The sequence below is a fragment of the Frankia sp. RB5 genome (assembly GCF_059816245.1).
The window spans coordinates 1-57,671 of sequence record NZ_JCBATA010000041.1; the positions used below are offsets into that span (position 1 = coordinate 1).

Here is a 57,671-nt window from a genome sequence, read left to right on the forward strand (position 1 = left end):
ACACCGGGATGGATCTGGAGGCGGATCTCGGGGTTGACTCGATCAAGCGGGTGCAGGTGCTCGGGGCTTTGCGGGAGCGGTTCCCGCAGGCGCCGACGGTCGGCCCGGAGCAGCTCGCCGAGCTGCGCACGCTGGACCAGATCACCGAGTTCGTCACCGCCGCCCTCCCGGCGGCGCCCGCCGGATCCGGCGTCGGCACCGCCGGTCCCGCGAGCGGCGGCGTGGCGCTCGACCGGGACGCGGTGCGGTCCGCGCTGGTGGACGTGGTGGCGGAGAAGACGGGCTATGCCCCGGACATGATCGACACCGGGATGGATCTGGAGGCGGATCTCGGGGTTGACTCGATCAAGCGGGTGCAGGTGCTCGGGGCTTTGCGGGAGCGGTTCCCGCAGGCGCCGACGGTCGGCCCGGAGCAGCTCGCCGAGCTGCGGACCCTCGACCAGATCACCGAGTTCGTCACCGCCGCCGCACCACCCGGACCGGCCGGCCCGGCCGACGCCGTGACCGGCGCGGAGGCAGGTGGTGTCGACCCAAAAGCCGGTGAGCCGGCGTCGGCGCCGGCCCCCCGCCGCGTCGTCCGGCTGGTGACCCTGCCCCCCGTCGACCGCCTGGACAAGCCGTTCGCCGAGTCCCCGGTGGCCGTCGTGCTGCACCGCTCCAGCCCCGACGCGGAGCCGCTGACCGGCGGACTGCGCGAGCGCGGCTGGACCGCCCATCCCGTCGACCTCGACACCACCAGGTCGCAGGGGGTGTTCGATGGCCGGGTCGACCTGGTCCTGACCCTGCTGACCCCGGGCGACGGCTGGGAGCCGACAGCCGCGCGGCTCGCCGAGACGATCCAGCTGGCCAGGCAGGCCCACGGTCCGCTGACGGCGACCGCCGCCGACGGCACCCGGGCCGCGTTCGTCACCCTGACCCGCCTCGACGGCGGCCTCGGGCATCACGGCTCGGCCGGTCTGGTCGCGTCGCTGCTCGGCGGCGTCGGCGGGGTCGTGAAGACCCTGGACGCCGAGGCGCCGGCGCTGTTCTGCCGGGCCCTCGACGCCGCGCCCGGCCTGCCCGCGGACACGGTCGCCGCGCTGCTCGACGCCGAGCTGCACGACGCCGCCCGCGACACACCCGAGGTCGGCCTCGACGCTGCCGGCACCCGCTGGACGATCGTCCCCGGCCTGTTCGACCCGCACGCCCCCGCCCATCCCGCCTATACCGCCCATCCCGCCGACACCGCCGTCGACGGAGCCCGCACCGCTGTCGGGACGACGGCGGTCCCGGACCCTGCGGGCGGCGCCGAGCTCACCGTGGGGGCGGACGACGTGTTCGTCGTCTCCGGTGGAGCCCGGGGGGTGACGGCGCTGTGCGTGCGCGCCCTGGCCGAACGGGTTCCGGCCCGGTTCGTCCTGCTCGGCCGCTCACCCCTGGACGACGAGCCCGACTGGGCCGTCGGCGTCGCCGACGGCGCGCTCAAGCCGGCCGTGATCGCGCACCTGCGCTCCGGCGGCACCCGGCCGACTCCCCGCGAGGTGGAACGCCTCTACCAGGGGCTGCTGGCGGCCCGGGAGATCCGCGTGACGCTCGCCGCCGTGCGGGCGGCCGGTGCGCGGGCGGACTACGTGCCGGTCGACGTCACCGACCCGGCCGCCGTCCGGGCGGCCCTCGGCGAGCTGCGCGCGCGGGTCACCGGCATCGTGCACGGCGCCGGCGTGCTCGCCGACGCCCGGCTCGTGGACAAGACCGAGGCCGACGTCGCCCGCGTCTTCGCCCCCAAGCTCGGTGGACTGCGGGCCCTGCTCGACGCCCTCGACGAGCCGACCGACGCCCACGACGCCTCCGACGCCCACGACGCCTCCGACGCCCACGACGCCTCCGACGCCCACGACGCCTCCGGCGCCGCGGGCGGGTCGGGCGGCGCGGCGTTGCGGCACGTGGTGCTGTTCACCTCGGTCGCGGGGCTGTTCGGCAACCCGGGTCAGGCCGACTACGCCGCCGCGAACGAGGCGCTGTGCCGCGTCGCCGCCGCGCTGCGCCACGACCGGCCCGGCCGGCACGTCGTCGCCATCGACTGGGGCGCGTGGGACGGCGGCATGGTCACCCCGGCGCTGCGGGAGCTGTTCGCCGCGCGCGGGGTGGAGCTGCTCGCCCCGGACGCCGGCGCCGGCGCGTTCGTCGACACGTTCCGCGCCGACCGCGCCGGCGAGACGTGCGTCCTGGTCGGCCCCGACCACGCGCTCGCCGAGTCGGCCGCCGCGGGCGGCGCGACGCTGCGCGCCCGGCGACGTCTGGCCGGGATCGAGGAACACCCGGTCATCGCCGCCCACCAGGTCGGCGCGCACCGGGTACTGCCGGCGACGTTCGGCCTCGGCTGGATGATCAACGTGGCCGAGCGGGCGCTGCCCGGCCGGCGAGTCGTCGAGGTCCGCGGGTTCGTGGTGCACAAGGGCATCGTCTTCGACGGGTCCGCGCCCGAGACCGCGCAGGTCGTCCTCGAACCCGCCGGGTCCGAGGGGGACGGCGACGCCGGCACTCGCCTGCTGATGCGCGTCTCGGTGCGCGGCGACGGTGCCGGGCGCCTGCCCGTCCCGCACTACGCGGCGACCCTCGTCCTCGCCGCCCCGGCCGACGAGGCGCGCGCGGCCGGGTCGGCGGGCGATGCGTCGGCCGTCCCCGGGTGGCCGAGCTACCGGTTGGGGGAGGGCCCGGAGAACGGGCTCGACATCTACCTCGAGGGCACCCAGTTCCACGGGCCGCGGCTGCAGGGCATGCGCCGCGTGCTGGAACGCGGCGCCGACCGCCTCGTCCTCGAATGCGTCCTCGCCGACGACGCGGACCTGCGTGCCGCGTTCGGCGGGGCGTTGCACAGCCCGGTGCTCGCCGACGTGCTGCTGCAGGGCCCGCCGGTGCTCGGCCTGGCGCTGCTGGGCCAGGCCTGCCTGCCGCTGGCCATCGGCCGCGCCGAGTACCTGCGGCCGCTGCCCGACGGGTCGCCGTTCGTGCTCGTGCTCGACGGCGCCCGCGTCGACGCCGGTGGCGGCACCGCGACCGTCACCGCGACGGCCGCCGCCCCCGACGGCACCGTCCTGGCCCGCTTCACCGACGTCACCGTCGCCGCCACGCCCGGCATGGCCGCGAAGTTCGCCGAGGCCGTCCGGGCCTGGCGGCAGACCCCGACCGAGAACGAGGACGTTTCGGTATGACCGTCGTAGCTCAGGAAACCGTCGCCGGTCGGGGCGTTCCCGGCCAGGAGTTCAGTGTGGACGAGGCGGAGGAGCTCGGCTTCGCCGGCGAGGCCTTCGACCCGCTGGCTCTCGCCGCGCCGACCGTGCCCGCCGCGCCCGCCGTGCCCGCCGTGCCCGCCGGTGTCACCGCGTCGCCCGCCGCGGAGGTGGGTGCGCCGGTCTTCGACCCGGATGCGGTCGTGGTGGCGCCGGTGGGCTCCCGGGAACTGGTCGCGCGCGGCGCGGTCGGCGCCGTCCGGGTGGGCGACCCGGCCGCGGCGTCGGTCACGGAGATGATCCGACTGCTGCGGGCGACGACCGTCGCGGCGCACGCCAGCGCGCTGCGGGCCCAGACGGGTCTGCAGCGGCGAGCACTGGCCCGGCTTGGCCTGTCGGCCGGCGTCGACGCGGGTCCGCCGGCGCACGCCGCGGGACTCGCCCTCGCCGGCACGCCGGCGCTGCCGGTGGCACTGCCCCCGGCGCCGGCGCGCGGCCGGGTGACGACGGAGGCGTCGTTCAAGCCGCTGGCCCGCACGACGGTGCGCGCGCTCGGCCCGGCCGAGCTGGACCGGATCGCCCGTGCCGAGATCGCCGCGGTGTTCGGCGCGGCCTACGAGCAGGAGGGCCTCGACGGGGCGGTCCGCTTCACCGGCGCCGGTCCGTCGCTGCTGGCCGCGGTGGAGGCCATCGAGCTGCGCGGCGGGCGCGCCGGGCGGGGGCTGCTGCGCGCCCGGCTCGTCGCGCCGCCGGGTGCCGCGCTCGGTGAGGCCGACGTGGTGGCGGCCGCGGCCCAGGCGGCGCGGCTGTTCGCCGTGTACCTGGGGCTGCATCTGTGCCTGCCGGACGCCCGGTTCGTCGAGGGCGCCGCCGCGTCGGGCGAGGCCGCCGACGGCGCCGGGCCGCGTGTCGCCCTGGCCGGCGCCGAGGGTGGCGAGTTCGTGCTCGTCGTCGAGATCGCCGACGTCGATCTGGTGCCGCGGCCGTGGCTGCGCGCGGACGCGGAGCTGCGCCGCGTCGGCCCGGGCGCCGGTGGCGCTACGGCAAACGGCGTTGGCGGTACGGCAAACGGCCGTCCAGGCGCCGCACCGGGCGTCGCGGGGGGCGCGGGTGAGTCGGACGGCGAGGTGCTGGCCCGGGTCGTCGACCTCGTCGTCGGACTGCGGGAGCCGGACGGACGGGCCGTCGGGCCCGAGATCGGTGGCCGGCCGGCCGCGTGGCTGGGTCGGCGCAACCGGTTCGGTGACCGGGCGATGCTCAGCGAGTTCCACATGGCCCACTTCTGCCGCGGCGATCAGGCGATCGCGCTGGGACCGGAGTTCGCCGGCTACACCGGGCGCAAGGCGACCCGGCTGCCGTCCGGCGGGCTGCTGCTCGTCGACCGCGTCCTGGAGCTGCACGGCACCCGCGGCGAGGCGGCGACACTCGCCGGCGGCGCCTCGCACGTCACCGAGTACGACGCCCCGGCGGACTCCTGGTACTTCGCCGACACCGCCAACGCGTCCATGCCGAACTGCGTCTACATGGAGACGTCGCTGCAGGCCGCGCTGATGGTCGGCTACTACATGGGCGCCACCCTCGGCGACCCGGCGGCGGTCGTCAGCCTGCGCAACCTCGGCGGGTCGGCGACGGTGCTGCGCGAGATCGACCTGCGCGACGCCACCATCCGCCAGCACTCCAGGCTGCTGTCCACCACCGACATGCCCGGCTCGTCGCTGCAGAACTTCAGCTACACCCTGTCGGTCGACGGCGAGCCGTTCTACGAGGGCGAGACGCTGTTCGGCTACTTCAGCGACGGCGCGCTGGCCAACCAGACCGGCCTGGACGCCGGGAAGTTCGCGCCGACCTGGCTGGACTCCGTCGACCCGCGCCCGGCGACGCGCACGATCGACGTCGCCGCCCGCCGCGCCGACCCGCACGCCCGTCTCATCGCCCGCGACCACCTGGCGCTGCTCGACACGGTCGACGTCGTCGACGGCGGTGGCCGCTACGGCGAGGGCTACCTGCACGCGGTGCGCGCCATCGACCCGGACGACTGGTTCTTCGCCCGCCATTTCCACCTCGACCCGGTCATCCCCGGTTCGCTCGGCGTCGAGACGGTCATCCAGGCGATGCAGGAGTGGCTGCTCGACTCGGCGCACGCGGACGGTCTCGTCGACCCGGCGTTCATCCTGCCCGTCGGCACGGCGTTCACCTGGAAGTACCGCGGCCAGTTCCTGCCGACGGACGGCGAGACGCGTCTGGAGGTGCACATCAAGGAGGTGCGCCGTGGCCAGGGCCGGGTCCGGGTGACCGGCGACGCCAGCGTCTGGAAGCCGGGCCTGCGGATCTACGAGTGCCTCGGCATCGCCGTCGAACTGCGCGAGGACGGAGCCCCGTCATGGTGACGACCACACCCCCGGCGACCGCGGTGGCCGCCGCGCCCACCGGTGCGGCCGGTGCGGCCTACCGGGACCTGCTCGCGCTGGACCGGCCCTGCTACGTGCTGCGCGACAGCGGCGGGCGGGTGCGGACCAGCGGTGACCAGAGCGAGGTGGCCCAGGTGGTGGCGGCCGGCGGGCAGGTGCTCGCCGCCACGGGGCCCCGGCCGGCGACCGCCCTCGGTGATCCCGCGTTCCGGGCGGCGCACGGCGTGCGGTACGCCTACATGGCCGGGGCGATGGCGAACGGGATCGCGTCGGCGCCGATGGTGGCCGCGCTCGCCCGCGCCGGCTTCCTCGCCTCGTTCGGCGCCGCGGGAGTGCTGCCCGCGCGGGTCGACGAGGCGCTCGCCGCGATCGTCCGCGACGCCGCCGGCGCGCCGTTCGCCTGCAACCTCATCCACAGCCCGAGCGAGTCGGCGATGGAGGCGGCGACCGTCGACGCCTGCCTGCGCCACGGCGTCACCACGCTGGAGGCGTCGGCGTTCGTCGAGCCGACGGCGCAGCTCGTCCGCTACCGGCTCGCCGGCCTGCACCGCGGCCGCGACGGGCGGGTCGAGATCGGCCACCGCGTGATCGGCAAGGTGTCGCGGGCCGAGGTCGCCGAGCGGTTCCTGCGCCCGGCGCCGGCGGACCTCGTCCGCGGCCTGCTCGCCGCCGGCGACGTGACGCCCGAGCAGGCCGAGCTCGCCGCCACCGTGCCCCTTGCCGACGACATCACCGCCGAAGCCGACTCCGGCGGTCACACCGACCGGCGTCCCCTCGTCGTCCTGCTGCCCGAACTGCTGGCCCTCGCCGAGCGGATCCGCCGCGAGCAGGGCCGGCCGAGCGCGGTGCGGGTCGGCGCGGCCGGCGGGATCGGGACGCCCGCGGCCGCGGCGGCGGCGTTCGCCCTCGGCGCCGCCTACGTCGTCACCGGCTCGGTGAACCAGTCCACCGTCGAGGCGGACCAGTCGGACACCACCAAGCGGATGCTCGCGGCGACCGGTGTCGCCGACACGGCGATGACGCCGTCGGCGGACATGTTCGAGCTCGGCGTGGAGGTGCAGGTGCTGCGCCGCGGCACCCTGTTCCCTGGCCGCGCGCGCCAGCTCTACGAGCTGTACCGGGCCTACGACGGGCTGGACGCGCTGCCCGCCGACGTGCGCGACACGCTGGAGAAGCGGGTCTTCCGCCGCACACTCGACGACGTCTGGGCGGACTGCGTCGAGTTCTTCACCCGCCGCGACCCCGACCAGATCACCCGGGCCGCGGACGACCCCCGCCGGCGCATGGCGCTGGTGTTCCGCTGGTACCTGGGCCGCTCGTCCGGCTGGAGCATCGCCGGCGATCCCGACCGGGCCGCCGACTACCAGGTGTGGTGCGGCCCGGCGATGGGGGCGTTCAACGCCTGGGTCGCCGGCACCTACCTCGCCGAGGTCGGCAACCGGCACGTCGCCGAGGTGGCCGGTCACCTGATGGTCGGCGCCGCCTTCCACGAGCGGGTCGCGGCGCTGCGGGCCGCCGGCGTGCGGCTGCCGTCCTCCGCCACCACGTACATCCCCGTTGTTCCGTCCCAGTGACGAAAGGCAGCCAGCGATGACGATCGAGGCCGTTCGAACGGAGGGAAGCACCGTCCGCGACCGGGGCGGGGACGCGGACGGCGGTGGCCATGCGCCCGGAGCGCGGTCGGCGGGTGTCGGGCGCGGCCGCGCGGAGGCGGGATCGTCGTGGCTGCTGTGCGGCGGCTGCCGCACGATGATCTACGGGCGCCGGTTCGACCGGGCCGGGCGGGTCTGCGCCGACTGCGGCTGGCACGCCCCGATGACCATCGACCAGCGGCTCGACCTGCTGCTCGACGCCGGTTCGCGCCGCGACATCGAGGTGACGGCGATCGACGGCGACCCGCTGGAGTTCGTCGACTCCAAGCCCTACCCGGACCGGCTTCGCGCCGCCCGCGCCGCCACGGGGCTGCATGACGCGGCGGTCGCCGTGCGCGGGACGATCGACGGCAACCCGGCCGTCGTCGTCGTCATGGACTTCCGGTTCCTCGGCGGCAGCCTCGGTGCCGCGGTCGGCGAGGTGTTCACCCGCGGCGCCGAGGTCGCGCTGCGCGAGCGGACGCCGCTGATCACCGTCACCGCGTCCGGTGGCGCGCGGATGCAGGAGGGCGCCATCGCCCTGATGCAGATGGCCAAGACCAGCCAGGCCCTCGGCCAGCTCGACGAGGCCGGCATCCTCACCGTCTCGCTCATCACCGACCCGACGTTCGGCGGGGTGGCGGCGTCGTTCGCGACACTCGCGGACGTCATCATCGCCGAGCCCGGCGCCCGGCTCGGGTTCGCCGGCCGTCGCGTCATCGAACAGACGATCCGCCAGGTGCTCCCCGACGACTTCCAGACCGCCGAGTTCCTGCTCACCCACGGCGTCGTCGACATCATCAGCCCGCGCGCCGAACTGCGCGCCACCCTCAGCCGGCTGCTGTCGGTGTCGAGCCGACGAGAGGACGGCATCCCGCGCCAGCCCGCGCGCGCCGGCGGGGCGGTCGTCACCGACCACGAACAGCTCGCCGCGCGCGACCCGTGGGAGTCGGTGCGCGCGGCGCGCCGCCTCGGCCGGCCGACGACCCTCGACTACATCGGCATGATCGTCGAGGACTTCACCGAGCTGCGCGGCGACCGGATGTCCGCCGACTGCCCGGCGATCGTCGCCGGCCTCGGCCGCCTCGATGGTGTCCCGGTGGTCGTCATCGGCACCCAGAAGGGCCACACCGCCGACGAGCTGCGGCACCGCAACTTCGGCCTGCCGACCCCGGCCGGCTACCGCAAGTCCGCCCGGGTGATGCGGCTGGCGGCCAAGCTCGGCCTCCCGGTCGTCACGCTGATCGACACCGCCGGGGCGTACCCGGGCGTCGAGGCGGAGGAGCAGGCCCAGGCGGTCGCGATCGCCGAGAACCTGCGGCTCATGGCCGGGCTCGCGGTGCCGGTCGTCGCCGTGGTCACCGGCGAGGGCGGCAGCGGCGGCGCGCTCGCCCTCGCCTTCGCCGACCGCGTCCTCATGCTCGCCAACGCCGTCTACTCGGTGATCAGCGCGGAGGGCTGCGCGTCGATCCTGTGGAAGGACCCGGCGGCCGCGCCCCGGGCCGCCGCGGCGCTGCGCGTCGACTCCCGCGAACTGCTGCGCCTGCACATCGTCGACGGCGTCGTCGTCGAGCCCGACGGCGGCGCCGACGCCGACCCGCAGCGCGCCGCCGCCACCCTGCGGGTCGCGCTGCGCGCCGCCCTCGCCGACCTCACGCCCCTCGACCAGATGACCCTGGTGACCCGCCGCCGCGCCCGCTTCCGCCAGTTCGGCGTCCCCGAGACGGACGCCGCGCACCACCGCACCGACGAGACCGACGAGACCGACGAGGCAAGCCACAGCGAGGAAGAGGGGGCGACCCGATGACGATCGACCAGGCGGCGAGGGCAGCGGGAGCGACGGACGGCGCCAGCACGGGCGCCGGCGGCGCCGAGGGCGTCCCCGCGACGGGTTCGCAGGCAACCGCCGGCTCGCAGGCAACCGCCGGCTCGCAGGCCGCCACCGGCTCGCCGGCCGCCACCGGGTCCCCGTCCGCTCTCGGGCCGTCGGCCGTCGACGGTGCGCTGCCGGCCGTCGACGCCGTCATCGGTGTGCTCGGCGCCCACCTGCTGGAGCTGTCCGTCCGCGCGCCGATCGCGCCGAGCCTGGTGCGCGTGTCCGCGGGCGACGTTACCGTCGAGATGGGCTGGGCGACCGTCGCGCCCGCGCTCGGCGACTCCGCCGCGGCGCGTACCCGCTGGTCGGCGGTCTCCACCGCGCCGACGGCCGTCCGTCCGCTCACCGGCGGCGACGGCGCCCAGGCGCTGGGGGCCGGCTCGACGAACGGCGCCGCCGTGAACGGTGCCATCGCGGGTGCCGCGACCAACGGCGCCACCGTCAACGGCGCGGGCCCGAATGGTGCCGGCGCGCACGGTCCCGCGACGAGCGGTGCCGCGACGAGCGGTGCCACCGCGGTGACAGCGCCGGCGGCTGGCGGCGCGGGCGCGGCCGAGGCAGGCGCGGGGGAGTTCACGCTCGACTCGCCGTCGGTCGGAATGTTCTACCGGGCGCCTGAACCCGGCAAGCCGCCGTTCGTCAGTGAGGGCGACACGGTGCGGGCCGGGCAGCAGGTCGGCATCGTCGAGGCGATGAAGTTGATGATCCCGATCGAGGCGGAGCGGGCCGGGCGGGTCGTGCGCGTCCTGGTCGACGACGCGAGCCCGATCGAGCACGGCCAGCCGCTGTTCGTGCTCGCCGCGGCTGGCGGCGAGGGCTGATGTTCACCAGCGTCCTGGTCGCCAACCGCGGCGAGATCGCGCTGCGGGTCGTGCGCACCTGCCAGGAACTCGGCATCCGCACGATCGTCGCGCACTCGGCCGCCGACCGGGACTCGGCGGCCGTGCGTGCCGCCGACGAGTCCGTCCAGGTCGGGCCCGGGCCGTCGAAGGCGAGCTATCTGAACATCCCCGCTGTGGTCGAGGCCGCCCGCACCCGCGGCGCCGAGGCGATCCACCCGGGCTACGGCTTCCTGTCGGAGAACCCCGAGTTCGCCGAGGTCTGCGAGGACGAGGGGATCGTCTTCATCGGCCCGCCGGCGTCGGTGATGGCCCAGCTCGGCGACAAGGCGATCGCCCGCGGCATCATGCGCGAGGCCGGCCTGCCGCTGCTGCCCGGCAGCCGCGACGCCCTCGACGGTCCGGGCGCCGCGCTGGCGCTCGCCGACGAGATCGGCTTCCCGATGATCCTCAAGGCGGTCGCCGGCGGCGGCGGTCGTGGCATGCGCGTCGTGCGCGACCGGGACGACGTCGAGGACGCCTACGCCGAGACCCGCGCCGCGGCGCTCGCCGTGTTCGGCGACGGCCGCCTCTACGGCGAGCGGTACCTGGACTCGGCCCGCCACGTCGAGATCCAGGTGCTCCTCGACGCGCACGGGGGCGGCGTCCACCTCGGCGCCCGCGACTGCTCGCTGCAGCGTCGCCACCAGAAGCTCGTCGAGGAGTCGCCGGCGCCCGAGGTCGATCAGGCCGCGCTCGCCGAACTCGGCACGCACACCGTGGGTGCCCTGCTCGACGCCGGCTACGTCGGCGCCGGCACCGCCGAGTTCCTCTACGACCCGGCGCGGCGCGGCTACTACTTCATGGAGGTCAACTGCCGCCTGCAGGTCGAGCACCCGGTGACGGAGATGGTCACCGGCATCGACCTCGTCGCCGAGCAGCTGCGCGTCGCCGCCGGCGAGCCGCTCGGCTACGGCCAGGCGGACGTCGTCACCCGGGGTGCGGCGATCGAATGCCGCCTCAACGCCGAGGACCCGGCACGCGACTTCCGCCCGACTCCAGGCCTTGTCACCCGCCTCGTCCTGCCCGGCGGCCCGTTCGTCCGGGTCGACACGCACCTGGAGACGGGCTACCGCATCCCGCCGTTCTACGACTCGCTGCTCGCCAAGATCGTCGTCTGGGCCCCCGACCGCGCCGGCGCCATCGCCCGCATGCGCCGCGCCCTCGCCGAAACGGTCGTCGACGGCCCCGGCCTCGCCACCACGGCGCCGTTCCTGCGCGACGCCCTCGACCATCCGTCCGTCCGTGCCGGCACCCACGACACGTCCCTCATCGCCACCCTGCCGACGAGCCCGGCCCCGACCACGGCGCCGCCGACAGCCGCCGCGGCGCCCGTCACCCCCGCTCCGGCGACGGTGGGCACCTCCATCACCTGACCGTGCGCCGCCGTCCGCGAACCGGTCCTCCGGTCCTCCCTCGACGGGGGGATTCGGGGACCTGGACCTGCCCGGCCGGGCGGCGACGGCGACACGTCGTGCCATCAGGGATACCGTCACACCGGCGACGCCGCGATGACCGCCCTGCCGCGGCCCCAGTACATACTTTATGGGTACATGGGCTGGTCCTAACCAACGCGGAGCGCCCCTGTCGGCGGGCGAGGACTGCCCGCCGACAGGGGCGCGACTGGGGACGGCCAGGCCTGACCAGACCTGGACGGGTCTGGTCAGGCCTGGCCCACGGTCAGGGGTTCGGTGCCCAGAGTGCCCGGTACCGTGCTCCGGACAGTGGGTTCAGGTAGACGCAGCCGGGGGTCACGGGCCGGTAGAGGTTCGAGCCGACGTTGCCTTGGTCGCAGTTGTTGAAGTAGGCCTCGTAGTAGAAGTTCTCGCCGGCCCGGGCGACCATCCAGTCCCGCATCCACGTGATGTAGCCGGGGTTGTCGCCGCCGCCGTTGCTGCCCGAGCCCTGCACGATGCCCCATTCGCCGATGCCGAACAGCTTCCCGTGCGCCTTGGCGAAGTTGTACAGCCAGGTCACCCCGCCCATCGCGTTGGCCTGGGCGTTGAACTCGGCGAGCGTCCGGGACGCCGGGTAGAAGTCGTAGTCGTCCATGCTGATGATGTCGACCCACTGGTCGCCGGGGTAGAGGTCCAGCGGGTTGTGGCTGGGCGGGTTCTGCGAGTAGTGCGCGTTGATGGGCCAACTGATCAGCGGGTCCGGGTTGGTGACGGACCTGATCGCATCGGCGATCTTCCGCCAGCAGTTGACGTACGCCACCGGGTCCGTCCCGGACCACTCGTACCAGTTCCCGTTCGCCTCCCAGGCGAGCCGGACGATGGAGGTCTGCCGGCCGATCCTGTTCAGCGAGTTGCCGAAGTCCCGCCAGTGGGAGTCGTAGGCCCCGGTCGCGCACTGTTGAAGACTCGCACCGCTGTTCTCCGGGAACGGCGGCACGGAGATCTCCATCTGGCCCGGCCAGCCGCCGAAGTTGTCCCGTATCAGGTCCAGGTTGGTGATCGACGACCAGCTCTGCCGTGGGACGTAGACATGGGCCAGGTCACACAGGCTGCCGCGGGACAGACAGAACGAGTCGACGTACTGCGGGGACATCACGGGGTCGCCGTTCGCCCCGGACAGCCATGGCTCTCCCGACCGGTTGCCGATGAACGGCGGCGTCGTCGCGGCTCCCAGGGTCAGCACGGCGCGGTCGAAGGCAACGACGAAGCCGTCCGAGGCGGGGCTGTGTTCGCCGATGTTGTGGAGGATGACCGAATGCGGGCCGTCGCTGATCGTGCCGGAGTCGTAGATCAGCGCGTTGCTGGACGTCGGGGCGTAGGTGTCGACCCTGCTGGGGGTCCCGTTGTCGAGGGTCAGGGTGGCGATGCCGCCGTGGCGTTCCTTGACGCCGTAGACCTGGATCCGGGTGCCGGTGAACCGGATGGTCGCGGTGGCGCCGATCGCCGACGAGTACCGGAAGCTGTTGTTCGGGGTGCTGGGAACGCATCCCCTGCACTCCAGCCACGCGCTGACGTACACGACGGCGCCGACCCCGATGTCGCTGTCCTCGATCGTCTTCGTCTGGCCCGGGGCTGGTGGCGGTGGGACGACCGGGTCGACGTACACCTCGGCGCGGTCGAACCCGACGACGAACCCGTCGGACGGCGGGTTGTTCTGGCCGAGGTTGCGCAGCACGGCGGTGTGCGTGGTGTTGGCGAGCACTCCCGACTCGTAGACCAGGGGGTTGCTCGACGTCGCCGCGTAGGTGTCGAAGACGCCGGGGGTGCCGCCGTCGATGCTGACGGTGGCGACGCCGCCGTGTGTCTCCCGGATCCCGTAGAACTTGATCTGTGTCCCGGTGAACCGGATGGTCGCGGTCGCGTTCGCCGCGGAGGAGTAGCGGAAGCTCCCGTTGGGGGTCGTGGGGATGCAGCCCCCGCACACCGTCCAGGTGCCGGCGTAGGCGACCTGGTTGGTGCCGGTGCCGACGCTGGAGTCCTCGATCGTCGCGGTCAGTGCCGGCGCCGCGGTCGAGACCGCCTGCAGCCCGGCCAGCACACTCACCACCATGGGAACCAGGCAGACCAGCCGGGCCAGCCTTCGGCGCCGGTCATCGCCGCCGGGCCGGCGTCTGTGCCGGTTCTGCCGGCCGGCTCGCCGTGTCGTCCGCCGCCACCTGTTGGGGAGTTGGCTGGGTTCGTCGTGATGAGAATAATCTTGTCGGTCCGCGCGCCCCGCGGCTGGCTTGATGAGCACGTTCGTGCCTCACACCTTCGTCAGAGACCCTCGTCGCGGAGATCGGCGACGAAGGCCTCACCTTCGTTGACATGGCTAGTCTATACGTAGGGTGACGATATAATTACTCTATGGATGTGAGCGCAGGTGGTTCCGGGTGATTGCGACATTCACCCGCGTCACCACACGTCCGGCCAGCGGGCGCACTGCGGTTGACGACCGCGACCATCCGCTTCCGCCCGACTCCAGGCCTTGTCACCCGCCTCGTCCTGCCCGGTGGCCCGTTCGTCCGCGTCGACACGCACCTGGAGACGGGCTACCGCATCCCGCCGTTCTACGACTCGCTGCTCGCCAAGATCGTCGTCTGGGCCCCCGACCGCGCCGGCGCCATCGCCCGCATGCGCCGCGCCCTCACCGAGACGGTCGTCGACGGCCCCGGCCTCGCCACCACGGCGCCGTTCCTGCGCGACGCCCTCGACCATCCGTCCTTCCGTGCCGGCACCCACGACACGTCCCTCATCGCCACCCGCTGGCTCGACGCCTCAACAGGCGGGCTCTGCTGCAGCGGCCACCGGATCGTTGGGGCGTGGCAGCCTCATCTGTCGCGTGCCGCCGACCACACGGCAGGGGCCCCGCACCGGAGAGGAGACCCCGCATCCGCCGGATCCGGCGGTGACGCTCCTTTCGCGTTTTCACGACAGTCCAGGCGCGGTGAAGTGGGCGCAGCGGCGGCGCTCACGGGAAATCAGCGGCGCACGTGGACGACAGCCACCGTTGTCACGCGGGAAGGCCGCTTCGCCGGGAAGATCGTGAGCATGAGGGCGTGCGGGTTATGAAGCACCCGCGGAGTCGGCCATTCCCGAGATCAGGTCGCGATGGAAACAGGCTCGGGTCGGTGAGCGTGAGGTGTACCACCGGCGGTACACGCTGGAGGCACGAACGAGTGCCGAAGTGGCGACGGCCAAGGGCACACTGCCACCACGAGCTCTGGTGCCCAGCGCCCCGATGCCCGTAGTCCACCTGCCGCGACACGCGGCACGCACTGGCGAGGATCACACCATGGCACCTTGGTCACGTGCACTGTGCGGCACATCGGTTCGCAGGTCCACCGAGGGGCGCGGTGTGGCCTTGGTCTTCCAGGACCACGCCGGGCCAGCCTTCTCACGAGCGTCGCTGCTCACGTCAGATGCACCCCGATCCGTCTTCGTCCAAGGGCGTGCGGGAACGTGCCGGGCTGGTGGTGACATGCTAGGGATGGCCAGGCCGGAGATATCCGACCCGCATTCCGTAACCACAATAATGATTGATGATGGTCTGACTTCGACGGGTCGGACGTCCACCGTCAAAGCCCGCGAGGTACGGCTGGCCCGCCGGCCGGGGACAACCATGCCCCGCGGCCGACGGAACAGCGCGCACCTCGAACCGGACCGCGTCGTCCCAGCTCAGCCGAGCGGCACGCTCAGCTGGGACGGCTGGGCACTCGGTGAACCGAACGCCACGGTGCCACCGGCGCGGTCCATGTCGAGGTAGAGATCGTCCTTCGTGTCGATGACCAGCGAGAGGTGGCATCCCGTCAGCACGTCCGTCGCGACCGGGTCGAAGGCGAGCGTCGCTGCCTGCGGCTGGCCGGGCGTCGCCCCGAGGTAGGTGTGCACGGCCTTGCTGAGCAGGGTGGAGTCGCCGGTGGGGCTGGTGGCGTACAGGTAGGCGACCACGGTCCCGGTGTCGACGTTCGGCGTCAGGGACAGCCGCAGGGTCGGGATGCCGCGGATACGCTGCGGCAGCGGGGTCGGCGGCGCCTGCCAGACCGCGCCGTCCCGCCGATCGACCGAGTCGAGGCGCAGCGTCGGCGGCAGGTGGCTGATCCCCTGCAGGGCCTTGGTGATCAGGACCGTGCCGGCGTTGGCGGTGGTGTCGGTGCCGGACCGGATCGACGTCGACCAGCTCCCGGTGGCGGCGGTCGGCGACAGATCGCCGGTGCCCAGCGGCGCGGGCCCCAGGCGCAGCGTCGTCGTGGAGCGGGTCGCCGCGGCCCAGGTCGGGTAGGTCTCGACGCCGCCGCCGTCCGTCGTGAGCCGCACGGCCGCGGGCGCGGGCGCCGCTGCGGACGGTGACCCCGGACGCAGACCGCGGTCGAACCAGTCCCACGCGGACGACCACACCCCGTTGGGAATCCCGAGTAGGCCGCCGATCTCGTTGGTTCCGTGGTCGCCGGGAGCGAGCTGAAGCGACTTCGGCCCGGTCAGCCCGGTGAAGAAATCGATCTGCGGATTCGGCGCGAAGAAGTTGTCGCCGTACGCGGCCGCCATGAAGACCGCGGGGTGATGCCTGTTGACGGCGTCCAGGAGACTGCCGGCGCTGCGCGCCTTCGCCCAGGCCAGCACGGAGGGCATGTTTCGCAGGCCGTTGTAGTCGTCGAGGAACGTGGTGAAGTCCGCCCCGCTCCGTCCGGTCTTCTGCAGCAGGCTGGTGAGGAGATCCAGCGCGGCCTTGTGACGGGTGTCCGCGGCGTAGAGGGAGTACCCGAAGTCCGTCCATCCGCTCAGGGACGCGACCGTCCGGACCCGTGCGTCGGCCGCCGCGGCGAGCAGGGCTATGCCGCCCCCGTAGGACAGTCCGGCGACGCCGACCCGGGCCGGATCCGCCGGCGTGTGGGCGAGCGCCCAGCTGATGACGTCGGACACATCGGAAACGTCACGGGGTCCGGACACGTCCACCGTGCCGCCCGAGCTGAAGAAGCCGCGGGTGTTGTAGGTCAGAACCACGTAGCCACGCGCGGACAACTCCTTCGCCTGCACGTCGAACACCGTGTTCGGAAATCCCCAGGCCGCCGGAATCACGGCCAGCGGATACCGTCCAGGCACCGGCGGGACGACGACGGTGGCGGTCAGCACGGTGCCATCCCGCGCCGTGATCGTCTGCTGGGGCGGCCCGGCGGCGCGGGTAGGCGCCGCGTCGCTGGACGCACGCGGGCGCGGGGCGTCCGCGGACAGGCCGGCCGCGGACAGGCCGGCCGCGGACAGGCCGGCCGCGGGCAGGCCGGCCGCCGCACCGCCGTGCACCTGCGCGCCCTGCGTCGCCCCCGGGCTCGGGTTCGGCGCGCCCGTGGGACGGGAGACGATCTCCGCCCCGGGCGGCGCCGCCCCCGAGGTGCCACAGGCAGCCACCGCCGCCGCGACGGCCACCAGCACCAGCGCTGTCCGACAGCGGTGGCCGGGGCGTTTCGCCGCGGCGCTTGTCGAGGACATCAGAACTCCCGTCAGAAGCAGTACGGCGCGACCCCGCCGCGCTGCCGACGCGATGACGTCGACCTGATGGGAACGCGCTCATCCGGTTTACCAGGAGGAATACGACGCCCACTCCGGACCGCTCGCACCATTCAGCACCAACAGGCCAGTTCGGCACCGTAACCTGCACGGTGACACCCAATCGATCCCCATGGACGCCTTCCGGCATCGCAGCCAGCCGTTCACGTCCTTGCCCCCAATAGCCCTTCTCGCGTATCGGTGTCAAATATTCTGTATGCAGACAGATTTGATGGCGGCGGCAATGTCTTTGCAACGACGTCTGGCGGTCCATGTTGTCGGCGACCTACCTTGACAACGGCCTCCGCAGGAGCTGTTCGCCGAGGTCCGCCAACCCTGACCAGCTTCAGCCGCCATCACGATCTTGCGAGGGCTGTAACGCCAGGGCGCTTGGTTTTCCACAGCTGGTAGTACCGCTGAGGCGATGGCGCGGTCCTCCACAGATGGGCCGATACGGCTGCCGTGTTCAGGGGGCATGTCCGAGAGTGGGATGATGTCCACGCCACACGACCGCGTCGTCGCGCTGGCTCGTCGTCAGGACGATGTCGTGACCAGTGAGCAGGCCCGTCAGCTGGGCATGTCCGACGACGCCCTGTCGCGGCGGCGGCGTCACGGATGGTCCTCTCCCTTGCAGGGGGCCTTGCTGATACCGCCTGTACGCGACGAGGTGCGGGCGCGAGCGCGGGCCGCGCAGTCCGTCCTCGGCGGCACCATCTGTGGGCGGACCGCAGCCCGGTTGCATCATCTGCCTGGGCTGGCGGCCTTCAGGTCGGACGAGCCGACCGACCTCGCGCTGCCCACCGGCAATCGTCGGCGGGATCGAACGGGCTATCGGCGACGTCGCCTGGAGCTGCGCGACTCGGACATCGTCGACCTCGGCGGCCTGCGCGTCTGCACGGTTCCGCGGACGCTGGAGGATCTCGCCTTGCTGTGCGATCGCGAGGAGTTCGTCAGCGTCGTCGACGCGATGCTGTTCGCCGGCCAGTTGGCCGCCGCGGACGTGCTCGATCTACGCGGCCGGGTGTCGGCGCGGCCGAATGGCCGCCGAGCCCGCGGCTGGTGGGACCGCATCGATGGGCGGGCGGAGTCTCCGCTGGAGACGCGGGTCCGCCTCCTGCTCGGCGATTTCGGGCTGCTGCCTGACGAGTGCCAGTGGCCGGTCTGCGATCCGACGACTGGCCGGTTCGTCGCTCGGGTCGACTTCGCCTGGCCTTCGTTGCGGCTCGCGGTCGAGGCGGACGGCGTCGGGCCGCATAGCGTGCCTGCGGCCCTGTATCGGGACCGGTTCCGGCAGAACGCGCTGGTCCGACTCCGCTGGGAGATCCTGCGGTTCACCTGGTGGGACGTGACCGTCGGCGCGGCCCAGCTGGTGAAGATGGTGGGCGCCGCCGTACGCGCCGCCGAGTCGCGCCGGGGCGACGACGCCTCGCCCTACTGATCCGCCCAAGATCCACCCGTCCCTTCGCCGCGCCGAGGTGCCGTGGTCCGGCGGTGTGCGTGGGAGAGCGGGGCCGTGTCGCGAATTCGCGGGCGGCTGTCCGATTTGCCCAGATTATGCGACACGGCCGTGCTCAGCCGCGTAGGCAGGTGGGTGGGGGAGGGTCAGCGGAGGCCGGAGCGGACGAAGCCGTTGATGACGTGGCGTTGCAGGGCCAGGTAGAGGGCGAAGATGGGGAGGGTGGCGAGGCCGGCGGCGGCGGTCAACGGGCCCCATTCCTCGGTCTCGACCGAGTTGATGAAGCTGTTGATGCCGAGCTGCAGGACCAGGTTGCCGCGCTGGAGCACCATCGCCGGCCAGAAGTACTCGTTCCAGGCGTTCACGAACAGCAGGATCGACAGCGCCGCCAGCGGGGCGCGCAGGTTCGGGACGACCACCGTCCACAGCGTCGCCCAGGACGAGCGGCCGTCCATGCGGGACGCCTCCAGCAGCTCCTTGGGGAAGCTGTCGAAGTGCTGGCGCAGCATCAGCACGCCGAGCGCCGACACGAGGTTCGGCACGACCACACCGGACAGCGAGTTGAGCAGGCCGAGGTCGTGCAGCAGCACGTAGTTCGGCAGCATCGTGACCTGGAACGGCACCAGCCAGGTGCCGACGAAGGCCAGGTAGAGCAGCCGCTTCGCCGGGAAGGTCCACACGGCGAAGGCGTAGGCGGCCAGCACGCTGGTCAGCAGCTGGCCGAGGGCGGTGAACAGGGCGACGAGCGTCGTGTTCAGCAGTAGTCGGCCCAGGTCGAGCTGGTCGAGGGCCTGCGAGTAGCTGTCGACCGACAGCGGCCACGGCAGGTACGACGTCTTGTACACGTCGTTGGGGCGGCGCAGCGACGTCGCGTACATCCAGTAGATCGGGAAGATACAGACGAGGCCGAGCAGGGCGAGCGTGACGTGGCCGACGACGGTCATCGTCCGCGAGCGGCCGCCGGGAACGTCGTCGCCGGCCGCCGCCCTCCGGGACGCGCCGGCACCGGGGGTGGTGTCGGCGGCGTCGGACGCCGTGGCGGTCGGCCGGTCGTCGGCCAGCGGCGATTCGATGGCGAGTGCCACGTCCGCTCTCCTGTCAGTGGTGCCGTCATGCCGCCCGAGCGGCGCGGGCGTGTCAGTTGTCGTGGAAGGCCAGGCGGTCGGACAGCCAGACGAGGAACAGCGCGACCAGGGTGAACGCGAGGAAGAACACCACTCCGGCCGCGGCCGCCAGGCCCGCGTCGAAGTTCTTGAACCCGTACTGCCAGAGCAGGTAGTAGATGTTCGTGGTGGAGCTGACCGGGCCGCCCTGGGTGAGCGTGTCGATCAGCGGGAACGTCCACGTGCCGGCCAGCAGCACCGTCGTGAGCAGCAGGAACACCAGCGTCGGCGACAGCAGCGGCAGGGTCAGCCAGCGGGTGGCCTGCCAGCGCGAGGCGCCGTCGACGGACGCGGCCTCCGCGTAGTCGCCGTTGATGGAGGCGAGGCCGGCGGCGACGACGAGCACGGCGAAGCCGAGCATCTGCCAGCCGACGATCCCGGTGATGGACAGCAGCGCCGGGATCCGCTCGTGCAGCCAGTTCGTCTTCAGCCCGGTCGCCCGGTCCAGCACGCCGGAGTCGGGGGTGAGGATCCACTCCCACACGGCGGCGCTCGCGACCGGCGCGACGAGGAAGGGCGCGAAGATCAGCGCCTGGTAGACGGTCTTCGCCCGGCCGCGCACCTCCCGGGTGAGCAGGCCGACGACGATCGGGATGAGGATGGTGAACGGCAGCAGCATGGCGATCATCAGCAGGGTGCGCCACACCGAGCCGGACACGTCGGGCAGGGTGAACACCCGGTGGTAGTTCTGCCAGCCGACCGGCTCCGCCGGTGTCGTCGGCGACAGGTTCCACGAGTAGAACGAGTAGTTCACGGTCTCGGCGAGCGGTCGGTAGGTCCAGACCACGAGCATGCCCAGCGCCGGCGCGAGGTACAGGTACGGCACGACGCCCCGCCCGAGCCGGCGGGCGACGCTCGACGCGGACCGCCGCCCCGCCGATGCGGCGGCCACGGGAGCGGCGGCCATGGAAGCGCCCGCCACGGCCGTCGCGCCGTTCGTGGCGACAGCGTCCGCAGCGGCGAGCGCGTCCGCCGTGCGCGCGGGGGTGCCCGCCCCGGCGCCGGGGGGCGACGCCGGGGCGGGCAGGCTGGGGGGAGCGACCTCGACGAACACGGCTCAGGCCGCCGGGTTCGTCGTCGGGGTGACGCTGCGGATGAACTCCATCCACTCGGCCGCGTCCCGGTTGTACAGCTCGCCGCAGTCCTCCAGCGGCACGGCCGTCGCGACGAACTGGCCGTCGATCAGGTCGATGCGGCTGAACCCGCCGGTGGTCAGGCCGCGGTGCCGCCCGGCCGGCGGCAGGCCGTCGACCTGGTAGGCGAGGGCCGGGCAGATCCACACCGGGATGCCGGCGATGGAGCCCGCGCCGGCGTGGTGGGAGTGCCCGGACAGCACCATCCGCACGTCCGAACCGTCGATCACCTTGGCGAGGCGCTGCGCCGAGGCGAGGCGCAGCAGGTGGGCGGTCGGGACGGGGGAGGGCAGCGGCGGGTGGTGGACGACGAGCAGGGTGCCGCGCGGTGCCGGCGTGTCGAGCACCTCCGCCAGCCAGCCGAGCTGGGCGTCGGTGAGCCAGCCGTCGTGCCGGCCCGGCGTCGTCGAGTCGAGCACGACGATCCGCAGGCCGTTGATGTCATGGACCAGGTCGCAGGGGTCCTCGGGAAGCCCGGTGCTGGCCGCAGGCGAGCCGGCGCCCGAGCCCGTCCCCGTGCTCGCGCCGGGTGCCGAGGCGCAGGGGGCGCCGCCGAGCAGCTCGGCGCGGAAGGGCGCGCGCTCGTCGTGGTTGCCCATCGCGTACACGACGGGGGCGCCGAGCCGCTCGGCCAGCGGTTCGATCACGGAGCGCAGCCGGTGGTAGGCCTCGGGTGCGCCGTCGTTGGCGAGATCCCCGGTGAGCAGGATCCCGGCGACCGGACCGGATGAGGCGGCCACCGCGGCGGCGACCGTCTCCAGCAGGGCAAAGGTATCGATCCGGTCATGCACCAACTGGCCGCGAGGGACGAGGTGAGTGTCACTCACCTGGATCAGGGTCAACTCGGCCGGTCCGGTCGTCGTCATCGGGAATCAGGCCTTCGGCATGAGGGCGGCCCCCTGCTTCAGGGCCGCTGTGAGGGTGGACTGCGGGTCAGCGCCCTGATAGACGGACCGTTCGACGGCGTCCATCATCCCGTCGCGGACCTGCAGGTAGCTGTTGCCGGGGATGGACACCCACGGCTCCATCTTGTCGAGCTGGGCGATGTTCGGAACGATCAGCGGGTTCGCCTTGGCCCAGGCCTGCAGGTAGGCCGGGTCGTCGACGAGACCGGTCCGCAGCGGCAGATAACCGATCTTGCTGGAGATCTCGGTGTAGGCGTCCTCGCTGGTCAGGAACTTGATGAGCTCCCAGCCGGCCCGCTGCTTGGCGGGGTCCTTGGACAGGACGAACAGGGACGCGCCGGAGTTCGTGGCGATCGCGGGCTTCGAGCCGTAGCTCGGCATCCGGGCGGCGCGCAGGTCCCAGTTGCCGCCCTTGGCACCCTTGACGAACGTCGCCTGGATGGAGCTGGTCTCCAGGAACATGCCGATCTCACCGCGAGCGAAGCTCTCGTAGGCCTGCTTCTGGCTGAGGACCGGGGTCAGGCCCTCCTTGACGTAGCGCTGCGCGTCCTGGACCACCTGCACGGCCGGGGCCTGGTCGTAGGTGAGCGTGGTGCGGTCCGAGGAGATGACCCGGCCGCCGTTGGAGCGGACCAGGCTCTGGAAGCACCAGTCCTTGGCGGTCTTGGTGAGGCAGTCGAGGTAGAGGCCCTTGCTGCCGGTCTTCTCGACGATCGTCTTGGCGGCCGTCTCGGCATCCGCCCAGGTCGTCGGCGGCTTCGACGGGTCGAGGCCCGCCTTGGTGAACAGCGAGGCGTTGTAGTAGAGCACCGGGGTGGAGAAGACGAACGGGACGCCGTAGGTCTTGCCGTCCCAGTCGGCGAGGGTCCGCGCGGTGGGCGCGTACGGGTACTTCGCGCCGTCGAAGTTCTTCTGGACGGCGTCCTTGCCGAACAGGTCATCCAGCGGCTTCGCGCCGAGCGAGTGGATGGTGAAGTCGAGGTCGCTGAAGCCGACCTGGGCGACGTCCGGCGGGGAGCCGGCGGCGATCTGGCTCTGGATGCTCGAGATCGTGTCGGTCGCCGGGTTGGGGCTCGAGCCCTTCGGCTTCTGCGCCGTGACGGAGATGTTCGGGTGCGCCTTCTCGAACTTGCCGATCAGGTCGTTGAACGTGTTCGTCCAGGCGCCGGCCTGGCCGAAGTTGTAGCTCTCAAAGACGATCGAGACCTTCTGGTCCTTGCCGAGCTCGGGAACCCGGGTGGAGGCGCTGGTCTGCTCGTCCCCGCCGGGGGAGCCACAGGCGGCCAGGACGGACACGGCGGTCGCGGCCGCCAGCGTCACCAGTGACAGTGATCGGCGGGTGAACGGTCTTCTCACGGGTCGCTCCTCGGCGGCGTGAAAGGTGGGGCGGCGTGGCGAAACGAGACGTGGAGACGAACGGTGTGACGGTGTGCGTGTGGTGCCTGGGTGCCTGGGTGCCTGGGTGCCTGGGTGCCGGGTGTGCCTGGGATGCCAGGGAGCGCCTGGCCGGTCCCGCCGCGCGTCGGGTCAGGTGGTGACGGGCACCCGGGCGGCGGGAATCGAGGTGTGCTGGTCCGGCCGCCAGACGAGGCGGCGCCCCGACTCGCGGTCGAACAGGTGGGTGTGCTCGGGGCGCACGTGCAGGGCGACGGTGTCGCCGGCGGTGAGCCCGGCGGGGCGGCGTACTCGCACCCGGACCTCGCCGTCGCCGACGACGACGTGCGCGATCTCCTCGCTGCCGAGGTTCTCGACGGTGCGCACCGTGCCGCGCAGCGCCGCGGCCGCCGCGTCCGGTCCCGCCGAGCCGTTCTGTCCGGCCGAGCCGTTCTGCCCCGCCGCCGCGTCCGGGCCGATGGTGGCCGTCAGGTGCTCGGGGCGGACACCGAGCAGCACCGCGCGGCCCGCGGACGGGTCGGTGCCGCCGTCGGCGGTGCGGGGCACCTCGATGCCCAGCGGCGCGTCGACGCCCGCGGCGACGGCGTGCAGCCGGCCGTCCCGGCTGGCGATGTCGGCGGGGATCAGGTTCATCGGCGGCGAGCCGAGGAATCCGGCGACGAACGCCGAGGCCGGCACGTCGTACACCTCGGCCGGCGTCCCGACCTGCTCGAGGCGGCCCCGGTTGAGCACGGCCACCGACGTCGCCATCGTCATCGCCTCGACCTGGTCGTGGGTGACGTAGACGAAGGTGCGCCCGAGCCGGCGGTGCAGGTCGGTGATCTCGGTGCGGGTGGCGGTGCGCAGCTGGGCGTCGAGGTTCGACAGGGGCTCGTCCATGAGGAACGCGCCGGGGTCGCGGACCAGCGCGCGCCCGAGCGCGACCCGCTGGCGCTGACCGCCGGACAGCTCCCGCGGCCGCCGGTCGAGCAGGGCCGACAGGTCCAGGATCTGCGCCACCTCGGCGACCCGGGCGCGGATCTCGGCGCGCGGGCGGCGCCGCGCCCGCAGCGGGAAGCCGATGTTGCGGGCCACCGTCAGATGCGGGTAGAGCGCGTAGCTCTGGAACACCATCGCCAGGTCACGGCCGCGGGCCGGCGTGTCGGTGACGTCCCGGTCATCGACGAGGATGCGGCCCTCGCTGGGGGCGATCAGACCGGCGATGGTGCGCAGCAGCGTCGACTTTCCGCAGCCACTGGGCCCGAGCAGCACGAGGAAGTCGCCGTCGGCGATGTCAAGGCTGACGCCGTCGACGGCCGCCGTGTCACCATAGCGACGGGTGACGTTCCGGACCGTGATACGACTCACTGACTCCCCCTGACGTCCCGGGCGCTTCCAGCGCGAGATCCCGTCATCGATGAACTTCCGCGCCCGAACCGTGTACGTGCCGAGTATTTCGGTGTCGACGAGCAGCTGAAGTTCAGCATGGCTCGGTGTATTTGCGGTGAACGGATCACGGCTAAAACGTCCGTGACCGCCCCTCATTGGAGTTTTGAATGACACGAAAGGACATCGTCGCGGCAGCGTCGGGCGCCGCCGCCGTGCGCTATGCCGGGCCCGTGCCGGGCACCCGGCGTTCACGGATCCAGGCGGCCACCGCCGGGCCGATGACGGCGGCGTCCTTCACCCAGGCGAAATGGTCGCGGTGGGCGACGCCGCTGGCGGCGGTGATGTGCCAGCGATCCAGCCGGGCGTTCGGCATCCGGCCGCACAGGAAGTCCACGTTCGACTTCGGCCCCAGCCGGTCCTCGTCCAGCGAGATGGCCAGCACCGGAATGTCGAGCTCGGCGAGCAGCCGGTCGTAGTCGCGGGTGGTGCCACGGGGTCGGTAGCGGCTCGTGCGGGAATGCCGCGCCCAGTCGGTCATCACCCGCCCCGGCATCGCACCGCCGATGAGCATGCCGCCCGGCCAGTACCCGCGCACCCGTGCGACCAGGCCGATCGTCTGGATCGAGTACAGCGCCTCCGCCCAGCGCCGCCACCCGAACGCCTTCCAGTAGACGGTCCCCGTCCCGATCACGCAGACACCGGCGACCTGGCCGCCGCCATCGCCGTCCCGGCCGGCGGTGGCGCGGGCCTCGCCGGCCGCGGCGGCGGCGTGCAGCAGACCGACCTGACCGCCCAGGCTGTGGCAGAACAGATGGGGTCGCACACCCGGGAAGCGGGACGCCACCGCGGCCAGCACCCGGGGCAGGTCGACCTCGATGAGCTCGCGATAGCCGAACGTCGGCTGGTCGTGTAGCCCCGGGCGTGCCTCGCCCTGCGCGCGCAGGTCGGTCGTCACCACGGACAGCCCGGCGGCACGCAGTGCCTTCGCGATCGGCAGGTAGAACTTCGCCTTGAGCGCCATCGCCGGCAGGATCAACACCACCGGCGCCGCCGGGTCGTCGGCCGGCAGCACCCGCAGCACGAACGAGACACCGCCCTCGCTCGGCACGGTGATCGACTCCAGCGCGGCGAACTCGCCACCGTCCCGGCCCTTGCCGCCTCCAGGGGCTGTCCCGGCCGGCGCCGCTCCAGCCGCTGCCGTCGCGTCCGCCGCGATAGGGCTGGGCGTGGGTGTCGTCTCGGTCATGGCGCGGGGGTCGCGGTGGCGGCGACCATCTCGGCGACGTAGGCGAAGCGGAAGGTGGCGATCTGCCCGCCGGAGGCGTCCCACAGCTGCGCCTTGCCGTCGAGCTCGACCCGCTGGCCCGGGGTGGCGGCGAGCACCTGGCGCACGCCCCGCTCCTCCACGGTGGCGACCGCGCGCACCAGGCCGCGGCCCGGCCGGCGGAACGACGACCAGCTGTCGCGCACGACGAGCCAGGCCACCTCCCCGATCCGCGCGGCCGCCGCGCCGACGAACGCACAGGCCCCGGCGATGTCGGCGGCGAGGAACTGGGCGCCGGCGTGCACCGTGCCCATCTGGTTGGTCAGCTCGGCGCGGTCGGGGATCTCCACCACGGCGTGCTCCGCGTCGACCTCGGTCACCTCGACGCCGACGAACGCGCCGAACGGCACCACCTGGTTGGCCAGGCGCCGGATGTGCTCGAAGTCCGGGATGGCCGCGCCCGGCCGGGCGAAGGCGGCGAACGCGGACGCGTTCGGAGCCAGGACTGACGGGTTGCTCACCGTGTTCTCCCAAGGGATGGGTCCGACCAACCGATGGGTCCGACCAACGGATGGGTCCGACCAAGGGGTGGGTCCGACCAACGGGTGGTCGGACGTGGAACGGGGGGTCAGGCGCGGCGGCCGACGCGGCGGAACACGCGCCGGGCCACCGAGGCCCGCAGCACCTCGGACGGCCCCTCGTAGATGCGGAAGGCGCGTGCCTCGACGAGGAACCGGGCGACGAGGTAGTCCTCGCAGACGCCGAGCCCGCCGAACAGCTGCACCGAGCGGTCGAGCACCCGCCACACCGCCTCGGAGACGAACGTCTTCGCGATGGACGCGCCGTGGCGGGCCGCCGAGCTGGTGGCGCCGAGCTCGTCGAGGGTCGCGGCGGTGGCGTGGACGAGCGCCCGCGCCGCCGCGATGTCGATCTCGTTGTCGGCGACGAGCCCCTGGGCCAGTCCGTGCTCGGCGATCGGGACACCGAACGCGTGCCGTTCGGTGATGTAGGTCGCCGACAGGGTGTGCGCGCGGTTCGCCAGGCCCAGCCAGTTCATGCAGAACGTCAGCCGGGACGGGGCGAGCCGGGCACTGGCGTACTCCAGGCCGAGACCGACCTCGCCGAGCACGGTGGAGCCCGGGACCCGGCAGTCGTCGAACACGACCTCGCAGTGCCCGCCCGGGGCACTGGAGAAGTCCAGGGTCGGCATCCGGCGCACCACCCGCATGCCCGGGTTGTCACCGTCCACCAGGAACATCGTCGGGCCGACGTCGGTGCGGGCCACCGCGATCGTGAACCCCGCGCCGTCCGCGCCGGTGGTCAGGTGCTTCGCGCCGCTGATCGACCAGTCGCCGCCCACCCGGGTGGCGGTGGTGCGCAGCATGCCGGGGTCGGAGCCGGTGCCCGGCGCGGGCTCGGTCATCGCGATCGCCGAGCGGATCTCGCCGCTGGCCAGCGGGGCGAGATAGCGCTCCCGCTGCTCGGTGGTGCACGCGTCGTCGAGCAGGTGGATGTTGCCGTCGTCGGGCGCCCAGCAGTGCAGCGCCAGCGGTCCGACGAGGCTCTCGCCGGCGGCGCCGAGCACGTGGGCCTGCCCGCGGAAGTCGAGCCCGAGCCCGCCGTACTCGACCGGGGAGAGCGGCCCGAACACGCCGGCGGCGCGGGCGGCGGCGTTCAGCTCCAGGCGCAGCTCGTCGGTCACCGGCCGCCGGTCGACGATGATCTCCCGCTCGACGGGGATCACCGTCTCCCGCACGAACCGCGCCGTGCGCGCCGCCACCTCCAGCGCGGTGCCGCCGGCCGGGGCGGGTGGGGTCGGCAGGTGCGCCTCGCCCGGTTCGAGGAGGGTCTCGCTCACGGGTGTGCTCCCAAGGTCCGTCGGCGCGCCGTGTCCATGGGCTTCACCGAAGTCATTCCGGTGCGGCCGCGGCGGTCCCGGCGCACGGTGAAATTGCGCGGTGTGCCGAGCCATTGTTGCGACCACCCGACGTGTCGGTCGCCGGCCATCGGTGTTTTCGATGGGGTGATTGCCGTTGGATTGATCGAGGTTGTGAACGCGGGTGGCATGAGACGGTTTGCGAGTGACTTCCGCATCTCGCTGGACGGTCCTGCGGGTGGACGAGGCGACTCTGGCCGCTGAGGACGTGCTGGTCATCGCGCTGACGGACCCGCGGGGAGAAGCACTTGAGCGGTGGGAACCCGGCGCCCACATCGATATTCGACTGCCCGACGGAGAGATCCGTCAGTACTCCTTGTGCGGGGACCCGGACGATCTGGGTTCCTGGCGAATCGCGGTACTTCGCGAGGAAAACGGGCGAGGCGGGTCCCGGTACATCCATGAACGGGTCGTAGCCGGCACGGAAATAGCCGTCGGCCAGCCGAGAAACAATTTTCCGCTGGTTGACGGGGCTTCCTACCGGCTGCTGGCCGGCGGCATCGGCCTCACCCCGTTCCTGCCGATGATCCGCGAGCTCGCCCGCCGCGGTGCCGACTGGCGGCTCTACTACGGCGGTCGGGCCCGGGCGCGGATGGCCTTCCTGCCGGAACTCGCCGACCATCCGGACCGGGTCCACATCCTGCCCGAGGACACCCACGGGCTGCTGCCCGTGGCGCAGGTCGTCGACGAACTCGACACGGAATCCCGGCTGTACTGCTGCGGCCCCGAGGGCCTGCTCGACGCCGCCGAGAAGGCGTTCGCCGCCCGCGGCGTCGGCAGCCTGCACCTCGAGCGCTTCCGCCCCCGACCGCAGGACGAGGACGCCGAGCAGCGCGCCTTCGAGGTGCTGCTCGCCGGCTCCGGCCGACTCGTCAAGGTCAGGGCGGGGCAGTCCCTGCTCGACGCGCTCGACCGCGCCGGGCTCGACGTGCCGTCCTCCTGCCGGGAGGGCACCTGCGCGAGCTGCGAGACGCCCGTGCTCGCCGGCGAGGTCGACCACCGGGACTCGGTGCTCACCGACGACGAACGGGCCAGCAACGCCACGATGATGATCTGTGTGTCGCGGGCGCGCTCGGAGCGGCTGACCCTTGACCTCTGACCCCCGGCCAGGCGCCGCCTCCGCCCGCCCGTCCGCGTCCAGGCCCGCGTCCGCCGACACACCGATCTCCGCGCTCGGACCGGTGTCCGGGGACGCGGGGCACGCCGTCGTGCTCGGCGCGGGTGTCGCCGGCCTGCTCGCCGCCCGCGTCCTGACCGAGACGTTCGCCCAGGTCACCATCATCGACCGCGACGATCTGCCCGGCCTTTCCGCCGCCACCGGCCTTTCCGCCGCCACCGGCTCGCACGGCTCCACCGGCCCGCTGGGCTCCGCCGGCCGCGACGCCGACGGTTTCGCCGGCCTGACCGACCCGGCCGCGGGCGGGTTCGGCGATCGCCGTGGCGTGCCGCAGGCCCGCCATCTGCATGCGCTGATGGACCGGGGGCGGCAGATCGTCGAGGAGCTGCACCCCGGCATCGTCGACGAACTGGTCGCCACCGGCGCGCCGACCAGCGAGGTACTCGTCGGCGGCCGCTACTACATGTACGGCCGGCGCCTCCATCCGACGTCGACCGGGCTGACCTCCGTGCTCGCGAGCCGTCCGCTGCTCGAACGCGTCCTGCTGGCGCGCACCTCCTGGCTGCCCGGTGTGCGCGTGCTCCCGCGCACCGCGGTCGCGGGCCTCGCCACCGTCGGCTCGGGCCCGTCCGTCCGCGTCGCCGGCGTGCGCCTGCGCGGCGGCCGGGACGGCTCCGACGACACCACCGTGCTGCCCGCCGAGCTCGTCGTCGACGCCAGCGGACGCAACTCCCGCAGCCAGGACTGGCTCGTCGCCGCCGGCCAGCAGCTTGCGCCCAGCTCGCGGGTCACCGTCGACCTCGGCTACTCGTCCCGGCTCTACGAGCGCCGCCCCGAGCACCTCGACGGCGAGAACAGCGTCATCGTCGCCACCGCGCCGGGACTGGTCGGCGCCGGCGTGGCCCGCACCGAGGACTCGCGCTGGATCGTGACGCTCGCCGGCCTGCTCGGCCAGCACCCGCCGACCGATGACGCCGGCTTCCTCGAGTTCGCCCACGCGCTGCCCGTCCCGGACGTCCACGACCTCATCAGCACGGCCAAGCCGCTCACCGACGCCGTCCCGTTCCGGTTCCGGGAGTCGGTGCGGCGTCACTTCGAGGCGCTGCGCCAGCCGCCGGAGGGCCTCGTCGTCCTCGGTGACGCGCTGTGCAGCTTCAACCCGCTCTACGCCCAGGGCATGACAGTGGCCGCCCAGCAGGCGCTGGTGCTGCGCGCGTCCCTCGCGGACGGCCTGCCCGGGCTCCCGCGCCGCTTCTACCAGGCGGTCGCGCCCGTCGTGGACGTCGCCTGGGACATGGCGACCTCCGCCGACCTGCGCTACTCGCAGGTGGTCGGCCGTCGCCGACTGCGGGGACGCATCACCGGGGGATACGCGGCCCGGGCTCAGCAGCGCGCGCACGGCGACCCCGTGGTCGCCCGCGCCCTGATGCGGGTGGTGAACCTTGTCGATCCACCCACCGCACTGCTGCGTCCGGCGCTGGCCGCGCGGGTGCTCACCCCCGGCAACCGCGGCGGCTGAACCGTCCCGGGCATCGCGCACCGCGGCCCGGGACGCACCACGACCATCGTCGAGGAGGAGACCTCATGGTCACCGTCCACCCCAATCCGTCCGCGGCCACCCACCCGCCCGCCTCGACCCACCTGCCCGCCTCCGCCGACCTGCCCGCCTGGGCGTCGACGGCCGGCACCGAGTCCGCGCGGCTGCTCGCCGAGCTGTTCGACCCGGCCAACCGGCACGACCCGTACTCGACGTACGTGAAGATGCGCGCCCTCGGGCCGCTGCACGACGGGCCGTTCGGGCTGCCACTGGCCACCAACCACCAGGACTGCACGGCGATCCTCGCCAACCAGGACTGGGGCCACGACCGCGAGGCCCACCAGCTGCACCCGACGATGCCCGCCGACGCCTTCCCGTCCACCTTCCTGTGGATGGAGCCGCCGGACCACACCCGGCTGCGCGGCCTGGTCACCAAGGGCTTCACCCCGCGGGTCGTGTCCGGGATGCGGCCGCGTATCGAGGCGCTGTGCGCCGAGCTGATCGACAACGCGCTGCGTGCCGGCGACTTCGACCTCATCGAGGTCCTCGCCTACCCGCTGCCGCTGACGATCGTCTGCGAGATCCTCGGCGTCCCCCGCGCCGACCACCCGCAGGTGCAGGTCTGGTCGCAGGCGATGGCCCGCGCCTTCGACCCCGACGTGCTCATGACGCCCGACGCGCTCGCCGCCCGCAACGCCGCCATCCCCGACTTCCTCGCCTACTTCCGCGCGCTCGTCGAGCGGGCCCGGCGCTCGCCCGGCAGCGGTGACGACCTGATCAGCCAGCTCGCCGCGGTCGAGGAGCAGGGCGACCGGCTGTCCGCCGACGAGCTGCTCGGCACCTGCGTCACGCTGCTCATCGCCGGCCACGAGACGACCGTCAACCTGGTCGGCAACGGCATGCTGGCGCTCATCCGCCACCCCGACCAGCTCGCCCTGCTACGCGAGCGCCCGGAGCTCATCCCCTCGACCGTCGAGGAGATGCTCCGCTACGACTCGCCGATCCACATGAACACCCGCGCCGCCAAGCGGGAGCTGACCGTCGCCGGGCGCGACTTCGCCCCCGAGCAGGGCGTCGTCGCGCTCATCGCCTGCGCGAACCGCGACCCGGCGGCCTTCGAGAACCCGGACGTCTTCGACATCACCCGCTTCGACCGGACGAAGCCCGTCAACCGGCACCTGTCGTTCAGCCTGGGGCTGCACTACTGCCTCGGCGCGCCGCTGGCCCTGCTCGAGATGGAGATCCTGCTCGCCGAGGTGCTGCGCCGCGTCGGCGACATGGAGCCGCTGACCGACACCCCGCCGTACAAGCCGAACATGCTCATCCGCGGTCTGGCTGAACTGCCCGTCCGCTTCCGCGCCGCCTGAGCGCCACCGAACGGGGCGGGCCCGGGTGGCGTCGTCGCCACCCGGGCCCGCCCCGTCCCACCCGCACCGCGTCCGGACGCGTCCCGGAGGACCGGCCTTGACCACGCGACCCTCGCAGCCCATCCAGCCCGTCCAGCCCGTCCAGCCCGTCCAGCCCGTCCAGCCCGTCCAGCCCGCGCAGCCTGACCAGGCCGCTCCGCTCGCCCTGTCGGCGGGCGTCTTCGACCAGGCCAACCGGGCCGACCCCTACCCGATCTTCCGCGCGATCCGCGAGGCCGGCGCCAGCCACTGGCTCGCCGCGTCGGCGCGGATGATCGCGCTGACCCGGCACGCGGACTGCCAGCGCGTGCTGTCCGACCCCGCGTTCGGTCACCTCCCGCCGTCCGAGAGCTCGTACCGCGAAGGACCCGACGAGGGGTTGCGCTCGATGATGCGCGCGAACCCGCCCACCCACACCCGGCTGCGCCGGCTCGTCAGCCGGGCGTTCACGCCCGGTCGGGTCGCCCGCTTCGAGCCGCTTGCCCGCGACCTGACCGCCGAGCTGCTCGACGACGCCGTCGGACGGGACGAGGTCGACCTCGTCGGCGGTCTCACCCGGCCGGTGCCGCTGCGGGTCATCTGCACGCTGCTGGGCGTGCCGGCCGCCGACGAGAAGGTCTTCAGCGACTGGGCCTCGGCGCTGGCCCGTGCGGCCGACCCCATCCAGACGGTGACCCTCGAGGAACGGGCGGCGCGGACGGCGGGCAACCGCGGGTTCACCGCCTACTTCACCGACCTGATCACGACGCGTCGCGCCGAGCCCCGCGACGACCTGCTCAGCGACCTCATCGCCGTCCAGGAACAGGGCGACAGCCTGTCCGACCAGGAACTCGTCGAGCTTGGCGAGCTGCTGCTGGTCGCCGGCTACGAGACGACCGTCAACCTGGTCGCGCACGCCGTCCTCGCCCTCGCCCGCGACCCCGAGCAGTACGCGGCGCTACGGGCCCGGCCCGACCTCGTGACGTCCGCGGTCGAGGAGGCGCTGCGGTATGACCCGCCGATCCAGCTCGTCCTGCGCTCCGCCCTCACCGAGGTGGAGATCGCCGGGCAGTCGCTGCGCCGCGGCGACGGCGTCGTCCTCCTGATCCCGGCCGCCACCCGCGACCCCGACGTCTTCGCCGACCCCGACCGCTTCGACGTCACCCGCTACGCCGGCCCCACCCAGCCCGCCCGCCACCTGGCGCTCGGTCACGGCATCCACTACTGCCTCGGCGCCCCGCTGGCCCGCCTGGAGGGCGAGATCATGCTGGGCGCGCTGGTCGAGCGGGTGAGCGCGATCGACCTCGTCCGCGCGCCGACCTACCGCCCCCACATCGTCGGCCGCGGCCCCGCCGCACTACCCGTCCGCCTGCGTCCCGCCTGACCTCCCTCCACGGACCGCGGCCGACCGTCAGGAGATCAGGCGGCTGGTATAGCCGGCGGCAACCAGGCTGTCGTATGCGGCGCGGACATCATCCGGAACCGGCTGCGGGACGGCGTATCCGCGTTCGGCGTACACCCCGATGGGCTGAGTATCGCCGACCAGCACGGAGGTGATGACGGTCGCGGTGTTGACCCGCCGGGGCCGGCGACGTTGGTGCTGAGGCCGACGTGGCGCTCTTTGGACATGGGGCGCTTCGTCCGGGTTCAGGCTCAGTCGGTGCCGTGTTGCACCGTGTGCACGGGCCGGTCGGGTTCCGGGCGCTGCAGCTGCGCTGCGACAACATGTCCTCCAGCGTCCGGCCTCCCGGTACCCAACCGCCTGCGGCCGGATGTCAGTTCGCGGCGGTGGTGATCTCGACGGGGAGGGAGTGCAGGCCGCGGTGGATGATGCTGGGCTGGTAGTCCAGTGGCGCGTCGGTCAGGCGCAGCCCGGGGGCCCGGGTGATCAGCGTGCGGATCGCCGTGGACGCCTCCAGGCGGGCCAGCGGGGCGCCGAGGCAGTAGTGCAGGCCCAGGCTGAAGCCGAGGTGACGCGGACCGCCGGGGCGGGCGTAGCGGGTGACGTCGAGCTCGTCGCCGGCGCCGAAGACGTCATCGTCGCGGTCCGCCGAGCCCATCAGCACGATGACGCCGTCGCCCCGCTGGTAGGTCTGGTCGCCGACGGTGGTGTCGGTGAGCGCCACCCGCATCGTGAACTGGGTCGGGGTGTCGTAGCGCAGGATCTCCTCGATGGCCGGGCCGACGAGGTCCGGGTCGCGGCGCAGGCGGTCGAGCTGCTGGGGGTGGCTCAGCAGGGCGTGGATGCCGTTGCCGACCAGGTTGATGCTGGTCTCCATGCCGGCGACGAGCAGCAGCACGCAGATGCCGAGGACCTCCGCGGCCGAGAGCACCTCGCCGGCCTCCTCGACGGCGACGAGCCGGCTGAGCAGGTCGTCCTGCGGGTCGGCGCGGCGGCGGGCGACCAGGTCCGCGAGGTAGGCGACCACGGCCTTGCCGGCGGAGTCCCGGGCGGTGATCTCCGCGGGGGAGAGCAGTGGTTCGGGGTCGGTGCCGCGGGCGATCGCCAGTTCCCAGGAGCGCAGCAGTTCGGCGTCCTCCTCCGGCACGCCGAGCAGCCGGCGTCCGACCATCGCCAGCGCCAGCGGGCCGGACAGGTCCCGCACGACGTCGAGCCCGCCGTCGGCGATGGCCCGGTCGACGAAGGTGTCGACCAGATCCGTGATCATAGGTGCGAGGTCGGCGACCATCCGGGCGCTGAACGCCTTGTTGACCAGTCCGCGCAGCCGGCGGTGGTCCGGCGGGTCCATCCGGATGAACGATCCCGGCAGGCTCGCCTCCTGGTCCCAGAAGGGGCTGAGCCGGTCGGCGTTGCCGTGACCCCACGCCTGGCTCGCCAGCACGGCGGCGCAGTCGGCGAACCGGGACAGCACCGTGACCTCGGTGTCGGCGAGACGGATCCGCGTAGGCGCCGGGTTCTCGCGCATCCGCCGGTATCCCGGGTAGGGGTTGACGCGGTGCGCGTCATCGAACAGGTCGAGCGCGTCGGGCACGACGTTGCCGATCTCCGCTGTGCTCATGAATCCCGCTCCTTCGTGACGCCGGCCTGGACGGCTGCCCGCGGGCACCCGGATCGTTCGCGCATGGCGCCGGCCCGGTGAGGCCCATCGTCCGATCCGAACGACGTGCGCGTCTGGGACAGCGGCGGGTTCGCATCGCGCGATATGAAACGGATATCGCGTGGCTGGTGGCGTGGCGTGGCGTGGCGTGACGCGGTGCGGCGTCGGGCGCCCGCGCTCAGCCGTGCGGAGGACCTGCGTCGTCCCGCGGGCCGCGGGGGAGGGGCTGGGTGGCGAGCGGCGGGCCCGGCCGCAGGCCGTCGAACAGGACGCCGAGCAGATGGTCCCGGCGCTCGGCGAGCGGACCCTGCTCCGCCAGGGCGGCCACGGCCGTGGCGAGCGCGAAGACGTCGAGTCCGGTCACGTCCGGTCGTACGGACCCCTCGGCCTGGGCGTTCGCCAGCAGTTGGCCGCCTGCCCGCCGCAGCGCGCCGCACGCCGTCGACAACGCCGAGTCGGGATCATCCAGGGTCGCCGCCAGCGCGGTGGGCAGTCCCCGGTAGACGGCGGCGCTGAGCGCGAGTTCACGTAGCCATGCGGTCAGGGCGTCCACGGCGGTGTGGGTCGCCGCGAGCTCGTCGGCGAGCTCGACCAGACGGGCGAAGCCCTGCCGCAGCAGCGCGTCCAGCAGCGCCTCACGGGTCGGGAAGTGCCGGTAGAGCGTGCCGAGTCCGACCTCGGCGCGGCGGGCGACGTCGCGCAGCGAGGCTCCCACTCCCTGCTCCGCCACCACGAGCCGGGCCACCTCGAGGAGGTGGTCGTGGTTGCGGCGGGCGTCGGCCCGCTGGTCGCGCTGGCGGGACAGCTCCGGCGGCCTCGCGTGGGCTGTCACTGGCATTCACATCCCGGGGTGATGACGGCGCGCGCCCGTATTCGGAGCGCCGCTCCTGTTACGCTGCGGAGCACTGCTCCGCTTTGATGCTGGAGCGCTGATCCGCACGCTATCCCGTCCACCCACACCCGTGAGGACACCAGGTGCCATGAAGTCCATCCGCGTCCACCACGTCGGGTCGCCCCACGAACTCCAGCTGGAGGAGGTGGAGCGGCCGGAGGCCGGCGCCGGCGAGGTACTCGTCGAGGTGCACGCCGCCGGGGTGAACCCGCCAGATCTCTACGCGCGCGCCGGCTACCCGCAGATCCCCGCCGACTTTCGTCCCCCCGTCCCGCTGCCGCTCACACCGGGTACGGACGTGTCCGGGGTCGTGGTGGGAGTCGGCGGCGGGGTCACCTCGTGGGCCGAGGGTGACGAGGTCCTCGGCCTGCTCCGGTTCCCGACCGTCACCGGCAGCGGCCGGGGGTACGCGCAGTACACGACGGCGCCGGCCGGTGACCTGGCCCGCAAGCCCGCTGGCATCGACCACGTCCACGCGGCGGCGGTGCCGATGGCGGGCCTCACCGCCTGGCAGTTCCTCGCTGACATCGCCCCCGTGTCCCCCGGGGAGACGGTGCTGGTCAACGGCGCCGCCGGCGGTGTGGGGCACTTCCTCGTCCAGCTCGCCCGCCGGGCCGGCGCGCGGGTCATCGCCGTCGCGTCCACCCGGCACGAGGCGTTCCTGCGCGGCCTCGGTGCGGACGAGTACATCGACTACACGACCACCCGCGTCGCCGACGTGGCGAAGGAGGTCGACGTGCTGTTCGACACCGTCGGCGGGCCGCACGGCCATCTGCTCACGCCGGCGATCCGCGACGGGGGCAGGCTCGTGCCGATCTTCTTCGGTGATTACCACGACGACGAGCTCGCCCGGCGTGGGGTCCGCCACGGCGGCGGGCAGGTGCGCTCGCACGGCGGCCAGCTCGCCGAACTGGTCGCTCTGATCGACGAGGGTGAGATCCGGGTTGCCGTCGACGAGGTCTTCCCGCTCGCCGAGGCGTGGCGCGCGCACGAGCGGGCCGAGCGCGGCCACATCCAGGGCAAGATCGTCCTGCGCGTCGACCACCCCAGCTGACCCCCGACCGCCGCTGGCGCACCCGAGCAGAAACGGAGAAGCTCAGGTCAGACGGGTGCGCCTAGGGTGTTCGGCATGGACGCGGCCGACACTCATGATCTGATCCGTGTGCTCGGCGCGCGGGAGAACAACCTGAAGGACGTCAGCGTCGAGCTGCCGAAACGGCGGCTGACGGTGTTCACCGGTGTGTCCGGCTCGGGGAAGAGCTCGCTGGTGTTCGGCACGATCGCCGCCGAGTCGCAGCGCCTGATCAACGAGACGTACAGCGCGTTCGTCCAGGGATTCATGCCGACGCTGGCCCGGCCCGACGTCGACGTCCTCGACGGGCTGACCACGGCGATCATCGTCGACCAGCAGCGGATGGGCGCCGACCCGCGCTCCACCGTCGGCACCGCCACCGACGCCGGCGCGATGCTCCGCATCCTGTTCAGCCGGCTCGGTCAACCCCACATCGGCCCGCCCGGCGCGTTCTCGTTCAACGTCCCGTCCGTGCGCGCCGCGGGCGCCATCACCGTCCAGCGCGGCACGGACGCGAAGGCGGAGAAGGTCACCTTCACCCGCACCGGTGGAATGTGCCCGCGCTGTGAGGGCCGCGGCTCGGTCTCCGACATCGACCTGACCGCGCTCTACGACGACAGCAAGTCCATCAACGAGGGCGCGATCACCATCCCCGGCTACAGCGTCGACGGCTGGTACGGACGGATCCTGGGCGGCTGCGGCTTCTTCGACGCCGACAAGCCGATCCGGCGCTTCACCAAGGCCGAACTCGCCGCGCTGCTCCACAAGGAGCCGACGAAAATCAAGGTCGAGGGCATCAACCTCACCTACGAGGGCCTGATCCCGAAACTGCAGAAGTCGATGCTCGCCAAGGACCGCGAGGCGATGCAGCCGCACATCCGCGCGTTCGTCGACCGGGCGGTGACCTTCACCGTCTGCCCCGAGTGCGACGGCACCCGGCTCGCCGAGGCCGCCCGCTCGTCGCTGATCGGCGGGCGCAGCATCGCCGACGTCTGCGCCATGCAGCTCAGCGACCTGGCCGACTGGGTCGGCGAGCTCGACGAGCCGACGGTCGCCCCGCTGCTCACCGCCCTGCGCCACACCCTCGACTCGTTCGCCGAGATCGGCCTGGGCTACCTCTCGCTCGACCGGCCGTCGGGCACGCTGTCGGGCGGGGAGGCGCAGCGGGTCAAGATGATCCGCCAGCTCGGCTCGGCGCTCACCGACGTCACCTACGTCTTCGACGAGCCCACCACCGGCCTGCACCCGCATGACATCGCCCGGATGAACGGCCTGCTGCGGCGGCTGCGCGACAAGGGCAACACCGTGCTCGTCGTCGAGCACAAGCCCGAGATGATCGCGATCGCCGACCATGTCATCGACCTCGGCCCCGGCGCCGGCGCGGACGGCGGCACCGTCTGCTTCGAGGGCACCGTCGACGGGCTGCGGGCCTCCGGCACCGTCACCGGCCGCCACCTCGACGACCGGGCCGCGCTGAAGAAGACAGTCCGAACTCCCACCGGCCGGCTGGAGATCCGCGGCGCCTCGACGCACAACCTGCACGACGTCGACGTCGACATTCCCCTCGGCGTGCTCGTCGTCGTCACCGGCGTCGCCGGGTCCGGCAAGAGCTCGCTCGTACACGGATCGATCCCCGCGGACGCCGGGGTGGTGTCGATCGACCAGACGCCGATCCGCGGTTCTCGGCGCAGCAACCCGGCGACCTACACCGGGCTGCTCGAACCGATCCGCAAGGCGTTCGCGAAGGCCAACGGGGTGAAGCCGGCACTGTTCAGTGCCAACTCGTCCGGCGCCTGCCCGGCCTGCAACGGGGCCGGCGTCATCTACACGGATCTCGCGATGATGGCGGGCGTCGCCAGCACCTGCGAGGAGTGCGACGGAAAGCGTTTCGACGCCTCGGTGCTGGAATACCGGTTCGGCGGGCACGACATCAGCGAGGTGCTGGCGATGTCGGTCGCGGACGCGGAGGAGTTCTTCGGCTCCGGTCAGGCGCGCACCCCGGCCGCGCACACGATCCTGCGCCGCCTCGCCGACGTCGGGCTCGGCTACCTCGGCCTCGGCCAGCCGCTGACCACACTGTCCGGCGGCGAGCGGCAGCGGCTCAAGCTCGCCACCCGGATGGGCGACAAGGGCGCCGTCCACGTCCTCGACGAGCCCACCGCCGGCCTGCACCTCGCCGACGTCGAGCAGCTGCTGGGCCTGCTGGACCGGCTCGTCGACGGCGGCACGTCGGTCATCGTCGTCGAACACCACCAGGCGGTGATGGCGCACGCCGACTGGATCATCGACCTCGGGCCGGGCGCCGGTCACGACGGCGGCCGGATCGTCTCCGAGGGCACCCCCGCCGACCTCGTCGCGGCCCGCTCCACCCTCACCGGCGAACACCTCGCCGCCTACGTCGGCGCCTGACCGCACGGCCCCGTGCCATCGTCTGATTGGAAGGCGGTATCGACGGCCGGGGACGGGATGATGCCACGATCCGTGGGCGGCCGGGCACGGTAGCATCCGCTCCAGCAGAGCCCAGCGACCCGGCCGGCCGCGTGGACCTTCCCCGTGCGCTGTCCGGGCGCCATCGGAAGGACGAGGACGATGACGACCGGGTCCACCGAACTGATCGACGCCGGCGGTTCGGTCGCCGCGCGGCCGAGCGACGTCTTCGATCCCCGTCAGCGCGCCAATCCGTACCCGCTGTACCGGGCGCTGCGGGAGGCGGGTCGCCACCACTGGGTGGCGCCGCAGGCGCCGAGGATCCTGATGCTCACCCGGTACGAGGACTGCCAGCGCATCCTCACCGACCCGGCCCTCGGCCACGCGGTCATGGCGGACAGCCCCTTCCGGGCGGTGGCGGACGAGGCCGGCGCCCCGCAGGTGGGCCTGCAGTCGATGCTGCGCGCCAACCCGCCGACCCACACCCGGCTGCGCCGCCTGGTCAGCAGGGCGTTCACCGCCGGCCGGGTCGGCCGCTTCGGCCCGCAGGCCCGCCAGCTCGCCGCCGAGCTGCTCGACGACGCCGTCCAGCGCGGCGAGGTGGACCTCATCGACGCCTTCGCCCGGCCGCTGCCGCTGCGGGTGATCTGCACCCTGCTCGGGGTGCCGGCCCGGGACGAGGAGGTCTTCGGCGGCTGGGCGTCGGCGCTCACCCGCGGGATCGACCCCGACCAGATGCTGTCGGCGGCGGAGCGGGCGGCCCGGGCCGAGGCGACGACCGCGTTCGCCGGCTACTTCACCGAGCTGATCGCCCGGCGCCGCGCCGAGCCCACCGACGACCTGCTCAGCGACCTCATCGCCGTCCAGGAGCAGGGCGACCACCTGTCCGGGGCGGAGCTGCTCGAACTGTGCGTGCTTCTGCTCGTCGCCGGCTACGAGACGAGCGTCAACCTGCTCGCCGGCGCCGTCCTCGCGCTCGCCCGGGACCCCGAGCAGTACGCGGCGCTGCGCGCCCGACCCGACCTGGTGCCGGCCGCGGTCGAGGAGGCGCTGCGGTTCGACCCGCCGATCCAGTGGTTCGGCCGCACCGTGCTGGTGGACGAGGTCGAGATCGCCGGGCAGCGGCTGAACGCCGGTGAGGGTGTCCTGGCGCTGGCCGCCGCCACGCACCGCGATCCCGCCGTCTACCCGGATCCGGACCGCTTCGACGTCACCCGCTACGCCGGCCCCACCGCGCCGCCGCGTCACTTCGGCTTCGGCCAGGGCATCCACTACTGCCTCGGCGCGCCGCTGGCCCGGCTCGAGACGGAGATCATGCTCGGCGCGTTCGTCGAACGGGTCGCCCGGGTGGAGATCGCCGCCGAGCCGGCGTACCGCCCGCACCTGTCCGTGCGCGGCCCCTCGACCCTGCCGGTCCGGCTCACCCCCGCCGGCTGACGTCGCCCGCCGGCTGACCTCGCCCCCCGCCGTCTTAGCTGCCCAGCCGTCGCCGTCGCCCTGCCAGGCCTGTCGCCCTGCCAGGCCTGTCGCCCTGCCAGGCCTGTCGCCCTGCCGGACGCGACGTCGGGTTCGTGACGGGTTCGGCGTCTCTGCCGGCGGTGCGACGGGCGTTATAGTCGGGCCACGGATGGTTTCTTTCGACCCGCGGCCGTCACAGCGGCGGGAACGTCGACGCCGCGAGGGCCGTGTGCGTGAGAACGGTGTGCGCGAGAACCGGGTGAACGTGCCGGGGCACGGTGGGATCGTGCGGGCCCACGTCCAGGCGGTGCTGCCCGACTACGACATCGGCGCGGAGCTCGGCCAGGGCGGATTCGGCCGGGTGCTCGCCGGGCGGCATCGCCGCCTCGACCGGCCCGTCGCGATCAAGGTGTTGGAACTGCCCGCGGCGGATCCCGCCGCCGTCGCGGACGTCGACGCCGAGGCGCAGATCATCGCCCGGCTCGACCATCCGCACATCGTTCGGGTCTACGACTACATCCGCACCCCCGAGCTCGCGCTGATCGTGATGGAGCTGCTGCCCGGCGGCACGCTCACCCGGCGGGCCGCCGAGGGGCTCACCCCGGCGGACGCCTGCGCGGTCGTCGCCGCCGTCGCCGTCGCCCTCGACCGCGTGCACCGCGAGGGCCTCCTGCACCGCGACATCAAGCCGTCCAACATCCTGTTCGCCGCCGACGGCTCGCCCCGGCTCACCGACTTCGGTATCGCCCGGCTGCTGGAGGCGACCGGCGCCGCCGAACCGACCAGCGTGATCGGCTCGACGCCGTACCTGGCGCCCGAGCAGTTCGACCTCGCGGTCCCCGGCGTCGGCGTCGACGTCTACTCGCTCGGCGCGGTCCTCTACGAGCTGTTGGCCGGGACGCCGCCGTTCGGTGTCGACCGGCGCCCGCACGTCATGGCCGAACGCCACCGCAGCGCCGCGCCCCGCCCGCTGCCGTCCGCGGTGGCCGGCCTCGGTGCGGTGACGATGCGGGCGCTGGCGAAGCACCCGGCCGACCGGCAGCCCGGCGCCCTCGCCTTCGCCGAGGAGCTCGTCGCCGCCGCCACCTGGACGTTCGGCCCTGACTGGCTCGCCGCCAGCGGCATCAGCTTCCGCGGCGACGAGGACCTGCGCCAGCTCGCCGGCAGCGTCCCCGTCACGCCGACGCGTCGCTACCCGCCGGATCGGCCGCTGACGACGGCAAGCTGGGGATGGCGATCCGACCCGCCGGTGCCGCCCGGTGGCCCGCCTGCCGGGCGTGGCGGCTGGGTGGGGTGGTCCGCGACGGTGAGCATCGCCGTCGCGGTGGTGGTCGTGGCGGTGGTGGTGATGCTGCTGTTGACCGGGGTGCTGCAGGTCGGTCGGGGCGGTGACACGCCCACGGCGGCGCCCGCGAGCAGCCGGCCGCCGGCGGTGTACCCGGTCAGTGCGCCCGTCCCGCTGCGCGGGCTGATCAGCCTGACGGCGGACGCCACCGCCGTGACCAGCGCCGATGGTGGCGGCGTCTACCTGTCTGACTCCAGCCAGCACGCCGTGACCCGATTCGACGGCACGGCGGCGACGACCGTCGTCGGCCGTGTCGACGGGGCCGACCGGATCGGACAGCCGGGTCAGGCCCGGGACGAGCCGACGGCGGTCGCGGCATTGCACCGACCGGCCGGCGTGGCCGCCGCGGGAGGTTCCGTCTTCGTCGCGGACGAGTGGAACTGCGTGGTCCGGCGGGTCTACCGCCCGGCCGGGCAGCCGTGGCGGATCGAGACCGTCGCCGGGCGGCCCGCGGCCGGAGAGGGCGCCGACGCCGTGTCGGACCCGACCGCCTCGGCGACGGGCGATCCGGACGCGGGGCGCGCGCCGGCCGACATCTGCCCGCGGGGCGGTGGGGACGGCCCGCGCGGCGTCGGGGCCCAAATCGGGACGCCGTCCGCGGTCGCCGTCGGCCCGGGGAACGCCCTGTACATCGCCACCGGGTACGCCGGGCAGGTCTGGCGGATCGACCCGGGCGGCGGCTCCGGCGCCTACCGCTCCACCGCGGCCCGCCTGATCGCGGGCGACGGGGCCGGCGCGGACGGGGACCGGCGGGCAACCCGGGAGCGCTCCTACTCGGCGCGTTCCGACCGCGCCACCGAGGTTGCGCTGGAGAACGCCTACAGCGTCGCGGTCGACGGCGCCGGCCGGGTGTTCGTCCTGTCCTACGCCGACGGTTACGCCCGCATTCACCTCGTCACCGGCCAGACGATCACCACCCTCGTCCAGCAGCGCCTCGACCGGGCGCCGATCACGACCCTCGCCCCGGCTCCCGACGGCACCGGCGTGCTGTACACCGAGCCCGGCTCCCGCAGCATCCGGCGCCTGACACCGACGAGCGCCGGGACCTGGGACGCGCGCACCCTCGTGACCGGGACGTGCGTGGGCGACACCGAGCGCCTGTTCTCCGTCGCCGTCGACCGCGGCGGCGACCTGTACTACTCCTGCAACGACGCGACCCAGGCCTCCGTCTACCGGGTGACCGCGCGCATCCTGGCCGCCGCCGGAGGCACCGGCTCCGGCACCGGTCCCGGCCAGCGCGTCCTGTACTGAGCCGGACCGGGGCCGGTCCGTCGGGCTCGGGCCCGGTCAGTCGCGGCGGGCCCGGTCGATGACCTCCTCGGCCGTCAGCGGTGAGGACGGGTGGTGGCTCAGGCAGAGCGGGGTGCGGATCTTCTCGAAGGCCAGCGACTCACTGGTGGCGTAGAACTCGCCGACGCCGAGCTGGCCGATGTCCGGCGCGTCACCGCCGGCGTTGCGGGCCATCATGCGGGCGGCGTCGATCTGCGTCGGCGCGTTGAGCCGGCCGAACAGCTGGGTCGTCGCGTTGCCCGGGATGCCGTTGTGCAGGTTCTTCGGTGCCTGGGTCGCGAACACCAGCCCGAGGCCGTACTTGCGGGCCTGCGACGCGAGGACCAGCGTGCTGGCGGTGCAGGCCGTCGTCGGCCCGGCGGGGGCGAACGTCTGCGCCTCGTCCATCACGAACAGGCCGCCGAGGGGCCGCTCGCCGGCGGGATTGCGTTTCACCCAGGAGAACAGGGCGAGCTGGAGCTGGTTGACGAAGCTCTGCCGCTGCTCGTCCTGGGGCAGCCCCACCATGCTGATCACCGAGATCCGGGCTCGCCGGCCGTCCGCCGGGCGCAGCAGCGTCGCCGGGTCGACAGGCTCCCCCTGGCCGCCGAACAGCGGATCGGTGACCATCGCGGCCCGCAGCGCCTGCGCGAGCTCGATCGGCCGTTTGTTCGTGTGGTCGAGGCCCTCGACGATGCCGTCCGGAAGGTCGGCCAGCAGGTCCACGAACGAGGCCAGTCCCGTGCGGTTGCCGCGGGCGAAGTGACGGAGCGCCGCGGTGAGGATCGCGCGGCCCACGCTGGCCCGGGCGGTGTTGCCGGTGACGTTCGCCCGGGCGGCCAGGGTCGCCACCGCCGCGTCGATCGCGGCCTCGAACTCGTCGGGATCGTCGCGCAGGCTCGCGAAGTCGGGCAGCGGCTGGAAACTCAGCGGCCGGCCTCCGTCCCGGCGCGGCGTCCAGATCACCACGTCGGTCGCGGCCAGGTACTCGGCGGCGGCGTCCGCGTCTGCGTCGGCCCAGCCGGACGGCGAGGCCGGCCAGGCGTCGCCGAGGCGGGCCAGGTCGTTGTTCGGATCGAGCACGATCGACGATACGCCCCGCAGCGCGCACTCCTCGACGAGGCGCCGGATGAGGACGGTCTTCCCCGACCCCGAGCCCGCGAAGATCGCCACGTGCCGCCGCAGCACCGACAGATCGACACGCGCCGACGCGCCGTCGGCGGACGCCGCCCCGAGCACGAACGTCGACGCGGACCTGGACGTCGACATGGGCGTGGGCGCCCAGGCGGACGCGGGTGTGGATGTCGAGGTGTATGCCGATGCGGGCGTGGACGTCGTCGGCGGCACCGCGGCGGTGGACCCGCGTTTCCGCGCCCCGAGGCCGTCCGACGCGGCCACCTCTGCCGTCGAGCCGGTCGCACCCCTGGCTCCGGTCGCGTTGGCCAGGGCGGTGCGCAGCAGGGAGGTGGTGCTGGCCGGGCGGCGCGAGGTCAGCCAGTCGCGCAGTCCGGGCCGGCGCTGGTCGAGCAGCGTCCGCAGTGCGGTGAAGGTGGCCAGGTCGTCCGGGTCCAGGGGCAGCAGGCGACCGCCGGCGTCGGCGAAGGCGGTGAGCGCCTGCTGGGTCTTCGCCCCCCTGCTCCACTCGGAGTCGGCGCCGCGCAGCAGGAACAGCTGGCGGCGCGGGTTGCCGGCGACGATGCCGGCGCTGGTGCACGCGGTCGTGATGCGGGGCAGGATCGCGTTGCCGTGGCTGGCGGTGATCGCGCGGAAGCACCAGTGCGCCTGTTCGCCGGTGTCCCGGTCGAGGGTGCGCGAGAGCCGGGCGTGCAGCGGCGGTCGGGTGCTCGGGCTCGGATCGAGATCGAAGTCGGCGCCGGCCGCGCCGTTCTCGGCGATCCACGCGGTGAGCCCGGCGTTCAGCAGCGCCGGTACGACGAAGTCCTCGTTGGCCGGGATGACGGCCGGAACCTCGGTGCGCAGCCCGGCGAACTCCGCGTCGATGGCCACGAGCAGCGCGGGATCAGCGCCGATGCGGGGCCCGCCACCGTCGGGTCCCTGGACGTCCTGGTCGGTGTCCTCCTGCCGATCGCCGTCGACGTCGTCCTCGTCCTCGGCTCTGCTGACGTCGTCGGTGCGCGGGGCCATGACGATGATGTCGTCCTGGTCGCGCAGTCTGCCCGGCACCTGGTCCGTGAAATCGTGCAGTTCGCGGACCACGCCGTCCGCCAGGCATTCGTCCACATGCCGGACGATGCGTTGGAGCAGCTCGCGCGGTGTGTACTGAGGAGCCCCGTCGAAGGCCGCGCGGGCCACCGGCCAGGTCGGATAGGGCGGGATGAAGCCGATCCGGCCGAACTCCTCGCCAAGCCGGCGCTCGACGATCGTGGAGGTGATCGCCGGATCATCCAGTCTGCTCAGCGGCATGCCGTCACTGAAGCGGTCGCGAAGCGACGTCACCGCTCGCTCACGGAATCTGATCCAGGTCGCCGGTAGGCAGGTGAGCAGGCACAGCGTTCGTTCGGTGCGTTCGTGCAGGACCAGCAGGCCGTTCGCCAGCGCGTTCAGATACAGATCACCGTCGCCGGAGGCGGGCGGACCGTCGCCGCGTACCGGCGCCTCGGTCACGACCCCGTCGATCTGGTCCATGGCGAGGATGCTGGGGCCGGTCAGCGCCAGCAGCCGGGACAGGTCATGGACGATCTCCATGGGCGGCCGGGCCTCGGATCGGATTCCCCAGCGCGCCCGCTCGCCCGGCTCCTGTTCGCTCAACGAGCGCAGGTACGCATCACCGACGGGGATGTCGTCAAAGGTGCCCGCCTTGTACAGGACGAAAGCCGCGAGGGTTTCGCGACATTGTCGGATCAGCGCCGGATAGCGCCGTCCGAACGCGGTGAGGAGGTCTTTGAGATGCTTCGGACGCAGCGTGGCATCACCGAGGAGGGCGGCGGCCACCCTGGGCGGCAGGGCGAGCTGCTCGCAGAGCCGGCGCAGGAATCTGTCCGCCTGCGTCTCCCCGTCGAGTTCCCGCCACAGGTCGGCCAGCATCGCGCTGACGACGCCCGCGCCGAAGTTCTCGCCGCTGGGCGCGCCGAGCAGGAAGAAGTAGCCGCCGCGGGCCACGACCTGCTGGCGCGTCCAGCCGAGCAGGTGGGTCTTGCCGGTGCCGGCCTGGCCCTGGATGACGACGCCGATGGGGTTGCGGGCGGTGGTCTGGTCGAGCTTGGCCAGGATTCTGGTGCGCTGCTGGGTGTGCACGCCGTCAACGTGCACCGGCGAGGTGTGCCAGACGTCGTCGAGATCATGCACCCAGCCGAGCGTGATGGCAGCGAGGGCGTCCAGTTCGCTGATCATGCCGAGCCGATCAGCAGCAGGTGGCTGTCGTGGTCACCGATGCGCACCGCCGCCGCGTGGTCGGCCGCGGTGAGCGACTTCTGGTCCTCGTCCGGCACGATGCGGACGTCAGGCTGCCGCGCCATCTGGCGCAGCACGCGGTCCACCCCCGGTTTCGCCGCGTCGCCGAGCAGTGGTCGCACGAGTGCGAGCCGGACCCAGTCGAAGGGCCCGCTGGCCAGCCGGGCATAGGCCGCCCGGATCGCCAACTCCAGATCCTCGGCCGAGGCGGCCGCCGTTCGTGCCGCGTCGGCCGCCGACCCGTTCGTCGCCGTCGCCGTCCCGCGGTCGCCGGCCGCGACAACCGCGGGACCGCTGTCGGGGGCGGCGGCAGGGACGGCGGCGGGACGAGTTGGCACGGGTGGCGGCTCGGAGCGGAAGACGTCGCCGGCCGCCAGGCGCTGGCGGCCGACGAACCGGTGGATGACGGCGGCGATGGCGAACAGGAACGAGGAGGGCACCGTCCCGGTGGGCGCCGTCGCCCGCGGCGCCATCTCCTGCTGGGCGCGGGCCCAGCCAGCGTCGGTGACCTCGTGGAAGATGACGTTGCCGTGCCCGGGCACCTTGCCGCTCTCGACGAGCCGCAGGTCGTTGAGCCGACGACGCTCCGCGCCCGTCAGCGTGAAGCCCAGCGTGTTCTTCAGCACCGTGTTCGAGACGGGCTGGTCCTGGGTGAGCAGGACCAGGAGGATGGCTGCCTCACGGTCGGTGAGGGCGGATCTGTCGCGGTTCGCCGCCGCGTCGCGGGTCATGGGACTTCCCTTTCCTTTCTTCCGGCGTCTGGCGAGACGCCTGGACGTGGCGTTCGATCTCGTCGACGACGGTGTCGACGTCGTCGAAGATCCGGCTGTTGGTGAAACGCAGGACGACGAATCCGTCGAACTGGAGCTCGTTGTCGCGCCGCCGGTCGCTCTCGTAGTGCGACAGGCCGCGGTGCTCCGGACCGTCCACCTCGACGACCAGCCGCTCGGCCCGCCAGATCAGGTCGAGGTAGTGGAGGTCGGACAGCGGCGTCGACCGGTACGGCTGGTTCCAGGCCCGACCGCCCGCCCATGGCCGAGCGGTCAGGGCGTTCTCAAGCCGGCGTTCCGCGCGGCTCGCCGGGTGGGGCTGTCCCACCACCGCGGGCAGCATCGCCCGGGCACCGGACGCGCCGGCTGGAGACCGTCGCGCGGTGGCTCCCGACCCGGAGCCCGCGAAGGGCGTCCGGGAGACGGCGGGTTCGTCGGATGGCGGCGCGGGCGTCGCTCGCGGTGGCGTCGAGCGCGGTGGCGACGTTCGGGTCAGCGAGGATCGGGCCGGCGACGTTCGGCTCGACGAGGATCGCGGCGCGGCACCGCCGGGCGCCGCACTCGCCTGACCCGCGGGCGCACGAGCTGGCCGCGGGGTGCGGCGCGGACCGGCTGGCCACGGCACTGTGGGAACCGGCCCGTCCACCGGATGCGGGCGGCCACTGGCGGGGCACGCCAGCGCCCTCGTCCGCCCGCCGGACGCGTCGGCGGGGCGAGCGGTGAGCCAGACACCCGCCCGTCCCTGGTAGGTGAACCAGGTGAGCAGTTCAAGTAGGCGCTTCTGGTCGCCGATGGGCACGGTCGGCGCGGAGGGGTCGACCAGCAGCACCAGCCGTTGCCGCTGGAACCCGCGGGCGATCGCCCAGGCCGCGCCGGCGGCGCGCACGTCGGGCGGAAACGTCGACGCCCGCGGGGCCGGGGATCCGCGGAGCGCGCGTTCGGCGAGCTCGGCGAGATAGGGGGCGAAGACGTCGGCCTCGGTGGCGGCACGCCTGGCCAGGGCCCGGACCGCTGCCGCCCCGCTGCCGCCCGCCGACTCGATGTGCTCGGCGCCGGGCAGCCAGGCCGGATACATCGTCGCGGCGACGGCCTCCAGGTCGGCGAGCAGCGCACGCTGGCCGGCGGCGAGCGAGCCCATCGGGAGTGGACGGTAGGCGACGATGGCGGGGGCGTCGTCGGGCAGCGGGTCGAGCGCGGACCGGACAGCCGCGTCGGTCGTGTCGGCCAGCTGCACGACGCGATCCGCGGGCAGCGCCGCCCAGGGCAGCGTCGTCCGGGTTCGATGGCCGCCCTGAGCCTGACGAGACGGAGGGGTCAGCCGTGGAGTGCCGCGCGTACTGGCCCTTGGACGGCCATCGTCCGCGGCGCCCGCGGCTGTGCCCGCATCCGCATCCGTGGTCGTATCGGCTTCCGTGGCCGAATCAGCTTCTGCATCCGTGGTCGTATCGGCTTCCGTGGCCGAATCAGCTTCTGCATCCGTGGTCGTATCGGCTTCCGTGGCCGAATCGGCTTCTGCATCCGTGGTCGTATCGGCTTCCGTGGCCGTGCAGGGTGCCGGAGTGCCTGTCGCGCCTGGCCGCGTCGGCCGCTGCGGATCCGCGCTGGCCGACGGATCGTCGTCGAGGCGCGCCGTCATGGTGGTGCCGGTCGGAGTTCTGTCGCTGCGCGCCGGGACGGGGCTGCCGGGCTCGGCCCCCACGTCGGCCTCGTCGTGGGAGGTGGTGCCGGCGCCCGGTGGGTGGGAGGCGATGTGGGCAGCGGTGGGGAACGCGGGCTGGACGCGGGGCGGTGCGGCTGGCTCGGATCGGCGGGGAAACGGTGGTGCGAAGGCGGGCTTCGCCCGTCCGTCGATCGTGTGCCGGACGCGAGTCAGGAGCGTGGCCCGAGCGTCGTCCTCGGCGAGACCGAAGAGGTTGATCGGGGCGAGCCGGCTCAGCAGCCCCGGCAGGTCGCATTCCTCGATCCGGACCGGTACCACGCGCCGATCCGCTGCCGACGGGTCGGCGGCGATGGCAGCCTGCCATCCCGGTGAGTCATCCAGGGTCCGCAGGTGCGCCGCCGACAGAACGATGATGGTGCGTTCCGCGTTGACGAGGCCGTCCTGAATATGCGTACTCGTGTTCGATCCGGGCACGACATCCCAGCCGTGGAACAGGACGTGATAACCCGCGGACTCCAGCTCCCAGGCGAGCCACGCACCCCAGGAGAGATCATCCTTGGCGCAGGACAGAAAGAAATGCCAGCCCGCCGCCACGCCGTACCCCCGTTTCGGGTCGTCCCCCATGCCGACCCGTTTCGCATTATGCCACCCCCGCCCCGGGGCATCGGAACAGAGGTGAGGTCCCTGGTCGGAAAGTGTGCGACCTGGTTTTCGGCGCGTGTTTCTGTCCGGGATTCGGCAGGACGGTGACATCGGCGCATACAGGAACGGCTTCTCCGGAAAGCCTGGTGGCCGCCGGGCGATGCTCGCTCCAGGTCGCCGCGGCGGTTCGCTCGCCTGGAGGTGCACCCTGGCGGGATGATGCTCAGGAAGCGGACCGACCGGGTTCGCCGGGGAGGGGTCGATGGCCGGCGGGAGTCGGGTGCTCTATGTCGTGGCGTGTGGGGGATATCCGGCGGCGGAGCTGCCGGACTTCGTCACGCACGCACGCGGTGTGGGCTGGGATGTGTGTGCCGTTGTCACGCCGGCGGCGACCGGGTTCGTGGACGTCGAGCGGCTCGCCGAGCTGACCGGCCATCCCGTCCGCGCCGAGTACAAGCGGCCGGGAGAGCCGGACGTGCTGCCGCCGGCCGACGCCTTCGTCGTGGCCCCGGCGACGTTCAACACCGTCAACAAACTGGTGGCCGGTATCTCCGATACCCTGGCCCTCGGCCTGCTCAACGAGGCGCTCGGCGCCGGTCTGCCCATTGTTGTGGCGCCGTACCCGAACAGCGCGCTGGCCGGGCATCCCGCCTACGCGGCGAGCCTGGCCGCGTTGCGGGAATGGGGCGTCCGGCTGGTGTTCGGCGCACCCGGAGATCCCCGCGGCGGGGCTGATCAGGCGGGCCGGGAGAACACCATCTTCCCCTGGCCCGAGCTGCGGGACATCGTCAGGACGCTGTAGCTGTCTGTTCGGAGCCGCGTGTCCCGGTCGGGAGTCGTGCGTCCCGTTCAGGCCTCCAGCGCGCGGGGCGTGGACCGGGCGGTGAGGGTGTTCGGGGCGTGGACGGCGATGCGACGCGGGCGGGCCGCCGGGGTGACCGGGATGCGCAGGGTGAGGACGCCGGCGTCGTAGCGGGCCTCGATGCGGTCGCTGTCGAGGGCGTCGCCGAGGTGCAGGCGGCGGCTGAGCCGGCCGCTCGGGCGCTCGGCGATGTGCATCGGCGTGCCGTCGGCGACGGGGGAGCGGCGTTCGGCGGCGACGGTCAGCACGTCCCGCTCGACGGACAGGTCGATCGAGGCCGGGTCGACGCCGGGCAGGTCCAGGTGCACGAGATAGTCGTCGCCGAGCCGGTAGACGTCCATCGGTATCGCCGACGGCCGCGACATCGCGGCGAACATCTGCTGTGTGAGCCGGTCCAGATCACGGAATGGATCGCTGCGGATGAGCATCGGACCTTCTCCCGTCCAGGCCGCGCCGCGAAGGTGCGCGACGGTTCTTCTCCGCTCGCCGACCATGAGATCAGCCGCGCGGCCACATCGGCAAGTCCGCCCCCACGGTCGGGCCGGCCAAACGGTCGCGTCACACCCTCTGCAGGCCCTCGAACTCCCGGTCGTCGACGCTGCGCAGCCCGTCAAGGTTCACGTTGTTCTGCAGGTCGGTGACTGTGGCGAAGGAACCGATCTCGGTTCCGTCGGCGGCTGTCACCCGCAGCAGGAAATCGCCGTATTCCTCCTCGACGGCGAGGTTGAGCAGCTCGATCAGACTCCCCGCTCCCGTGATCCATCGCATGACGTCAATCCTGCGTGACGGCGCGCAGTGCGTCGAGAGTCATAGCGACCGCGCGGCGGGGGTCGGAGTACCCGCGCGACCCGCGGCCAGGTGCGGCGGTACCGACGGCCGTGCGACCCGGTTGCCGGGCCGACGGCCGTGGACGTCCGCCGGCCCGGCGCGCGGGCACACGACCTCGGAATGCCTGGCAGCCGGGCCTCGGATGATGGCCCGGCGGCCCCGCCTGGGAAGGTCCGCCGTCAGTCGCGCGGGGGAGTCACCGTGGCGCCCGGCCAGACCCAGTCGCGGATCTCGGGCAGGTCCTCGAGGTGTTCGCGGACGTAGTCGTGGTGGCGTTCCAACTGGGTCTCGCAGTGGGTGACGAGCCGGTCGGAACCGGGTGCGGTGGTGCGGGCGAACTCGACCGCGAGCCGGGCCAGGTGATACCGGCTGACATTGTTGCGGACCACCATGTCGAACGGCGTGGTGGTGGTGCCCTGCTCCTCGAATCCGCGGACGTGGAAACGGCCCGAGTTCGGACGTCCGTGCAGCAGCTGGTGGACGGCCCGGCGGTATCCGTGGAAGCCGACGACGACATCCGTCTGATCCGTGAACAGTGCACGGAACAGCGGCGCGGAGAAACCGTGCGGATGCAGGTCGGGACGCAGCAGTGCCATCAGGTCGATGACGTTCACGACGCGGACGGACAGGCTCGGCACGAAGCGGCGCAGCAGCTCGGCGGCGGCCAGGATCTCCATCGTCGGCACATCGCCGATGCCGGCGAGGACGACGTCCGGCGAACGGCCGAGCTCCGACTCGGTGCCGGCCCAGTCCCAGACAGACCCGCCGCGGGCCGCGTGCTCGGCCGCCTCGTCCGCCGTCAGGTACTGCAGATGTGGCTGCTTGTCGGCGACGAGCAGGTTCACATGGTCGCGGCTGCGCAGGCAGTGGTCGGCCACCGACAGCAGGCTGTTCGCGTCCGGCGGCAGCCACACCCGCACCACCTCGCCGGACAGCGACAGCGCCGTGTCGATGAGGCCCGGGCCCTGGTGGGAGAAGCCGTTGTGGTCGTTGCGCCAGCAGGTGCTGGTCAGCAGCACGTTCAGGCTCGGCACCGGCTCCCGCCACGCCAGGCGCGCCCCCTCCTGCAACCACTTGGCGTGCTGGATCAGCATCGACGCCGACACCATCGCGAACGCCTCGTAGGTGGCGAACAGCCCGTGCCGCCCGGTGAGCGTGTACGCCTCCAGCCAGCCCTGGCACAGGTGCTCGGAGAGCACCTCCATTGCCCGGCCGTCGGGGGAGACCCGGTCGTCGAGCGGGTCGATCGGGGCGACCAGGCAGCGGTCGGTGACGTCGAGGATCGCGCCGAGCCGGTTGCTGGCCAGCTCGTCCGGGCTGAACGCGCGGAACGTCGTCGGGTTGTCCCGGTAGACGTCGCGCAGCAGTTCACCGAGCGCGCGGGTCGTCTCGTACGGGTCGGCGCCGCGGCGCGCCGGGTCGATGGGCAGGGTGTAGTCGCGCCAGTCCGGGATCGTCAGCGCGACGGTGCGCCGTCCGCCGTTGGCGTAGCTCGTCGCGCCGAGGCGTTTGTCCCCGCGCGGGGCGAGGTCCGCGAGGTCGGCGACGAGGCGCCCGTCCTCGTCGAACAGCTCGTCCGGCCGGTACGAACGCAGCCACCGCTCCAGCTGGGCGAGGTGCGCCGGGTTGTCCCGGACGCCGGCGAGCGGCACCTGGTGGGCGCGGAACGTGCCCTCCACCCGGACGCCGTCGACCTCGTGCGGGCCCGTCCAGCCCTTCGGCGTGCGCAGCACGATCGCCGGCCAGCGCGGGGTGGCCGTGAGCGGAGGTGCGTCCGGTCGTCGAGCCTCGTGCTGGATCTGTCGGATGGCGTGGTGCGCGTCGGCGAGGGCCTCTGCGAAGGCGCGATGGACCTCGCGGACGTCGTCGCCCTCGACCCACAGCGTGTCGTAGCCGTGCCCGTGGAGGAAGGCCGTCACCTGCTCGCGGCTACGGCGACCCAGCACCGTCGGATTGGCGATCTTGTACTGGTTGAGGTTGAGGATCGGCAGCACCGCGCCGTCCCGCGCCGGGTTGAGGAACGAGATGCCCTTCCAGCTGCCCTCCAGCGGCCCCGTCTCCGCCTCGCCGTCGCCGACGACGGCCGTGACCAGCAGGTCCGGGTTGTCGAAGACGGCGCCGAAGGCGTGCACGAGCGCGTAGCCGAGCTCGCCGCCCTCGTGGATGGAGCCCGGCGTCGGGACACTGACGTGGCTGGGGATGCCACCCGGGGTGGAGAACTGGGCGACCAGCCTCGTCAGGCCGGCCGTGTCCGCCGAGACGCGCGGGTAGATCTCCGAGTAGGTGCCCTCGAGGTAGGTGTTGGCGACCAGCGCCGGACCGCCGTGCCCCGGGCCGGCGACGTAGAGGGCGTCCTGGCCGGTCTCGGCGATCAGCCGGTTCAGGTGGACGTAGACGAGGTTCAGCGCCGGGGACGTCCCCCAGTGGCCGAGCAGCCGGGGCTTGATGTGCGCGGGGGTCAGCTGCTCCCGCAGCAGCGGGTTCGTCCGCAGGTAGATCTGCGCGACCGTCAGGTAGTTCGCCGCGTTCCAGTAGGCGATCAACCGGTCGAGCGTCTGCTCGTCCGGCGCCGGCAGGCGTTCCGTGCTGGTGCTGGTGCTGGTGCTGGTGCTGGTCTCGTTCTCGCCGTGTGCGACGACGGCGGGGGTAGCGATCATACGTCACCTCGTCCTCGTGCGTGTCTCCGTATCCGGAACGCCGCCGTGGGACGACCTCGCGACGGCCCGGCCGCGCCGCGCCGTGGCGCCCTGGCCACGCCGCGGGCCCCGCGTCGCCACGCGATGCCCCACCCGGCCGCTCGTGGCGAGGTCACACATGATGTGCGAGCGACCAGTGCGATCCCGCCCCATGCTTCCCTATCGACCCCGCGTCCCGGTCACCCGCCAAGTGATGTCATCCTCCCGTTACCGACCGTTGCCCCGCCAGGCTGGACGCCAGTGGCTCCGGAGACGCCGGATTTCAGCGGCGACGCGCCGCGGACCGGTGGCGGGCTGGGCGTCCGGGGCCGGAACCTGTCGACCTCACCGGGCACGACGACAACGTCTGGCCACTCACCTACTCCCCCGCGACGCCATCTCATCGCGACCGGCAGCGACGACATGTCCATTGGCCTCTGGCGCCAGCCGGACGACGACCCCGGCGCCGCACCGATCCACCTTGCCCGCATGGATGCCCATCGTGACCGCATCCGGGCGGTGGCGTTCTCCGCGGACGGCCGGCTGCTCGCCACCGGCGGCGATGACGACACGATGCGGCTGTGGGACGTCCGCCATCCCGACCTTCCCGAACCGGCCGGAGCCCTCACCAGGGTCGGCCACCGCGTCACCTCCCTGGCGTTCTCCCCGCGCAACGACCCACTGGCCGTCGGCAGCTCGGACGGCCGTATGCGCGTCTACCGCCTGACGATCTGAACCGCTGTCCCGCTGTCTCATCAGTCTCATCAGCCTCATCGGCCCGCCGTGTCCGGCGGATCCGGCGGCCTCCGTCCATCTCGCCCGCGGCCCGCCCCGGATCGGCCCTCGCGGTCCGGTGGCCACCGCACACCGCCGGCCCAACCGCTAGGCTGTACGCACTTGGCGACCGATGACCTGCCATCAGACGGGGAATCGTGTCCATGGGGCGGTAGCTCAGCCGGTCAGAGCAGCGGACTCATAATCCGTCGGTCGTGGGTTCGAGCCCCACCCGCCCCACGCGCTCACCTTCCATGCTCGCTGATCTTTGATCAGCTTCGCTACCTGCCGTTATGTCTGCCCGGGGGGCGACCCCCGGACCCCCGGCCGCCGGCGATGTCGTAGATCAAGGATCTTTGGTGGCAGCCAGGGTGGCAGCCACACGGCGCACTGGCCTACCGGGGGTCGCCCTTGCCTGGATCCCTCGTCTCGTCGTCCTCGCCCGCGTCCTTCGTCTCGTCGTCTCCGCTGTCGTCATTGCTCGTGGGCTCGGTGTCCCAGAGGGCGGCTCCCATCCGGTCGGCCGCGTCGGTGGAGAGCTCGGGTGCGACGTGGCTGTAGGTGCCGAGGGTCAGGCTGATCTGCGAGTGGCCCATGATCTCCATGACGACCCGCGGGTGGACCTTCTGCGCGAGTAGCAGGCTCGCCATGGTGTGGCGCGCGTCGTGGAGACGGGCGGCGCGGACTCCCGCGGCCTTCAGGAGGTTCTTCCAGGCTCGGTGATCGGCGCTGGGGTCGAGGGGGTGGCCGGTGGGTTGCGTGAAGACGAGCCCGTGGTCGTTGCGCCAGGCGTCGCCGGCCGCCTCTGCTTCACGCTGCTGGGTCACGCGGTGTGTGCGCAGGTCGGCCGCCAGGCCGGGCGGGAGGACGATGGTTCGCCGGCCTGCCCGGGACTTCGGGTGGACGATGACGAGTCCGCCGCCGGTGCGTCGCGGGCATCGACGAGGCAGGCCGCAGGATTTCGGATCGTCGCAGCCGTGCGCCCAGGCACGGCGCTGGAGTGCCTGGCGGACGGTCAGCGTCGCGGGTGTGCTGTCGAGGTTCACCGCGTCCCAGGCCAGGCCGAGGGCTTCCCCCTGGCGCAGCCCGAGGGCGAGAGCCACGGACCAGCGGGCCGCGTTGGGTCCGCCCTTGGCGGTGTCGAGGACTGCCCGTGCCTCCTTCGCCGTCAGCGGGTTGACCTCCTCCCGCTGGACAGAGGGGGCGTCCACGAGGGTGGCCACGTTGCGTGCGACCTTCCCGCGCCGGTGCGCGATCTTCAGTGCGCGGGAGATGATCCGGTGCATCTGGAGCACGGTCGCCGGCGCCAATCCCTCCGACTCGCACGCGGCGTAGAAGGATTCCAGATGCTCGGGTTCGAGTCGGTCGAGCCGGTATCCGCCGAGTTCTGGAACGATTCGGTTGTGGACGTATCCGCGGTAGGTGGCGAGGGTGGACGGGCGCACTCTGCGGCCGGCGATCGTGTCGAGCCAGAACGTCAGCCACTGTTCGACCGTGAGCGGCTTGTCGCCGGTGACGACCTTGACGCCGTCCTCCTGCTGCCGCCGGAGCTTGCGCAGCTTCTCCGCGACGTCGGCCCGGGTCTTCCCGGACAGGTATTTGCGTTGCCGCTTGCCGTCCTTCCAACCGAGATCCACTGTGGCCCGCCAGCGGCCGGAGGTGTCCTTGTAGATGGCTCCCTCACCGGCGCCGCGCCGGCCCTTGCGCGCGGCCATCAGGCAGCGTCCAGGGGGTTGCCGTCGGGCCATTCGACCGAGTCGCACCAGGGGCAGCCGTAGGGGCTGTCCTCCATGTCGCAGGCGAACTTGGTCTCTCCGTCGTGCTGGGGGTAGGCGCGTCCCTGGCCGCGGCCTGCCCGGTCGAGGTGGTCATGCAATGCCTGAGTCAGGCTCACCGGCGGGGTCGCGGGAAAGTGAGTGGACATGCGGGATTTGGCTCCTTGCCGAAAGAACGGTCGCGCGGGTCGCAGGTGGCGTTGTCCGCGCGAGTGGGGGGTTTCCGTTCTCTGGCGCTGAGATGGTCTGCCGGGCCGCCGAACGGGTCAAGGGCGCTTCGCGTCGCTACGCGATCGGCCTACGGCCGACCCTTGACCCGCCCGTCGCCCCGACAGCTTGAGGCGCTACCAGAGAACGGAAGAAAAATGGGTGGGGCAGGGGATCCGCTACGGGCGGGTTCCGCTTGCCGCTGCCGGCGCCGTGGGGGTGGTGCCGCCGGTGGGCTCGGGGTGCGGGCCGTCGGGCACCGTGCGGAAGACCATGGTCAGGTCGATCTCGCCGAAGTGCTCGGTCAGGAACGCATCGACGGGCAGACCGGCCAGCATCTCGGCGACGTCGCGGGCGTCCGCACCGGGGCGCAGCGTCAGCGCGTACACGCCGGGACTGATCAGACTGGCCACGACCAGCGGCGGGATTCCGGCGGGGGTCGGCCCCGCGGCGGGACCGTCGGGCGGGAAGATGGGCATGGGTCTCTCTCCTGTGCACTCAGGATGGGGATCAAGGTCCCGGCCGGGTGTTGGCGCACCCGCCGGGACCGCCTGCGCTTGACGGTTGCCTAGCGCGTGATGTCGAGTGTGGACGCTGGACTAGGCAACCGTCAAGTAGTGTGCTGGTGTGCATCACCTCATGGGAGCCGCCGAGATCGGGAAGCGGCTCGGTGTCAGCCGGCAACGGGTCAGCCAGATAGCGGCCCAGGATCCGACCTTCCCCAAGCCTGTCGCGGAGCTGGCCGCCGGCCGGATCTGGCATACCGAGGACATCGAACGCTGGATTGCCGAACACCGGCCGGACGAGGGCAGACAGCACCGCTGATGGTGGCGCCCGTACCGCGCGTGCACCGGCTCTCCTCCTCACGCTGCCTGTCCGTCGTCGAGGCCGCGCAGCCGGTTGACGA

At 72.9% G+C, this 57,671-nt stretch carries 41 protein-coding genes and 1 tRNA gene (1 of these 42 running past the window's edge); 20 read left to right on the forward strand and 22 right to left on the reverse strand.

From position 1 onward, the window contains the following. The 6 genes from AC6EXY_RS20895 to AC6EXY_RS20920 all read left to right on the forward strand — a co-directional run. A partial coding sequence (locus AC6EXY_RS20895) for a KR domain-containing protein (protein WP_499842393.1) occupies window positions 1-3,191 on the forward strand: 3,191 nt, incomplete at its 5' end. Beyond that, window positions 3,188-5,596: a hotdog family protein gene (locus AC6EXY_RS20900; protein WP_101829815.1), complete on the forward strand. Its 2,409-nt coding sequence runs from the start codon at window positions 3,188-3,190 to the stop codon at window positions 5,594-5,596. The genes AC6EXY_RS20895 and AC6EXY_RS20900, both read left to right, overlap by 4 nt. Further along, complete coding sequence (locus AC6EXY_RS20905; RefSeq protein ID WP_101829816.1) at window positions 5,590-7,191, forward strand: PfaD family polyunsaturated fatty acid/polyketide biosynthesis protein; 1,602 nt, start codon at window positions 5,590-5,592, stop codon at window positions 7,189-7,191. Before AC6EXY_RS20900 ends, AC6EXY_RS20905 begins: the two co-directional genes overlap by 7 nt. A gap of 16 nt (window positions 7,192-7,207) precedes the next feature. Beyond that, the gene (accD, locus tag AC6EXY_RS20910) at window positions 7,208-9,055 is read left to right on the forward strand and encodes an acetyl-CoA carboxylase, carboxyltransferase subunit beta (RefSeq protein WP_101829817.1); all 1,848 of its coding nucleotides are present in this window, start codon (window positions 7,208-7,210) and stop codon (window positions 9,053-9,055) included. Next, window positions 9,052-9,945 carry an acetyl-CoA carboxylase biotin carboxyl carrier protein gene (locus AC6EXY_RS20915; protein WP_243407084.1) on the forward strand — a complete coding sequence of 298 codons (894 nt, stop codon included), beginning with the start codon at window positions 9,052-9,054 and terminating at the stop codon, window positions 9,943-9,945. Before accD ends, AC6EXY_RS20915 begins: the two co-directional genes overlap by 4 nt. Then, window positions 9,945-11,378 carry an acetyl-CoA carboxylase biotin carboxylase subunit gene (locus AC6EXY_RS20920; protein ID WP_499817546.1) on the forward strand — a complete coding sequence of 478 codons (1,434 nt, stop codon included), beginning with the start codon at window positions 9,945-9,947 and terminating at the stop codon, window positions 11,376-11,378. Before AC6EXY_RS20915 ends, AC6EXY_RS20920 begins: the two co-directional genes overlap by 1 nt. A 304-nt stretch (window positions 11,379-11,682) precedes the next feature. Here the strand turns inward: AC6EXY_RS20920 and AC6EXY_RS20925 are convergent, their stop codons facing one another. Then, entirely contained in the window at window positions 11,683-13,509 is a 1,827-nt protein-coding gene (locus AC6EXY_RS20925) for a glycoside hydrolase family 26 protein (protein WP_101829819.1), read from the reverse strand. 377 nt (window positions 13,510-13,886) lie between these two features. Here AC6EXY_RS20925 and AC6EXY_RS20930 point away from each other — a divergent pair, with 377 nt between their 5' ends. Then, window positions 13,887-14,510: a biotin carboxylase domain-containing protein gene (locus AC6EXY_RS20930; RefSeq protein WP_341477166.1), complete on the forward strand. Its 624-nt coding sequence runs from the start codon at window positions 13,887-13,889 to the stop codon at window positions 14,508-14,510. A gap of 606 nt (window positions 14,511-15,116) precedes the next feature. Here AC6EXY_RS20930 and AC6EXY_RS20935 read toward each other — a convergent pair. Further along, on the reverse strand, window positions 15,117-16,922 hold the full coding sequence (locus AC6EXY_RS20935) for an alpha/beta hydrolase family protein (RefSeq protein ID WP_499842394.1): 1,806 nt from the start codon (window positions 16,920-16,922) through the stop codon (window positions 15,117-15,119). A 550-nt stretch (window positions 16,923-17,472) separates the two neighbouring features. Between AC6EXY_RS20935 and AC6EXY_RS20940 the strand changes: the two genes are divergently transcribed. Further along, the gene (locus tag AC6EXY_RS20940) at window positions 17,473-18,417 is read left to right on the forward strand and encodes a type IV toxin-antitoxin system AbiEi family antitoxin domain-containing protein (RefSeq protein ID WP_207770112.1); all 945 of its coding nucleotides are present in this window, start codon (window positions 17,473-17,475) and stop codon (window positions 18,415-18,417) included. Between the two features lie 164 nt (window positions 18,418-18,581). Here the strand turns inward: AC6EXY_RS20940 and AC6EXY_RS20945 are convergent, their stop codons facing one another. The 8 genes from AC6EXY_RS20945 to AC6EXY_RS20980 all read right to left on the reverse strand — a co-directional run bounded on the left by AC6EXY_RS20945 (window position 18,582) and on the right by AC6EXY_RS20980 (window position 27,521). Then, complete coding sequence (locus AC6EXY_RS20945) at window positions 18,582-19,379, reverse strand: carbohydrate ABC transporter permease (RefSeq protein ID WP_101829823.1); 798 nt, start codon at window positions 19,377-19,379, stop codon at window positions 18,582-18,584. Between the two features lie 193 nt (window positions 19,380-19,572). Continuing rightward, on the reverse strand, window positions 19,573-20,505 hold the full coding sequence (locus tag AC6EXY_RS20950; protein WP_101829824.1) for a carbohydrate ABC transporter permease: 933 nt from the start codon (window positions 20,503-20,505) through the stop codon (window positions 19,573-19,575). A 150-nt stretch (window positions 20,506-20,655) separates the two neighbouring features. Beyond that, window positions 20,656-21,597, reverse strand: a complete 942-nt coding sequence (locus AC6EXY_RS20955) for a metallophosphoesterase (protein ID WP_101831957.1) — start codon at window positions 21,595-21,597, stop codon at window positions 20,656-20,658. Between the two features lie 6 nt (window positions 21,598-21,603). Then, window positions 21,604-22,992, reverse strand: a complete 1,389-nt coding sequence (locus AC6EXY_RS20960) for an ABC transporter substrate-binding protein (protein ID WP_101831958.1) — start codon at window positions 22,990-22,992, stop codon at window positions 21,604-21,606. Window positions 22,993-23,163: 171 nt separating this feature from the next. Beyond that, on the reverse strand, window positions 23,164-24,378 hold the full coding sequence (locus AC6EXY_RS20965; protein WP_101831959.1) for an ABC transporter ATP-binding protein: 1,215 nt from the start codon (window positions 24,376-24,378) through the stop codon (window positions 23,164-23,166). A gap of 238 nt (window positions 24,379-24,616) precedes the next feature. Then, the gene (locus AC6EXY_RS20970) at window positions 24,617-25,645 is read right to left on the reverse strand and encodes an alpha/beta hydrolase family protein (RefSeq protein WP_115537951.1); all 1,029 of its coding nucleotides are present in this window, start codon (window positions 25,643-25,645) and stop codon (window positions 24,617-24,619) included. Then, on the reverse strand, window positions 25,642-26,184 hold the full coding sequence (locus AC6EXY_RS20975) for a PaaI family thioesterase (protein ID WP_499817544.1): 543 nt from the start codon (window positions 26,182-26,184) through the stop codon (window positions 25,642-25,644). The genes AC6EXY_RS20970 and AC6EXY_RS20975 overlap by 4 nt, the downstream gene beginning before the upstream one ends. A gap of 107 nt (window positions 26,185-26,291) precedes the next feature. Then, complete coding sequence (locus tag AC6EXY_RS20980) at window positions 26,292-27,521, reverse strand: acyl-CoA dehydrogenase family protein (RefSeq protein ID WP_101831961.1); 1,230 nt, start codon at window positions 27,519-27,521, stop codon at window positions 26,292-26,294. A 223-nt stretch (window positions 27,522-27,744) separates the two neighbouring features. Between AC6EXY_RS20980 and AC6EXY_RS20985 the strand changes: the two genes are divergently transcribed. The 4 genes from AC6EXY_RS20985 to AC6EXY_RS21000 all read left to right on the forward strand — a co-directional run bounded on the left by AC6EXY_RS20985 (window position 27,745) and on the right by AC6EXY_RS21000 (window position 33,022). Further along, on the forward strand, window positions 27,745-28,698 hold the full coding sequence (locus AC6EXY_RS20985) for a PDR/VanB family oxidoreductase (RefSeq protein WP_243407529.1): 954 nt from the start codon (window positions 27,745-27,747) through the stop codon (window positions 28,696-28,698). Next, window positions 28,688-30,235 carry an FAD-dependent oxidoreductase gene (locus AC6EXY_RS20990; protein WP_499817543.1) on the forward strand — a complete coding sequence of 516 codons (1,548 nt, stop codon included), beginning with the start codon at window positions 28,688-28,690 and terminating at the stop codon, window positions 30,233-30,235. The genes AC6EXY_RS20985 and AC6EXY_RS20990 overlap by 11 nt, the downstream gene beginning before the upstream one ends. Before the next feature lie 65 nt (window positions 30,236-30,300). Next, the gene (locus AC6EXY_RS20995) at window positions 30,301-31,620 is read left to right on the forward strand and encodes a cytochrome P450 (RefSeq protein WP_499817542.1); all 1,320 of its coding nucleotides are present in this window, start codon (window positions 30,301-30,303) and stop codon (window positions 31,618-31,620) included. A gap of 97 nt (window positions 31,621-31,717) precedes the next feature. Further along, entirely contained in the window at window positions 31,718-33,022 is a 1,305-nt protein-coding gene (locus tag AC6EXY_RS21000) for a cytochrome P450 (RefSeq protein WP_499817541.1), read from the forward strand. Window positions 33,023-33,413: 391 nt separating this feature from the next. Here AC6EXY_RS21000 and AC6EXY_RS21005 read toward each other — a convergent pair whose 3' ends face one another. Both AC6EXY_RS21005 and AC6EXY_RS21010 read right to left on the reverse strand, forming a co-directional pair. Beyond that, window positions 33,414-34,658: a cytochrome P450 gene (locus tag AC6EXY_RS21005; protein ID WP_101830887.1), complete on the reverse strand. Its 1,245-nt coding sequence runs from the start codon at window positions 34,656-34,658 to the stop codon at window positions 33,414-33,416. A gap of 217 nt (window positions 34,659-34,875) precedes the next feature. Then, on the reverse strand, window positions 34,876-35,535 hold the full coding sequence (locus AC6EXY_RS21010) for a TetR/AcrR family transcriptional regulator (protein ID WP_101830888.1): 660 nt from the start codon (window positions 35,533-35,535) through the stop codon (window positions 34,876-34,878). Between the two features lie 142 nt (window positions 35,536-35,677). Here AC6EXY_RS21010 and AC6EXY_RS21015 point away from each other — a divergent pair, with 142 nt between their 5' ends. The 4 genes from AC6EXY_RS21015 (at window position 35,678) to AC6EXY_RS21030 (ending at window position 43,142) form a co-directional block, all read left to right on the forward strand. Further along, window positions 35,678-36,643 (forward strand): NADP-dependent oxidoreductase, encoded by a 966-nt coding sequence (locus AC6EXY_RS21015; protein WP_101830889.1) that lies wholly within the window; start codon window positions 35,678-35,680, stop codon window positions 36,641-36,643. A gap of 75 nt (window positions 36,644-36,718) precedes the next feature. Further along, on the forward strand, window positions 36,719-39,070 hold the full coding sequence (locus AC6EXY_RS21020) for an ATP-binding cassette domain-containing protein (protein WP_101830896.1): 2,352 nt from the start codon (window positions 36,719-36,721) through the stop codon (window positions 39,068-39,070). 180 nt (window positions 39,071-39,250) lie between these two features. Further along, window positions 39,251-40,525 (forward strand): cytochrome P450, encoded by a 1,275-nt coding sequence (locus AC6EXY_RS21025; RefSeq protein WP_101830891.1) that lies wholly within the window; start codon window positions 39,251-39,253, stop codon window positions 40,523-40,525. A gap of 250 nt (window positions 40,526-40,775) precedes the next feature. After that, window positions 40,776-43,142: a serine/threonine-protein kinase gene (locus AC6EXY_RS21030; RefSeq protein WP_499817540.1), complete on the forward strand. Its 2,367-nt coding sequence runs from the start codon at window positions 40,776-40,778 to the stop codon at window positions 43,140-43,142. Window positions 43,143-43,178: 36 nt separating this feature from the next. On the opposite strand, the gene AC6EXY_RS21035 is transcribed toward AC6EXY_RS21030, so the two are convergent. From AC6EXY_RS21035 to AC6EXY_RS21045, 3 genes are read right to left on the reverse strand one after another with little or no spacing between them, the layout of a single operon-like run. Next, window positions 43,179-46,511, reverse strand: a complete 3,333-nt coding sequence (locus AC6EXY_RS21035) for a helicase HerA domain-containing protein (protein WP_101830893.1) — start codon at window positions 46,509-46,511, stop codon at window positions 43,179-43,181. Beyond that, the gene (locus tag AC6EXY_RS21040) at window positions 46,508-47,302 is read right to left on the reverse strand and encodes a hypothetical protein (RefSeq protein WP_101830894.1); all 795 of its coding nucleotides are present in this window, start codon (window positions 47,300-47,302) and stop codon (window positions 46,508-46,510) included. The genes AC6EXY_RS21035 and AC6EXY_RS21040 overlap by 4 nt, the downstream gene beginning before the upstream one ends. Further along, window positions 47,250-49,625, reverse strand: coding sequence for a TIR domain-containing protein (locus AC6EXY_RS21045; protein WP_499817539.1), 2,376 nt, complete (start codon window positions 49,623-49,625; stop codon window positions 47,250-47,252). Before AC6EXY_RS21045 ends, AC6EXY_RS21040 begins: the two co-directional genes overlap by 53 nt. A gap of 280 nt (window positions 49,626-49,905) precedes the next feature. On the opposite strand from AC6EXY_RS21045, the gene AC6EXY_RS21050 reads away from it, so the two are divergent. Beyond that, entirely contained in the window at window positions 49,906-50,445 is a 540-nt protein-coding gene (locus AC6EXY_RS21050; RefSeq protein ID WP_101830764.1) for a flavoprotein, read from the forward strand. A 47-nt stretch (window positions 50,446-50,492) separates the two neighbouring features. Here AC6EXY_RS21050 and AC6EXY_RS21055 read toward each other — a convergent pair whose 3' ends face one another. The 3 genes from AC6EXY_RS21055 to AC6EXY_RS21065 all read right to left on the reverse strand — a co-directional run bounded on the left by AC6EXY_RS21055 (window position 50,493) and on the right by AC6EXY_RS21065 (window position 53,990). Further along, on the reverse strand, window positions 50,493-50,933 hold the full coding sequence (locus AC6EXY_RS21055) for an Hsp20/alpha crystallin family protein (protein WP_101830763.1): 441 nt from the start codon (window positions 50,931-50,933) through the stop codon (window positions 50,493-50,495). Window positions 50,934-51,063: 130 nt separating this feature from the next. After that, the gene (locus tag AC6EXY_RS21060) at window positions 51,064-51,273 is read right to left on the reverse strand and encodes a hypothetical protein (RefSeq protein WP_101830762.1); all 210 of its coding nucleotides are present in this window, start codon (window positions 51,271-51,273) and stop codon (window positions 51,064-51,066) included. A gap of 239 nt (window positions 51,274-51,512) precedes the next feature. Then, window positions 51,513-53,990: a phosphoketolase family protein gene (locus AC6EXY_RS21065; RefSeq protein ID WP_499817538.1), complete on the reverse strand. Its 2,478-nt coding sequence runs from the start codon at window positions 53,988-53,990 to the stop codon at window positions 51,513-51,515. A 441-nt stretch (window positions 53,991-54,431) separates the two neighbouring features. Between AC6EXY_RS21065 and AC6EXY_RS21070 the strand changes: the two genes are divergently transcribed. Continuing rightward, the gene (locus tag AC6EXY_RS21070; protein WP_499817537.1) at window positions 54,432-54,743 is read left to right on the forward strand and encodes a WD40 repeat domain-containing protein; all 312 of its coding nucleotides are present in this window, start codon (window positions 54,432-54,434) and stop codon (window positions 54,741-54,743) included. A 205-nt stretch (window positions 54,744-54,948) separates the two neighbouring features. Further along, a tRNA-Ile gene (locus AC6EXY_RS21075) sits at window positions 54,949-55,022 on the forward strand. A gap of 155 nt (window positions 55,023-55,177) precedes the next feature. On the opposite strand, the gene AC6EXY_RS21080 is transcribed toward AC6EXY_RS21075, so the two are convergent. The 3 genes from AC6EXY_RS21080 to AC6EXY_RS21090 all read right to left on the reverse strand — a co-directional run bounded on the left by AC6EXY_RS21080 (window position 55,178) and on the right by AC6EXY_RS21090 (window position 57,243). Then, window positions 55,178-56,497 carry a tyrosine-type recombinase/integrase gene (locus AC6EXY_RS21080; RefSeq protein ID WP_499817536.1) on the reverse strand — a complete coding sequence of 440 codons (1,320 nt, stop codon included), beginning with the start codon at window positions 56,495-56,497 and terminating at the stop codon, window positions 55,178-55,180. Further along, the gene (locus AC6EXY_RS21085; RefSeq protein ID WP_499817535.1) at window positions 56,497-56,706 is read right to left on the reverse strand and encodes a hypothetical protein; all 210 of its coding nucleotides are present in this window, start codon (window positions 56,704-56,706) and stop codon (window positions 56,497-56,499) included. The genes AC6EXY_RS21080 and AC6EXY_RS21085 overlap by 1 nt, the downstream gene beginning before the upstream one ends. A 237-nt stretch (window positions 56,707-56,943) precedes the next feature. After that, window positions 56,944-57,243, reverse strand: a complete 300-nt coding sequence (locus AC6EXY_RS21090) for a hypothetical protein (RefSeq protein WP_499817534.1) — start codon at window positions 57,241-57,243, stop codon at window positions 56,944-56,946. A 160-nt stretch (window positions 57,244-57,403) separates the two neighbouring features. On the opposite strand from AC6EXY_RS21090, the gene AC6EXY_RS21095 reads away from it, so the two are divergent. Next, the gene (locus AC6EXY_RS21095) at window positions 57,404-57,589 is read left to right on the forward strand and encodes a DNA-binding protein (RefSeq protein WP_499842395.1); all 186 of its coding nucleotides are present in this window, start codon (window positions 57,404-57,406) and stop codon (window positions 57,587-57,589) included. 38 nt (window positions 57,590-57,627) lie between these two features. On the opposite strand, the gene AC6EXY_RS21100 is transcribed toward AC6EXY_RS21095, so the two are convergent. Continuing rightward, a protein-coding gene (locus AC6EXY_RS21100) for a helix-turn-helix domain-containing protein (protein WP_101835735.1) crosses the window boundary here: on the reverse strand, window positions 57,628-57,671 show its 3' end. The gene runs 148 nt beyond the window's last position; the window shows 44 of its 192 coding nt (coding positions 149-192); its start codon lies off the right edge, out of view — the gene reads right to left on this strand; the stop codon is at window positions 57,628-57,630.

Excerpts from the sequence above, each read along its gene's own strand:
- AC6EXY_RS20900 (WP_101829815.1), top strand. The coding sequence starts at position 3,188 with ATGACCGTCGTAGCTCAGGAAACCGTCGCCGGTCGGGGCGTTCCCGGC.
- AC6EXY_RS20905 (WP_101829816.1), top strand. The coding sequence starts at position 5,590 with ATGGTGACGACCACACCCCCGGCGACCGCGGTGGCCGCCGCGCCCACC.
- accD (WP_101829817.1), top strand. The coding sequence starts at position 7,208 with ATGACGATCGAGGCCGTTCGAACGGAGGGAAGCACCGTCCGCGACCGG.
- AC6EXY_RS20915 (WP_243407084.1), top strand. The coding sequence starts at position 9,052 with ATGACGATCGACCAGGCGGCGAGGGCAGCGGGAGCGACGGACGGCGCC.
- AC6EXY_RS20920 (WP_499817546.1), top strand. The coding sequence starts at position 9,945 with ATGTTCACCAGCGTCCTGGTCGCCAACCGCGGCGAGATCGCGCTGCGG.
- AC6EXY_RS20925 (WP_101829819.1), bottom strand. The coding sequence starts at position 13,509 with ATGGTGGTGAGTGTGCTGGCCGGGCTGCAGGCGGTCTCGACCGCGGCG.
- AC6EXY_RS20935 (WP_499842394.1), bottom strand. The coding sequence starts at position 16,922 with ATGTCCTCGACAAGCGCCGCGGCGAAACGCCCCGGCCACCGCTGTCGG.
- AC6EXY_RS20940 (WP_207770112.1), top strand. The coding sequence starts at position 17,473 with ATGTCCACGCCACACGACCGCGTCGTCGCGCTGGCTCGTCGTCAGGAC.
- AC6EXY_RS20945 (WP_101829823.1), bottom strand. The coding sequence starts at position 19,379 with ATGACCGTCGTCGGCCACGTCACGCTCGCCCTGCTCGGCCTCGTCTGT.
- AC6EXY_RS20950 (WP_101829824.1), bottom strand. The coding sequence starts at position 20,505 with ATGGCCGCCGCTCCCGTGGCCGCCGCATCGGCGGGGCGGCGGTCCGCG.
- AC6EXY_RS20955 (WP_101831957.1), bottom strand. The coding sequence starts at position 21,597 with ATGACGACGACCGGACCGGCCGAGTTGACCCTGATCCAGGTGAGTGAC.
- AC6EXY_RS20970 (WP_115537951.1), bottom strand. The coding sequence starts at position 25,645 with ATGACCGAGACGACACCCACGCCCAGCCCTATCGCGGCGGACGCGACG.
- AC6EXY_RS20995 (WP_499817542.1), top strand. The coding sequence starts at position 30,301 with ATGGTCACCGTCCACCCCAATCCGTCCGCGGCCACCCACCCGCCCGCC.
- AC6EXY_RS21005 (WP_101830887.1), bottom strand. The coding sequence starts at position 34,658 with ATGAGCACAGCGGAGATCGGCAACGTCGTGCCCGACGCGCTCGACCTG.
- AC6EXY_RS21010 (WP_101830888.1), bottom strand. The coding sequence starts at position 35,535 with ATGCCAGTGACAGCCCACGCGAGGCCGCCGGAGCTGTCCCGCCAGCGC.
- AC6EXY_RS21015 (WP_101830889.1), top strand. The coding sequence starts at position 35,678 with ATGAAGTCCATCCGCGTCCACCACGTCGGGTCGCCCCACGAACTCCAG.
- AC6EXY_RS21020 (WP_101830896.1), top strand. The coding sequence starts at position 36,719 with ATGGACGCGGCCGACACTCATGATCTGATCCGTGTGCTCGGCGCGCGG.
- AC6EXY_RS21025 (WP_101830891.1), top strand. The coding sequence starts at position 39,251 with ATGACGACCGGGTCCACCGAACTGATCGACGCCGGCGGTTCGGTCGCC.
- AC6EXY_RS21035 (WP_101830893.1), bottom strand. The coding sequence starts at position 46,511 with ATGATCAGCGAACTGGACGCCCTCGCTGCCATCACGCTCGGCTGGGTG.
- AC6EXY_RS21040 (WP_101830894.1), bottom strand. The coding sequence starts at position 47,302 with ATGACCCGCGACGCGGCGGCGAACCGCGACAGATCCGCCCTCACCGAC.
- AC6EXY_RS21045 (WP_499817539.1), bottom strand. The coding sequence starts at position 49,625 with ATGGGGGACGACCCGAAACGGGGGTACGGCGTGGCGGCGGGCTGGCAT.
- AC6EXY_RS21050 (WP_101830764.1), top strand. The coding sequence starts at position 49,906 with ATGGCCGGCGGGAGTCGGGTGCTCTATGTCGTGGCGTGTGGGGGATAT.
- AC6EXY_RS21055 (WP_101830763.1), bottom strand. The coding sequence starts at position 50,933 with ATGCTCATCCGCAGCGATCCATTCCGTGATCTGGACCGGCTCACACAG.
- AC6EXY_RS21060 (WP_101830762.1), bottom strand. The coding sequence starts at position 51,273 with ATGCGATGGATCACGGGAGCGGGGAGTCTGATCGAGCTGCTCAACCTC.
- AC6EXY_RS21065 (WP_499817538.1), bottom strand. The coding sequence starts at position 53,990 with ATGATCGCTACCCCCGCCGTCGTCGCACACGGCGAGAACGAGACCAGC.
- AC6EXY_RS21070 (WP_499817537.1), top strand. The coding sequence starts at position 54,432 with ATGTCCATTGGCCTCTGGCGCCAGCCGGACGACGACCCCGGCGCCGCA.
- AC6EXY_RS21080 (WP_499817536.1), bottom strand. The coding sequence starts at position 56,497 with ATGGCCGCGCGCAAGGGCCGGCGCGGCGCCGGTGAGGGAGCCATCTAC.
- AC6EXY_RS21085 (WP_499817535.1), bottom strand. The coding sequence starts at position 56,706 with ATGTCCACTCACTTTCCCGCGACCCCGCCGGTGAGCCTGACTCAGGCA.
- AC6EXY_RS21090 (WP_499817534.1), bottom strand. The coding sequence starts at position 57,243 with ATGCCCATCTTCCCGCCCGACGGTCCCGCCGCGGGGCCGACCCCCGCC.
- AC6EXY_RS21095 (WP_499842395.1), top strand. The coding sequence starts at position 57,404 with ATGGGAGCCGCCGAGATCGGGAAGCGGCTCGGTGTCAGCCGGCAACGG.